The 56838-nt window shown below is 72.0% G+C and carries 54 protein-coding genes and 1 CRISPR repeat array (2 of these 55 only partly in view); of the genes, 38 read left to right on the top strand and 16 right to left on the bottom strand.

Translation table 11 applies throughout. The features are described from left to right. The 3 genes from K377_RS04305 to K377_RS04295 all read left to right on the top strand — a co-directional run. On the top strand, positions 1–463 hold the 3' portion of the coding sequence (locus K377_RS04305; protein WP_111661777.1) for a cell division protein SepF. Its footprint begins 182 nt before the window's first position; the window shows 463 of its 645 coding nt (coding positions 183–645); its start codon lies beyond the left edge, outside the window; the stop codon is at positions 461–463. Positions 464–538: 75 nt separating this feature from the next. After that, on the top strand, positions 539–823 hold the full coding sequence (locus tag K377_RS04300) for a YggT family protein (RefSeq protein WP_033318070.1): 285 nt from the start codon (positions 539–541) through the stop codon (positions 821–823). Positions 824–878: 55 nt separating this feature from the next. Continuing rightward, a complete protein-coding gene (locus K377_RS04295) occupies positions 879–2048 on the top strand; it encodes a DivIVA domain-containing protein (protein ID WP_111661776.1) in 1170 nt (389 codons plus the stop codon). A gap of 208 nt (positions 2049–2256) precedes the next feature. On the opposite strand, the gene ileS is transcribed toward K377_RS04295, so the two are convergent. Next, positions 2257–5394 (bottom strand): isoleucine--tRNA ligase, encoded by a 3138-nt coding sequence (ileS, locus tag K377_RS04290; RefSeq protein ID WP_111661775.1) that lies wholly within the window; start codon positions 5392–5394, stop codon positions 2257–2259. Positions 5395–6039: 645 nt separating this feature from the next. On the opposite strand from ileS, the gene K377_RS04285 reads away from it, so the two are divergent. The 5 genes from K377_RS04285 to K377_RS04265 all read left to right on the top strand — a co-directional run bounded on the left by K377_RS04285 (position 6040) and on the right by K377_RS04265 (position 10982). Beyond that, a complete protein-coding gene (locus tag K377_RS04285; protein WP_111661774.1) occupies positions 6040–7077 on the top strand; it encodes a TraR/DksA C4-type zinc finger protein in 1038 nt (345 codons plus the stop codon). A gap of 118 nt (positions 7078–7195) precedes the next feature. Continuing rightward, positions 7196–7774 carry a signal peptidase II gene (gene lspA, locus K377_RS04280; protein ID WP_111661773.1) on the top strand — a complete coding sequence of 193 codons (579 nt, stop codon included), beginning with the start codon at positions 7196–7198 and terminating at the stop codon, positions 7772–7774. A gap of 62 nt (positions 7775–7836) precedes the next feature. Further along, complete coding sequence (locus tag K377_RS04275) at positions 7837–8778, top strand: RluA family pseudouridine synthase (protein ID WP_111661772.1); 942 nt, start codon at positions 7837–7839, stop codon at positions 8776–8778. Next, positions 8775–9245, top strand: coding sequence for a GNAT family N-acetyltransferase (locus K377_RS04270; protein WP_111661771.1), 471 nt, complete (start codon positions 8775–8777; stop codon positions 9243–9245). The genes K377_RS04275 and K377_RS04270 overlap by 4 nt, the downstream gene beginning before the upstream one ends. Positions 9246–9395: 150 nt before the next feature. Then, positions 9396–10982, top strand: coding sequence for a Na+/H+ antiporter (locus K377_RS04265; protein WP_111661770.1), 1587 nt, complete (start codon positions 9396–9398; stop codon positions 10980–10982). Positions 10983–11178: 196 nt separating this feature from the next. Here K377_RS04265 and K377_RS04260 read toward each other — a convergent pair whose 3' ends face one another. Continuing rightward, positions 11179–12288 carry a mechanosensitive ion channel family protein gene (locus K377_RS04260; RefSeq protein ID WP_111662175.1) on the bottom strand — a complete coding sequence of 370 codons (1110 nt, stop codon included), beginning with the start codon at positions 12286–12288 and terminating at the stop codon, positions 11179–11181. Between the two features lie 69 nt (positions 12289–12357). On the opposite strand from K377_RS04260, the gene K377_RS04255 reads away from it, so the two are divergent. After that, the gene (locus tag K377_RS04255) at positions 12358–12927 is read left to right on the top strand and encodes a dienelactone hydrolase family protein (RefSeq protein WP_111662174.1); all 570 of its coding nucleotides are present in this window, start codon (positions 12358–12360) and stop codon (positions 12925–12927) included. A gap of 16 nt (positions 12928–12943) precedes the next feature. On the opposite strand, the gene K377_RS04250 is transcribed toward K377_RS04255, so the two are convergent. The 4 genes from K377_RS04250 to K377_RS04235 all read right to left on the bottom strand — a co-directional run bounded on the left by K377_RS04250 (position 12944) and on the right by K377_RS04235 (position 17650). Beyond that, a complete protein-coding gene (locus K377_RS04250; protein WP_111661769.1) occupies positions 12944–14590 on the bottom strand; it encodes an alkaline phosphatase in 1647 nt (548 codons plus the stop codon). Positions 14591–14686: 96 nt separating this feature from the next. Beyond that, positions 14687–15532 carry a thioredoxin domain-containing protein gene (locus K377_RS04245; protein ID WP_111661768.1) on the bottom strand — a complete coding sequence of 282 codons (846 nt, stop codon included), beginning with the start codon at positions 15530–15532 and terminating at the stop codon, positions 14687–14689. A gap of 56 nt (positions 15533–15588) precedes the next feature. Beyond that, positions 15589–16269, bottom strand: coding sequence for a hypothetical protein (locus tag K377_RS04240; RefSeq protein WP_111662173.1), 681 nt, complete (start codon positions 16267–16269; stop codon positions 15589–15591). A gap of 55 nt (positions 16270–16324) precedes the next feature. Further along, entirely contained in the window at positions 16325–17650 is a 1326-nt protein-coding gene (locus K377_RS04235) for a DUF2252 domain-containing protein (protein ID WP_111661767.1), read from the bottom strand. 177 nt (positions 17651–17827) lie between these two features. On the opposite strand from K377_RS04235, the gene dnaE reads away from it, so the two are divergent. Further along, positions 17828–21367: a DNA polymerase III subunit alpha gene (gene dnaE / locus K377_RS04230; protein ID WP_111661766.1), complete on the top strand. Its 3540-nt coding sequence runs from the start codon at positions 17828–17830 to the stop codon at positions 21365–21367. A 96-nt stretch (positions 21368–21463) separates the two neighbouring features. Here the strand turns inward: dnaE and K377_RS41550 are convergent, their stop codons facing one another. Beyond that, entirely contained in the window at positions 21464–21628 is a 165-nt protein-coding gene (locus K377_RS41550; RefSeq protein WP_181512475.1) for a hypothetical protein, read from the bottom strand. 243 nt (positions 21629–21871) lie between these two features. On the opposite strand from K377_RS41550, the gene K377_RS04225 reads away from it, so the two are divergent. The 4 genes from K377_RS04225 (at position 21872) to K377_RS04210 (ending at position 25878) form a co-directional block, all read left to right on the top strand. Next, positions 21872–23110, top strand: a complete 1239-nt coding sequence (locus tag K377_RS04225) for an NYN domain-containing protein (protein WP_111662172.1) — start codon at positions 21872–21874, stop codon at positions 23108–23110. Between the two features lie 224 nt (positions 23111–23334). Next, positions 23335–24315 (top strand): ABC transporter ATP-binding protein, encoded by a 981-nt coding sequence (locus tag K377_RS04220; protein WP_111661765.1) that lies wholly within the window; start codon positions 23335–23337, stop codon positions 24313–24315. Further along, positions 24312–25145 carry an ABC transporter permease gene (locus tag K377_RS04215; protein WP_111661764.1) on the top strand — a complete coding sequence of 278 codons (834 nt, stop codon included), beginning with the start codon at positions 24312–24314 and terminating at the stop codon, positions 25143–25145. The genes K377_RS04220 and K377_RS04215 overlap by 4 nt, the downstream gene beginning before the upstream one ends. Positions 25146–25179: 34 nt before the next feature. Further along, positions 25180–25878 carry a DUF2567 domain-containing protein gene (locus K377_RS04210; RefSeq protein WP_258394969.1) on the top strand — a complete coding sequence of 233 codons (699 nt, stop codon included), beginning with the start codon at positions 25180–25182 and terminating at the stop codon, positions 25876–25878. Positions 25879–26063: 185 nt separating this feature from the next. Here the strand turns inward: K377_RS04210 and ybaK are convergent, their stop codons facing one another. The 4 genes from ybaK to K377_RS04190 all read right to left on the bottom strand — a co-directional run bounded on the left by ybaK (position 26064) and on the right by K377_RS04190 (position 30177). Then, positions 26064–26567 carry a Cys-tRNA(Pro) deacylase gene (gene ybaK, locus K377_RS04205; RefSeq protein WP_111661763.1) on the bottom strand — a complete coding sequence of 168 codons (504 nt, stop codon included), beginning with the start codon at positions 26565–26567 and terminating at the stop codon, positions 26064–26066. 18 nt (positions 26568–26585) lie between these two features. Then, a complete protein-coding gene (locus K377_RS04200) occupies positions 26586–27380 on the bottom strand; it encodes an LON peptidase substrate-binding domain-containing protein (protein ID WP_111662170.1) in 795 nt (264 codons plus the stop codon). Positions 27381–27385: 5 nt separating this feature from the next. Further along, positions 27386–28396: a hypothetical protein gene (locus K377_RS04195; protein WP_111661762.1), complete on the bottom strand. Its 1011-nt coding sequence runs from the start codon at positions 28394–28396 to the stop codon at positions 27386–27388. Positions 28397–28665: 269 nt separating this feature from the next. Continuing rightward, positions 28666–30177, bottom strand: a complete 1512-nt coding sequence (locus K377_RS04190; RefSeq protein ID WP_237551525.1) for an oxidoreductase — start codon at positions 30175–30177, stop codon at positions 28666–28668. A gap of 271 nt (positions 30178–30448) precedes the next feature. Here K377_RS04190 and hisD point away from each other — a divergent pair, with 271 nt between their 5' ends. The 13 genes from hisD to K377_RS04130 all read left to right on the top strand — a co-directional run bounded on the left by hisD (position 30449) and on the right by K377_RS04130 (position 43089). Next, positions 30449–31774, top strand: a complete 1326-nt coding sequence (gene hisD / locus K377_RS04185; protein ID WP_111661760.1) for a histidinol dehydrogenase — start codon at positions 30449–30451, stop codon at positions 31772–31774. Further along, on the top strand, positions 31771–32871 hold the full coding sequence (locus tag K377_RS04180; RefSeq protein ID WP_111661759.1) for a histidinol-phosphate transaminase: 1101 nt from the start codon (positions 31771–31773) through the stop codon (positions 32869–32871). Before hisD ends, K377_RS04180 begins: the two co-directional genes overlap by 4 nt. Then, complete coding sequence (gene hisB / locus K377_RS04175; RefSeq protein ID WP_111661758.1) at positions 32868–33461, top strand: imidazoleglycerol-phosphate dehydratase HisB; 594 nt, start codon at positions 32868–32870, stop codon at positions 33459–33461. The genes K377_RS04180 and hisB overlap by 4 nt, the downstream gene beginning before the upstream one ends. A 2-nt stretch (positions 33462–33463) precedes the next feature. Then, positions 33464–33628 carry a hypothetical protein gene (locus K377_RS41545; RefSeq protein ID WP_181512474.1) on the top strand — a complete coding sequence of 55 codons (165 nt, stop codon included), beginning with the start codon at positions 33464–33466 and terminating at the stop codon, positions 33626–33628. Positions 33629–33633: 5 nt separating this feature from the next. After that, positions 33634–34272 (top strand): imidazole glycerol phosphate synthase subunit HisH, encoded by a 639-nt coding sequence (hisH, locus tag K377_RS04170; protein ID WP_111661757.1) that lies wholly within the window; start codon positions 33634–33636, stop codon positions 34270–34272. Then, complete coding sequence (priA, locus tag K377_RS04165) at positions 34272–35000, top strand: bifunctional 1-(5-phosphoribosyl)-5-((5-phosphoribosylamino)methylideneamino)imidazole-4-carboxamide isomerase/phosphoribosylanthranilate isomerase PriA (protein ID WP_111661756.1); 729 nt, start codon at positions 34272–34274, stop codon at positions 34998–35000. Before hisH ends, priA begins: the two co-directional genes overlap by 1 nt. After that, entirely contained in the window at positions 34997–35404 is a 408-nt protein-coding gene (locus K377_RS04160) for a Rid family hydrolase (RefSeq protein WP_111661755.1), read from the top strand. Before priA ends, K377_RS04160 begins: the two co-directional genes overlap by 4 nt. After that, positions 35401–36156 (top strand): imidazole glycerol phosphate synthase subunit HisF, encoded by a 756-nt coding sequence (gene hisF / locus K377_RS04155; protein ID WP_111661754.1) that lies wholly within the window; start codon positions 35401–35403, stop codon positions 36154–36156. Before K377_RS04160 ends, hisF begins: the two co-directional genes overlap by 4 nt. A 17-nt stretch (positions 36157–36173) precedes the next feature. Next, positions 36174–36321: a CRISPR direct-repeat array (repeat unit 20 nt; unit sequence GCGCAGTTCCCCGCGCCCCT). A gap of 443 nt (positions 36322–36764) precedes the next feature. Next, positions 36765–37649: a dienelactone hydrolase family protein gene (locus tag K377_RS04150; RefSeq protein WP_181512473.1), complete on the top strand. Its 885-nt coding sequence runs from the start codon at positions 36765–36767 to the stop codon at positions 37647–37649. A gap of 112 nt (positions 37650–37761) precedes the next feature. Continuing rightward, entirely contained in the window at positions 37762–39717 is a 1956-nt protein-coding gene (locus K377_RS04145) for a helix-turn-helix transcriptional regulator (RefSeq protein WP_111662169.1), read from the top strand. Positions 39718–39893: 176 nt separating this feature from the next. Continuing rightward, positions 39894–41105 (top strand): CdaR family transcriptional regulator, encoded by a 1212-nt coding sequence (locus K377_RS04140; protein WP_111661752.1) that lies wholly within the window; start codon positions 39894–39896, stop codon positions 41103–41105. A 92-nt stretch (positions 41106–41197) separates the two neighbouring features. Beyond that, positions 41198–41773: a helix-turn-helix domain-containing protein gene (locus K377_RS04135; RefSeq protein ID WP_111661751.1), complete on the top strand. Its 576-nt coding sequence runs from the start codon at positions 41198–41200 to the stop codon at positions 41771–41773. 5 nt (positions 41774–41778) lie between these two features. Continuing rightward, positions 41779–43089 carry an MFS transporter gene (locus K377_RS04130; protein ID WP_111661750.1) on the top strand — a complete coding sequence of 437 codons (1311 nt, stop codon included), beginning with the start codon at positions 41779–41781 and terminating at the stop codon, positions 43087–43089. Here K377_RS04130 and K377_RS04125 read toward each other — a convergent pair. Beyond that, positions 43061–43696, bottom strand: coding sequence for a TIGR03085 family metal-binding protein (locus K377_RS04125; RefSeq protein ID WP_111661749.1), 636 nt, complete (start codon positions 43694–43696; stop codon positions 43061–43063). The genes K377_RS04130 and K377_RS04125 overlap by 29 nt on opposite strands. Positions 43697–43770: 74 nt before the next feature. On the opposite strand from K377_RS04125, the gene hisI reads away from it, so the two are divergent. The 11 genes from hisI to lgt all read left to right on the top strand — a co-directional run bounded on the left by hisI (position 43771) and on the right by lgt (position 52397). Continuing rightward, entirely contained in the window at positions 43771–44145 is a 375-nt protein-coding gene (hisI, locus tag K377_RS04120) for a phosphoribosyl-AMP cyclohydrolase (protein WP_375605902.1), read from the top strand. Between the two features lie 11 nt (positions 44146–44156). Continuing rightward, entirely contained in the window at positions 44157–45644 is a 1488-nt protein-coding gene (locus tag K377_RS04115) for an anthranilate synthase component I (RefSeq protein ID WP_111661747.1), read from the top strand. A gap of 54 nt (positions 45645–45698) precedes the next feature. After that, positions 45699–46343 carry a TIGR02234 family membrane protein gene (locus tag K377_RS04110; RefSeq protein ID WP_111661746.1) on the top strand — a complete coding sequence of 215 codons (645 nt, stop codon included), beginning with the start codon at positions 45699–45701 and terminating at the stop codon, positions 46341–46343. A gap of 117 nt (positions 46344–46460) precedes the next feature. Beyond that, a complete protein-coding gene (locus K377_RS04105) occupies positions 46461–46694 on the top strand; it encodes an HGxxPAAW family protein (protein ID WP_111661745.1) in 234 nt (77 codons plus the stop codon). 99 nt (positions 46695–46793) lie between these two features. Continuing rightward, positions 46794–47249 carry a DUF2752 domain-containing protein gene (locus K377_RS04100; protein ID WP_111661744.1) on the top strand — a complete coding sequence of 152 codons (456 nt, stop codon included), beginning with the start codon at positions 46794–46796 and terminating at the stop codon, positions 47247–47249. A gap of 123 nt (positions 47250–47372) precedes the next feature. Then, positions 47373–48179 (top strand): indole-3-glycerol phosphate synthase TrpC, encoded by an 807-nt coding sequence (trpC, locus tag K377_RS04095; RefSeq protein WP_111661743.1) that lies wholly within the window; start codon positions 47373–47375, stop codon positions 48177–48179. A 10-nt stretch (positions 48180–48189) separates the two neighbouring features. Continuing rightward, positions 48190–48351 (top strand): tryptophan biosynthesis modulator TrpM, encoded by a 162-nt coding sequence (gene trpM, locus K377_RS41540; RefSeq protein WP_181512472.1) that lies wholly within the window; start codon positions 48190–48192, stop codon positions 48349–48351. A gap of 93 nt (positions 48352–48444) precedes the next feature. Beyond that, a complete protein-coding gene (trpB, locus tag K377_RS04090) occupies positions 48445–49731 on the top strand; it encodes a tryptophan synthase subunit beta (protein ID WP_111661742.1) in 1287 nt (428 codons plus the stop codon). Next, positions 49728–50543: a tryptophan synthase subunit alpha gene (trpA, locus tag K377_RS04085; RefSeq protein WP_111661741.1), complete on the top strand. Its 816-nt coding sequence runs from the start codon at positions 49728–49730 to the stop codon at positions 50541–50543. Before trpB ends, trpA begins: the two co-directional genes overlap by 4 nt. A gap of 79 nt (positions 50544–50622) precedes the next feature. Then, the gene (locus K377_RS04080; RefSeq protein WP_111661740.1) at positions 50623–51396 is read left to right on the top strand and encodes a thioredoxin domain-containing protein; all 774 of its coding nucleotides are present in this window, start codon (positions 50623–50625) and stop codon (positions 51394–51396) included. A 68-nt stretch (positions 51397–51464) separates the two neighbouring features. Continuing rightward, on the top strand, positions 51465–52397 hold the full coding sequence (lgt, locus tag K377_RS04075) for a prolipoprotein diacylglyceryl transferase (RefSeq protein ID WP_111661739.1): 933 nt from the start codon (positions 51465–51467) through the stop codon (positions 52395–52397). A 216-nt stretch (positions 52398–52613) separates the two neighbouring features. Here lgt and K377_RS04070 read toward each other — a convergent pair whose 3' ends face one another. The 4 genes in view from K377_RS04070 to K377_RS04055 are tightly spaced (each overlapping or abutting the next) and all read right to left on the bottom strand, a layout consistent with a single transcriptional unit that may run on beyond the window. After that, complete coding sequence (locus K377_RS04070; RefSeq protein WP_111661738.1) at positions 52614–53426, bottom strand: CoA ester lyase; 813 nt, start codon at positions 53424–53426, stop codon at positions 52614–52616. Beyond that, positions 53423–54634, bottom strand: a complete 1212-nt coding sequence (locus K377_RS04065; protein WP_111661737.1) for a CaiB/BaiF CoA-transferase family protein — start codon at positions 54632–54634, stop codon at positions 53423–53425. Before K377_RS04065 ends, K377_RS04070 begins: the two co-directional genes overlap by 4 nt. Further along, positions 54631–55995 (bottom strand): ADP-ribosylglycohydrolase family protein, encoded by a 1365-nt coding sequence (locus K377_RS04060; protein ID WP_111661736.1) that lies wholly within the window; start codon positions 55993–55995, stop codon positions 54631–54633. The genes K377_RS04065 and K377_RS04060 overlap by 4 nt, the downstream gene beginning before the upstream one ends. Beyond that, positions 55995–56838, bottom strand: the 3' portion of a protein-coding gene (locus tag K377_RS04055) for an ADP-ribosylglycohydrolase family protein (RefSeq protein WP_111661735.1). The gene runs 317 nt beyond the window's last position; the window shows 844 of its 1161 coding nt (coding positions 318–1161); its start codon lies beyond the right edge, outside the window; it ends in the stop codon at positions 55995–55997. The genes K377_RS04060 and K377_RS04055 overlap by 1 nt, the downstream gene beginning before the upstream one ends.

The raw sequence follows: 56838 nt of genomic DNA, 5'->3' as shown, positions 1-56838 counted from the left end.
GGACGAACCGGTACGAGTGGTACAGCCGCCCGCCCAGCGCGAGCCGGTCCGTCCCTCGACTTCGCTCGGCGCTGAATCGGGACGTCCGGCACGAATCGCCCCCGTGGCATCCATCACACCTGAACGTCAGAGCCTGGAGAAGAACGCACCGGTGATCATGCCCAAGGTCGTGTCCGAGCGGGAGCCCTACCGCATCACCACGTTGCACCCCCGGACCTACAACGAGGCCCGTACCATCGGGGAACACTTCCGCGAGGGCACTCCGGTGATCATGAATCTGACGGAGATGGACGACACCGACGCGAAGCGACTTGTCGACTTTGCCGCCGGTCTCGTCTTCGGTCTTCACGGGAGCATCGAGCGGGTGACTCAGAAGGTGTTCCTGTTGTCGCCTGCTAACGTCGATGTCACGGCGGAGGACAAGGCCCGCATCGCAGAGGGCGGGTTCTTCAACCAGAGCTGAGACGCAGCACTAGTTCACCGACTAGCTAGGTACTAGTCATGAGGCACGAGTCACAGGGGAGAGGGAACCACCGACATGAGCGTGGTTTTGGATGTGGTCTACATCGCGCTGATGTGTTTCCTCATCGTGCTGATCTTCCGGCTGGTCATGGACTATGTCTTCCAGTTCGCCCGCTCGTGGCAACCCGGCAAGGCGATGGTGGTCGTTCTGGAGGCCACCTACACTGTCACTGATCCACCGCTCAAGCTTCTGCGGCGGTTCATTCCGCCGCTGCGTCTCGGGGGCGTGGCGCTCGACCTGTCCTTCTTCGTACTGATGATCATCGTCTACATCCTGATCTCCGTCGTGAGCCGGCTGTGAGCGCGATGTCAACTACGGTCTTGCCGAATGCCGACGACAACGTTGAGGTGAAGAGATGCCGCTGACCCCCGAGGACGTGCGGAACAAGCAGTTCACGACCGTCCGCCTCCGAGAAGGCTATGACGAGGACGAGGTCGATGCCTTCCTCGATGAGGTCGAAGCCGAACTGACCCGTCTCCTGCGTGAGAACGAGGATCTGCGCGCCAAGCTGGCCGCGGCCACGCGTGCCGCCGCGCAGAACCAGCAGCAGGGTGGTATGCGCAAGGGTCCCGGCGGCCCCGGTGGCCCCGACGGCCCCGGTGGTCCGCAGGACCAGCAGGGTCCCCCGCAGGGCATGCGCGGCCCGGGCGCCCCGGTTCCCGCCGGGATATCGGGCCCGCCGCAGCAGCAGATGGGCGGCCCCATGGGTGGTCCGCCGCAGCTGCCGAGCGGTGCCCCGCAGCTTCCGGCCGGTCCGGGTGGCCACGGCCCCCAGGGCGGCCAGCAGGGTCCCGGTCCGATGGGCCAGGGTCCGATGGGCCAGGGCCCGATGGGTCAGGGTCCGATGGGCCAGCAGCCGCAGCTCGGCGGCCCGATGGGCGGCCCCATGGGCGGTCCTCCGCAGATGCCGCAGCCCGGTCAGGGCCCCGGTGGCGACAGCGCCGCCCGTGTCCTCTCGCTGGCCCAGCAGACCGCCGACCAGGCGATCGCCGAGGCCCGCTCCGAGGCCAACAAGATCGTCGGCGAGGCCCGCAGCCGCGCCGAGGGTCTCGAGCGTGACGCCCGTGCCAAGGCCGACGCCCTGGAGCGGGACGCGCAGGAGAAGCACCGCGTCGCGATGGGCTCCCTGGAGTCCGCCCGCGCCACGCTGGAGCGCAAGGTCGAGGACCTGCGCGGCTTCGAGCGCGAGTACCGCACGCGTCTGAAGTCGTACCTGGAGTCCCAGCTGCGTCAGCTGGAGTCCCAGTCCGACGACTCGCTGGCTCCGCCGCGCACCCCGGCCACCGCCTCGCTGCCGCCGTCCCCGGCGCCGTCGATGGCTCCCGCCGGTGCAGGTGCCCCGTCCTACGGTGGCAACCAGACCATGGGTGGCAACCCGTCCGCCGGCCCGTCGTACGGCGGCCAGCAGCAGATGTCGCCCGCGATGACGCAGCCGATGGCTCCGGTGCGGCCGCAGGGCCCGCAGCCGATGGGTCAGGCTCCGTCGCCGATGCGCGGTTTCCTCATCGACGAGGACGACAACTGAGCCCGGTTGTAGCGCCCTAGAGGCGTCGGCGTTCATTCAGGCCTCGGCCCGGATCGTTTCTGCGATCCGGGCCGAGGCCTTTGCGTTCCGCTGAGGTGCCGTCTCGGGGCTCCGCCCCGGACCCCGCTCCTCAATCGCCGGAGGGGCTTGGAATGGGACGCCGTAGGGGCTGCCCGACAGCTCGGCAGCCCCTACGGTGCTTGTGTACCTACGCCTTGCGGAGGCGGAACTCCAGGCTCAGGCCCTCGTCCGTGAACGGGGTGCCGTAGGTGGCGTCCGCCTCGCCCTGGGCGAAGTCCGTGGCCAGGACCTCGTCGGCGATCAGGCCGGCGTGCTCGGACAGGGCCGAGATCACCGCCGGGTCCGTGGACGTCCAGCGCAGGGCGATCCGGTCCGCGACGTCCAGGCCGCTGTTCTTGCGCGCCTCCTGGATCAGCCGGATGGCGTCACGGGCCAGGCCCGCCTGGCGCAGCTCCTCGGTGAGCTCCAGGTCGAGGGCGACCGTGGCGCCCGAGTCGGAGGCCACCGACCAGCCCTCGCGCGGGGTCTCGGTGATGATGACCTCGTCGGGAGCCAGGTCGACCTTCTCGCCGTCGACCTCCACCGAGGCCGTGCCCTGGCGCAGGGCCAGGGACAGCGCGGCGGCGTCGGCGTTCGCCACGGCCTTGGCGACGTCCTGGACGCGCTTGCCGAAGCGCTTGCCGAGCGCCCGGAAGTTCGCCTTGGCGGTCGTGTCGACCAGGCTGCCGCCCACCTCGGAGAGCGAGGCCAGCGACGACACGTTCAGCTCCTCCGTGATCTGCGCGTGCAGCTCGGGGGAGAGGGTGTCGAAGCCGGAGGCGGCCACCAGCGCGCGGGACAGCGGCTGGCGGGTCTTGACGCCCGACTCCGCGCGCGTGGCACGGCCCAGCTCGACCAGGCGGCGCACCAGCGCCATCTGGACGGACAGCTCCGGGTCGGCCGCCGACAGGTCGGCCTCCGGCCACGACGACAGGTGGACGGACTCCGGGGCGCCCGGGGTGACCGGGACGACCAGGTCCTGCCAGACCCGCTCCGTGATGAACGGCGTCAGCGGCGCCATCAGCTGGGTGACCGTGACGACCACCTCGTGCAGGGTGCGCAGCGCGGCCTTGTCGCCCTGCCAGAAGCGGCGGCGCGAGCGGCGCACGTACCAGTTCGACAGGTCGTCGACGAACGCGGACAGCAGCTTGCCGGCGCGCTGGGTGTCGTAGGCCTCCAGGGCCTTGGTGACCTCGTCGGTGAGCTGGTGCAGCTCGGACAGCAGCCAGCGGTCCAGGACGGTGCGGTCGGCCGGGGCCGGGTCCGCCTCGCTGGGCGCCCACTCGGACGTACGGGCGTACAGGGCCTGGAAGGCGACCGTGTTCCAGTACGTGAGGAGCGTCTTGCGGACGACCTCCTGGATGGTGCCGTGGCCGACGCGGCGGGCCGCCCACGGGGAGCCGCCGGCCGCCATGAACCAGCGCACCGCGTCCGCGCCGTGCCGGTCCATGAGCGGGATCGGGTCCAGCGTGTTGCCCAGGTGCTTGGACATCTTGCGGCCGTCCTCGGCGAGGATGTGGCCGAGGCAGACCACGTTCTCGTACGACGACTTGTCGAAGACCAGCGTGCCGACCGCCATCAGCGTGTAGAACCAGCCGCGGGTCTGGTCGATGGCCTCGGAGATGAACTGCGCCGGGTAGCGGGACTCGAACAGTTCCTTGTTCTGGTACGGGTAGCCCCACTGCGCGAACGGCATCGAGCCCGAGTCGTACCAGGCGTCGATGACCTCCGGCACGCGCGTCGCCGTCGCCGAGCAGCCCTCGTGGGTGCAGGGGAAGGTGACGTCGTCGATGTACGGGCGGTGCGGGTCGAGCTGCGACTGGTCGGTGCCCGACAGCTCGGACAGCTCCGCGCGCGAGCCGACGCAGGTGAGGTGGTTCTCCTCGCAGCGCCAGATCGGCAGCGGGGTGCCCCAGTAGCGGTTGCGGGACAGCGCCCAGTCGATGTTGTTGGTCAGCCAGTCGCCGAAGCGGCCGTGCTTGACCGTCTCCGGGAACCAGTTGGTCTTCTCGTTCTCCTGGAGGAGGCGGTCCTTGACGGCCGTGGTGCGGATGTACCAGGACGGCTGCGCGTAGTAGAGGAGCGCGGTGTGGCAGCGCCAGCAGTGCGGGTAGCTGTGCTCGTACGGCAGGTGGCGGAAGAGCACGCCGCGGTTCTTGAGGTCCTCGGTGAGCGCTTCGTCCGCCTTCTTGAAGAAGACGCCGCCCACGAGGGGGAGTTCGGGGGTGAAGGTGCCGTCGGGCAGCACCGGGTTCACGACCGGGAGGCCGTACGCGCGGCAGACCTTGAGGTCGTCCTCACCGAACGCGGGGGACTGGTGGACCAGACCCGTACCGTCCTCGGTCGTCACGTACTCGGCGTTGACCACATAGTGCGCCTCGGCCGGGAACTCGACGAACTCGAACGGGCGTTGGTACTTCCAGCGCTCCATCTCGGCGCCGGTGAAGGACTCGCCGGTCGTCTCCCAGCCCTCGCCGAGCGCCTTCTCGACGAGCGGCTCGGCGACGACCAGCTTCTCGGTCCCGTCGGTCGCCACGACGTAGCGGACCTCGGGGTGCGCGGCGACCGCCGTGTTGGACACCAGCGTCCAGGGGGTCGTCGTCCAGATCAGCAGCGAGGCCTGACCGGCCAGGGGACCGGAGGTGAGGGGGAAACGGACATAGACCGAGGGGTCGACGACCGTCTCGTAGCCCTGCGCCAGCTCGTGGTCCGACAGGCCGGTGCCGCAGCGCGGGCACCAGGGGGCGACACGGTGGTCCTGGACCAGCAGGCCCTTGTCGAAGATCTCCTTCAGCGACCACCACACCGACTCCACGTACTGCGGGTCCATCGTGCGGTACGCGTCGTCGAGGTCGACCCAGTAACCCATGCGGGTCGTCAGGTCGGTGAAGGCGTCGGTGTGCCGGGTCACGGACTCGCGGCACTTGGCGTTGAACTCGGCGATGCCGTACGCCTCGATGTCCTTCTTGCCGGTGAAGCCCAGCTCCTTCTCGACCGCCAGCTCCACGGGCAGGCCATGGCAGTCCCAGCCCGCCTTGCGCCCCACGTGGTAGCCGCGCATGGTGCGGAAGCGGGGAAAGACGTCCTTGAAGACGCGGGCCTCGATGTGGTGGGCACCCGGCATGCCGTTGGCCGTGGGCGGGCCCTCGTAGAACACCCACTCGGGGCGCCCCTCGGACTGCTCCAGGGTCTTGGCGAAGATCTTCTGCTCGTCCCAGAAGTCGAGCACCGCGTGCTCGAGGGCGGGCAGGTCGACCTGGGCGGGCACCTGGCGGTACTGCGTCATCAGTCTTCCTCCGGCGGATCTGCCTTCTTCCGTCGGAGGGACGAGAGCCTGCCGCCACTGCCGTGCGACGTACGCCGTGTGCGGCGCGCTCCCGCGGTACCACCCTCCTTGGCCCTCCGGAGCATGGTGCGCTCCGGCGAACCCCCTCATTGGGGTCGCGATACCGGGTCTAGCGGCCCGTGGACCTCGTCCTGGGCTTTCTTCCGGCGGCTCCGGGGTGATCTTCGCGTCGCGCTCGCCCCCGGGCTTCCACCGACCCCGGGTCGCTCCTGGCTGCGTACGCCGCTACTCGTCCCCATCCATGCTTCTCGCTCCGCCCAGTGTACGGCGCCGGGAGCGGGGCGGCCGACCGGTTTTCACGGGGTCCGCGGCGGGCCGCGCGGCCCGTGCCGGGTGACCCGAATGGCGACACGCGCGCGGACCGGTCCCGGCGGGCCCGTCGGCGGGCGCGGCGCGGGCGGCCGGTGGGCGGATTACCGGGCGGGGACTTGGGCACAACGCTTGCAGGTTCGTCACGCGGCGGTCGCCGGGCCGTCGCGGAGGGGGTGGATCGGGGTGGGTGTCCCGTTGCCGCGGGTCTGGAGTCGATTTATCGTCCCAGCACGATTCGCGAGCAAGATCACAATATGTGAAGGGGCCGCGGCCATGGTGGCGAAAAAGACCGCCGTACAGCAGTCGGCGTCCGGCAGATCGACGGGCGCGGGTGCCTCCGGCGGGGCGGCCCGCGCCACTGCCTCCGGCGGTGCCGGGAAGGACGCGGGGGCCAAGAAGAGCGCCCGCGCGGCGGTGCCCGGTGACGCCGAGGCGCCCGAGAAGGCGGCCAAGACGGTGAAGACGGCGAAGGCGGCGAAGAGCGCACCCGCGAAAAGCGCGCCTACGAAGAGCGCGAAAAGCGCGGCGCCCGCAAAGAAGGCCGCGAAGAGCACCAAGAGCGCGGCGAAGAAGGCCGCGAAGGCGCCGTCCGTGAAGAGCGCGCCGGCCGCGGACTCCTCCGCGGCGCCCGAGGCCGGCACGGAGGAGTCCGCGGCCGCACACCGTACGAGCAGCACGACCGGTGCCGGGGACGGCACCGCGAGCACGGCGAGGCCCGGTACCGCCAAGAAGGCGACCGGGCGCAAGAGCGCGGCGAAGAAGACGGCCGCTCCCGCGGCCGAGGACGCGGCCGAGGCCGCGAAGACGACGGGAGCCACGACGGTGGTTGCGAAGAAGACTCAGGGGACGGCCACGGCGGCGAAGAAGCCCGAAGCCGAAGCGGTTCCCAAGGCGCGGGCGGCCGCCGCCGAACCCGGCGAGCTCGCCGTCCGGCCCGGCGAGGAGCCCTGGACCCCGGACGAGGTGGCGGAGGCCCGCGCCGAGCTGCAGAGCGAGGTGCTGCGGCTCGGCAGCGAGATCGCCGCCGCCGAGGAGGGCCTCGCCGGCCTGATGCGGGACTCCGGGGACGGAGCGGGCGACGACGACGCCGACACGGGCACGAAGAACATCACTCGCGAGCACGAGATGGCCCTCGCGGCCAACGCGCGCGAGATGCTGCTCCAGACCGAGCGGGCCCTGGAGCGGCTCGACGCCGGCACCTACGGACTCTGCGAGAACTGCGGGAACCCGATCGGCAAGGCGCGGATGCAGGCCTTCCCGCGGGCGACCCTGTGCGTGGAGTGCAAGCAGAAGCAGGAGCGGCGCTACTGAGCGTCAGCAGCGCTCTCCCTGCCGAGAAGCAGCCGAGTCGTGGCCGTACCGTCCTCGTACGGCCGCACACGTGTGCCGTACGCTCGTCCCCAGTCAGGTACTAGGTTGAGGGACTCACGTGGCAGAAGCGGAGCGCGTCATCGGTACGCCGGATTCCTCTGAGACGGGGGCGGTCGAGCCCGAGCAGGCCACCGCGGCCGAGCGGCCCAAGGGCAGGCGGCGGCTCGTCGTGCTGCTCGCCGTGGCCGCGCTCGCGTACGCCCTCGACCTCGTGAGCAAGCTCATCGTGGTCGCGAAGCTGGAGCACCAGGACTCCATCCACGTCCTCGGCGACTGGCTCCAGCTCGAAGTGATCCGCAACCCCGGCGCCGCCTGGGGCGTGGGCGAGGCCTTCACGATCGTCTTCACGGTGATCGCGGCCGCGGTGATCGTCGTCATCGTGCGGCTCGCGAAGAAGCTCTACAGCACGCCGTGGGCGATCGCGCTCGGGCTGCTGCTCGGCGGGGCCCTCGGCAACCTCACCGACCGGATCTTCCGGGCACCCGGCGTCTTCGAGGGCGCCGTCGTCGACTTCATCGCGCCGAAGCACTACCCGGTCTTCAATCTGGCCGACTCGGCGATCGTGTGCGGCGGCATCCTGATCGTGCTGCTGTCCTTCCGCGGGATCGACCCCGACGGCACGGTCCACAAGGACTGACCGGGGCCCTGGGGGCAGGGCTGCGGTTCGGGGCTGTCGGTGCGCTCCTGCATACTCGATGCGTGAGCACGATTCCCGAGATCCGAACCCTGCCCGTGCCCGACGGCCTGGAGGGCGAGCGCGTCGACGCCGCCATCTCCCGCATGTTCGGCTTCTCCCGCACCAAGGCCGCCGAGCTCGCCGCCGCCGGGAAGGTCACGGTCGACGGCTCGGTCGTGGGCAAGTCCGAGCGGGTGCACGGCGGGGCCTGGCTGGAAGTGGAGATGCCGCAGGCGCCCGCTCCGGTGCAGATCGTCGCCGAGCCCGTCGAGGGCATGGAGATCGTGCACGACGACGACGACATCGTCGTCATCGTGAAGCCGGTGGGCGTCGCCGCCCACCCCAGCCCCGGCTGGACCGGCACCACCGTGATCGGCGGCCTCGCCGCCGCCGGATACCGGATCTCGACGTCCGGCGCCGCCGAGCGCCAGGGCATCGTGCACCGGCTCGACGTCGGCACCTCCGGCCTCATGGTCGTCGCCAAGTCCGAGCGGGCGTACACCTCGCTGAAGCGCCAGTTCAAGGAGCGCGTCCCGGACAAGCGCTACCACGCGCTGGTCCAGGGCCACCCCGACCCGATGAGCGGCACGATCGACGCTCCCATCGGCCGGCATCCGAACCACGACTACAAGTGGGCCGTGACCGCCGACGGCAAGCCGTCCGTCACGCACTACGACCTCATCGAGGCCTTCCGCGCCGCCTCCCTGCTCGACATCAAGCTGGAGACGGGCCGCACCCACCAGATCCGCGTGCACATGTCCGCGCACCGGCACCCCTGCGTCGGCGACCTGACCTACGGCGCCGACCCCACGCTCGCCAAGCGCCTCGGCATCACCCGGCAGTGGCTGCACGCGGTGCGCCTCGGGTTCGAGCACCCGGCGGACGGCCAGTGGGTCGAGTTCTCCAGCGAGTACCCCGACGACCTCCAGACGGCGCTGGACCGGGTCCGGGCGGAGAGCGCGTGAGCGCCGCGTACGACCTTCGCGTCGCCGAGACCGAAGCGGACCGGGCCGCCTGCTTCGCCGTCCGCCGGGACGTCTTCGTCACCGAGCAGGGCGTGCCGCAGGAGCTGGAGTACGACGCGTACGACACCGACGCCGTGCATGTGCTGGCCGTCCGCGAGGACGGGACCCCGCTCGGCACCGGCCGGCTGCTGACCGGTGAGGCCGCCGCGGTGAAGAACGGCGGAGCCGAAGACGTCGGCGCGCTCGGCCGGCTCGCCGTCGCCAAGGCCGCCCGGGGGCTCGGCGTGGGCGCCGCCCTGGTCGGCGCGATCGAGGGCGCCGCCCGCGACCGCGGGCTCTCGGCGGTCGATCTGCACGCCCAGACCCATGCGCTGGGCTTCTACGAGCGGCTCGGGTACGAGGCGTACGGGCCGGAGTTCCCGGATGCCGGGATTCCGCACCGGGCGATGCGCAAGCCGATCGGCTGAGTCCGGCACAGCCCGGTCCCGCTCCGGACCGGGCACGCCGCCGCTCGAATCGGTGCGCCCCGCACCGCCGGCGAGCCGTTCTGCCCCGGTTCGCGTGGCACTCTGGACGACGGTACCCCCCCATGATCGTCGAGCCTGGTCGGAGCACCCGTGGATCAATTGGCCCTGCTGTTCGTGCTGCTGCTCGGGGCCGTCCTGAGCGTGCCGCTCGGCGACCGGCTCAAGCTGCCCGCGCCGATCCTGATGACCCTGCTCGGCATCGTCCTCGCCCTGATCCGGGCCGTGCCGAACGTCGACATCGACCCCGACCTGATCCTGCCGCTCGTGCTGCCGCCGCTGCTCTACGCGGCCGTGCACCGCACGTCCTGGCGGCAGTTCGCCTCCAACAAGCGGCCCATCTTCCTGCTCGCCGTCGCCCTCGTCTTCGTCACCACGGCCGCCGTCGCCTTCGTCGCGAACGCCGTGGTGCCCGGTCTCTCGCTCGCCGCGGCGGTCGCCCTCGGGGCGCTGGTCGCACCGCCCGACCCGGTCGCCGCCACCGCCGTCGCGGGCCAACTCGGGCTGCCCCGGCGCATGGTGTCGATCCTGGAGGGCGAGGGGCTGTTCAACGACGTGACGGCGATCGTGCTCTACCACGTCGCCATCGCCGCCGCCGTCAGCGGCACCTTCTCCCTGCCGCGGGCCGCCTTCGACCTCGTCCTGTCCGCGGTCGTCGCGATCGTCATCGGGTTCGGGCTCGGCTGGGCCGCCAACAAGCTCATGGGCTACCTCGGCGACGCCACCCTCCAGATCGGCCTGACCCTCCTCATCCCGTACGCCTCCTACGTCCTCGCCGAGGAGCTCAAGGGCTCGGGCGTGCTCGCCGTCCTGACCACCGCGATCTTCCTCGCCGAGCACGCCTTCGACGCCGACGACGTACTCACCCGGCTCACCGGCCGCGCCTTCTGGGACGTCGTCGACACCCTCGTCACCGGGGTCGCCTTCGGGCTCATCGGCCTGGAGGTGCACAACGTCATCAGGACCGCGCAGGGCCGCTGGGGCGAGATGCTGGGCTGGTCGGCCGCGGTCGTCGGCGTCGTCATCGTCGTACGGCTGCTGTGGCTCGCGCCCATGACCTGGGTGACGAAACGGATGCACGCGCGCCGCGACTTCGACGAGGACATCCCGCTGAGCTGGCGGGAGACCGTCGTCATGTGGTGGTCCGGGATGCGCGGGGTGGCGTCGGTGGCACTGGCCCTCGCCATCCCGCTGACCATGGACGACGGGTCCGCCTTCCCCGACCGGGACGAGATCGTCTTCATCGCGTTCGGCGTGATCATGGCCACCCTCGTGCTTCAGGGGCTGAGCCTGCCCTGGCTCGTGACGAAGCTGAACGTCCGCGCGGACACCGAGGCCGAGCAGGAGTACGAGAAGGAGCTGGCGCTGCGCGCCGCGAAGGCCGCGAAGCGGCGGTACAAGGAGATCGAGGAGGTCGAGGAGCTGCCGGCCGAGGTGCAGGAGCAGATGCTGCGCCGGGCGTACGACATCGGGCTGCGCATCAATCCCGAGATGGGGGCCGAGGAGCGGCGGGAGTCGCAGGCCAAGCGGTACAAGAGGATCAAGCGGGTGCGGCGGATCCAGGCCGAGATGATGTCGGCGGCGCGGCATGAGGTGCTGGCCGCGCGCAGTGAGCCCGGGGCCAATCCGGAGGTCGTCGATCGGGTGCTGCGGCAGCTGGATGTCCGGAGTTTGCGCTAGGCGGGGCTGAGGTGGGGCTGCGTGGTCGGGCGCGGCTCTCGTCGTGGCTGGTCGCGCAGTTCCCCGCGCCCCTGAGATGCGCACTTCGTGCGCCATCTCATCAAGAGAGGCTGCGCGAAGCGCATGCCTCAGGGGCGCGGGGAACTGCGCGAGAAGCGGCCACCGGGCCGCGGGCTGGCGACGAGGCGACCGGAGGTCAGCCGCGGCCCGTGCGCGGGGCGCGGCCGTTGCGGGTCAGGACGTGGTCGGAGAAGGCCTCCATGGCCTCGTCGGGGGCGAGCAGGGCCGTCGCCGTGTTGATGCGCGGGAGCGCGTACGGGTGCTTCTCGGTCAGCCAGCGCACCATCTGCTCGCGCACGGTGACCCGGACCGTCCAGATGTCGTCGGCGTCCTTGGCCGTGACCAGGGCGCGGACCTGCATCGTGGAGGGCGTGGTGTCGGTGACGGCCAGCCCCCAGTCGCGGCCGTCCCAGGCCGCGCACTCACCGAGGATGTCGCGCAGCCGCTCGCGCATCTCGTGCAGGGGCGCGCTGTGGTCCAGGTGGAAGAAGACGGTTCCGGTCATCTGGGCGCCGCCGCGCGACCAGTTCTCGAACGGCTTCGATGTGAAGTACGACACCGGCATGGTGATCCGGCGCTCGTCCCAGGTGCGGACGGCGAGGAAGGTGAGGGTGATCTCCTCGACCGTGCCCCACTCGCCGTCCACCACGACCGTGTCCCCTATCCGGACCATGTCGCCGAAGGCGATCTGGAGCCCGGCGAAGAGGTTGCCGAGCGTGGACTGGGCGGCGACACCGGCGACGATGCCGAGGATGCCGGCCGAGGCGAGCAGCGAGGCGCCCGCGGCGCGGAACGCGGGGAAGGTCAGCAGCATCGCCGCGACCGCCACCACGCCGACGACCGCCGTGACGACGCGCTGGATGAGGGCGACCTGGGTGCGCACCCGGCGGACCCGGGCGGGATCGCGGTGGACGGCGGCATAACGGGCGTAGGACGACTCGACGACGACCGCGGCGCCCCGGATGATCAGCCAGGCCGTGGCGCCGATGAGCACGAGGCTGAGGGCCTGGCCGACCCCGGCGGAGTGTTCCTTCGCGAGCTTCGCCTGGTCGTACGAGCCGCGCAGCAGAGCCGCGCAGAGCACGAACTGGAGAGGCAGCCGGCAGCGCCGCAGCAGGCCCCAGAGGGGTGTCTCGTGGTGGCGTCGGTCGGCACGCTGCAGCAACTGGTCCACGGCCCACCCGACGAGGAGGGTGATGAGGACCGAGCCACCGATCACGATCACAGGGCGCAGTACGTTCTCCATCTCCATGCCTTGCACCGTAACCGGGATCCGCCACGGCTAACCTGCGGCGTCCCTGGCACCATGGAGCGCATGAACATCATGCTGTTCCACTCGACGTTCGGTCTGCGGCCCGCCGTGAAGGACGCGGCCGACCGGCTGCGCGCCGCAGGTCACGAGGTGTGGACCCCCGATCTCTTCGAGGGCCGCACCTTCGACACCGTCGAGGAGGGCATGGAGCACCAGGACGGGATCGGCAAGGACGAACTGCTGAAGCGGGCGGTGCTCGCGGCCGCGCCCTACTCCGAGCGGGGCCTGGTCTACGCGGGCTTCTCGCTGGGCGCCTCCGTCGCGCAGACCCTCGCCCTCGGCGACGAGAAGGCCCGCGGGCTGCTGCTCCTGCACGGCACGTCGGACATCGCGGAGACCGCGTCGGTGGACGAGCTGCCGGTCCAGCTGCACGTCGCCTCGCCGGACGCCTTCGAGACGGACGACTGGCTGAACACCTGGTACCTGCAGATGGGGCGCACGGGCGCCGACGTCGAGATCTACCGCTACCCCGGGGCCGGTCACCTCTACACCGACCCCGAGCTGCCGGACTACGACGAGGAGGCCGCCAAGGCCACCTGGCAGGTGGCGCTCGGCTTCCTGGACTCGCTCTAGCCGGCCCGGTCCCGGATCACTTCACGGGCGCGTCCGCGCGCTCGACCTTCTGGGTGCCGGTCCGCGTGCGGTAGGAGCGTTCCCAGGCGGACGTGGCGTTCTTGTCGGTCCGGTCCGAGATCGCGTAGTAGTCCATCTGCGCCCGCTCGGCGGTGACGTCGAGCACGCCGTAGCCGTGGCGGTCCATGTCCACCCACTTCACGTGCCGGTTGGCCGCCTTGACGGCGGTCTCGGCCACCGTGGAGAGCGTGTCGGGCGCGACGTGCAGGATGTCGTCGAGGTTGTCGGACGTCACCGACGTGACGACGAACTCCGTCGCCGCGGACGGCGAGAGCGGATACGTGCCCGCGGTCACCGGGACGTCGTTGGCCCACGCCATGTGGATGTCGCCGGTCAGGAAGACGGTGTCCTTGATGCCGCGCTCGCGCAGGTGGGAGATCAGCTCCTTGCGGTCGTGCGTGTAGCCGTCCCACTGGTCGACGTTGATGGCGAGGCCCTCCTTGGGCAGCCCGAGCAACTCGGCGAGCGGCGCGAGGAGATGGGCCGGCAAGGAGCCGAAGGCGACCGGCGAGATCATCACCGAGGTGCCGACCAGCTTCCACTGCGCGTCGGAGGCGGCGAGCCCGGACTTCAGCCAGTCGAGCTGGGCGCGGCCGGTGATCGTGCGGTCGGCGTCGTCCACGGTGCCGCTGCCGACGCTCGCCTGCTGCGAGCGGAACGATCTCAGGTCCAGCAGGTGCAGATCGGCCAGGGCGCCGAAGCGCAGCCGCCGGTAGACGGTGCCCGCGATCGACGGACGGACCGGCATCCACTCGAAGTACGCCTGCTTCGCGGCGTCCCGGCGGGCCGTCCAGGCGCCCTCGGTGTCGGGGGAGTGGTTCTCGGCGCCGCCCGACCAGGCGTCGTTGGCGAACTCGTGGTCGTCCCAGATGGCCACCAGCGGGTGGGCCGCGTGCATCGCCCGTACGTCGTCGTCGGTCTTGTGCGCACCGTGCCGGATCCGGTAGTCGGCCAGCGAGACGATCTCGTGCGCGGGCTGATGAGGGCGGACGGTGTACTGCGCCGCCGGGTACTCGCCCGTCTTGTACTCGTAGAGGTAGTCGCCCAGGTGGAACACCGCGTCCAGGTCGGCGCGGGCGGCCAGATGACGGTACGAGGAGAACCAGCCCGCCTCCCAGTTCGAGCAGGAGACGACGCCGAAGCGCAGCTCCGTGCGGCTGTCGGCGGCGGGCGCCGTGCGGGTCCGTCCGACGGGCGAGTACGTGTCGCCCACGGAGAAGCGGAAGTAATAGGCGCTCGCCGGGCGCAAGCCCCTTACATCCGCCTTCACGGTGTGGTCGGACGCGGCGCTCGCGGTCGTGGTGCCGCGGCTGACGACCGTACGGAACGCCTGGTCCTCGGCGATCTCCCAGCTGACCCGGGTGTCGGGCCCGGTGCCGGAGCCGGGCACGGCCTCGGCGGTCGGCGTTACCCGCGTCCACAGCAGGACGCCGTCGGGGAGCGGGTCGCCGGAAGCGACACCGTGCAGGAAGGCGGGCGCATCGGCCGCGTGGGCGGCGGGGGCCGCGAGCAGCGGGGCGGCGAGGACGGCGCCGGCGGCCGCGGCCTTGACCACCGTACGGCGGCGCGGAGTTGAGGTTTCTGCTGCAAGTCGACTGGTCACGGGGGAGCACACTACTGACCGGTACGCGCCAAGGGCGGGCGAACTCCGAAGAGTTCGCCCGCCCTTCAGCGGTGCGTCAGACGGGACCCGGCAGGATCAGCCCGCGAGGGCCTTCTCGATCGCCGTGTTGAACTCCGCCACCGTCATGGGGGCGTTCTGGCCGTCGGAACCCACGAGCTTCTTGCCGTCCATGACGAGGGACGGGGTGCCGGTGACCTCGTCCTTGTTCGAGTCGAACGTCTTGGACATCTTCATGGCCCAGTTGTCGTACGTCCCGTTCTTGACGTCCTTCTGGAAGGCCTTGTTGTCCTTCAGGGCGTCCACGGTGTTCGCGACCTTGATCAGGTAGTCGTCGCTCTTGAACTCGTCCTTGGACTCCTCCGGGTGGTACTTCTTCGAGTACAGGGCGGTCTTGTAGTCGAGGAAGGCGTCCTGGCTGACGTTCAGGGCCGCGCCGAGCGCGCTCAGCGCGTTCTTGGAGCCCTCGCCGTTGGAGCCGATCTTGCCGCTGCCGTCGCCGTCGATGAAGGTGGCGCCGATGTACTGGATCTTGAACTTGCCGTCCTCGACGTCCTTGTGGACGGTCGAGCCGACGGTCTGCTCGAAGGCCGCGCAGACCGGGCAGCGCGAGTCCTCGTAGAGCTTCAGGGTCTTCTTCGCGCTGTCCTTGCCGATCACCACGGTCGTGCCGTCGGTACCGGTGGTGTTCTTGGGCGCCACGACGGCGGTGCTCTTCGCGTCCATCGCCGTCTCCCAGTGGGAGGGCTTCATGGCCTGCACCGCGAAGTAGCCGATGCCGCCGGCTATCGCGAGGACACCCACGATGGAACCGGCGACGATCGCCTGCCGCTTCGCCTTCGCCGTCTTCGCCTGCTTCTCGCGCTCGATCCGCAGCCGCTCGCGGGCCGCGTTCTTCGCCTGCTGGCTGTTGCGCTTGCTCATGATGTTCGTACTCCGTAGCTGAATGTATGAGGGAGGGGACTGCCGTGTGGCCGGGGTCAGGCGGCCGGGCACGGCGGTCCGCGCCGTCCTACGGAGTGCACCCAGATCCGGGGGTGCGCGGCCCGCTCGCGGGCGACGGGGAACAGCCCGCGGGCCACCGGCTCCACCTGCGCGGTGACGGTGGCCCAGGCGACGATCAGCGGCCGGAACGCGAACGCGGCCAGCGCGCGCAGCAGCTGGGCCAGCGCCTGCTCGCCGCGGCGCAGCCACAGGGCCGCCAGCAGTCCGACCGTCACATGCGCGCCGAGCAGCAGCCAGGACGCGGCCGGGTCGGGGTGCGCGAACAGACCGACGGCCTTGTCGGTGCCGCCGCCGGTCATCCGGGCCAGGGGCGTGCCCACGTCACCGGCGCACAGCACGTCGAAGCCGAACGAGCGCAGGGGGCCGGCGACCGGGCCGCCCGCCGCGCCGTAACAGACGTGCTGCCCGGTGGTGAAGACCGTGTCCGCGGCCAGCTCCAGGGGCACGAGCAGCGCCGCGATCCGCCCGAAGCCGCGCTCACGTCCGGCGAGCGCGTACGTGATCACGAACACGGCGGCGGCGATCGCGCCGACTGTCGTGAGCGGCAGCGGGGCCCGGGACAGCAGCACGTGCGACGCGGCGGACAGCGTCACGGCAACGGCCGTGAAGAGCGCCGCGCGCACGGCTCTGAGCTGGGTCCCGGATATGTCGTCCATCGCCGAGGAGTGTGCCATGGCCGACGGTAAACGATGCCTAAAGGGTGGCTGTGGGTCAGAGACCGGGGATCCGGCCGTTGCGGAACAGGTCCACGAAGATCTGGTGGTCCTCCCGCGCGCGGGTGCCGTAGACGTGCGCGAAGTCGACCAGGAGGTCGGCGAAACCGTCCTCGTCGGCGGCGATCGCCGCGTCGATCGCGCGCTCCGTGGAGAACGGCACCAGCGACTCGCCGGACTGGTCGTCGGCCGCCGCGTGCATCGTCGCGGTGGCCCGGCCGAGGTCGGCGACGACCGCGTCGACCTCCTCCGGGTCGTCGATGTCGGACCAGTCCAGGTCCACCGCGTACGGGGAGACCTCGGCGACCAGCTGACCCGAGCCGTTCAGCTCCGTCCAGCCCAGCCACGGGTCCGCGTGGGCCTGGAGCGCGCGCTGCGAGATGACCGTGCGGTGCCCCTCGTGCTGGAAGTAGTCCCGGATCGCCGGGTCCGTGATGTGGCGCGAGACGGCCGGGGTCTGGGCCTGCTTCACGTAGATCACCACATCGTTCTCCAGGGCGTCGCTGTTGCCCTCCAGGAGGATGTTGTACGAAGGCAGGCCCGCCGATCCGATGCCGATGCCGCGGCGTCCGACGACGTCCTTCACGCGGTACGAGTCCGGGCGGGTCAGCGACGACTCCGGCAGCGTCTCCAGATAGCCGTCGAAGGCCGCGAGCACCTTGTAGCGGGTCGCCGCGTCCAGCTCGATGGAGCCGCCGCCGGGGGCGAAGCGGCGCTCGAAGTCGCGGATCTCCGTCATGGAGTCGAGCAGCTCGAAACGGGTGCGGGAGCGGGCGTCGCGCAGCGCGCCGAGCAGCGGGCCCTCGGCCGTGTCCAGCGTGAAGGGCGGCACCTCGTCGTTCTTCGCGCCGGTGGCCAGCGAGTGGACCCGCTCGCGGTAGGCCGCCGCGTACGTGCGGACCAAGGCGCTGATCTGCTCGTCGCTGAACGCCTTCGCGTAGCCGATCAGCGCCACCGAGGCCGCGAAGCGCTTCAGGTCCCAGGTGAAGGGGCCCACGTACGCCTCGTCGAAGTCGTTCACATTGAAGATCAGCCGGCCGTTCGCATCCATGTACGTGCCGAAGTTCTCCGCGTGCAGGTCGCCGTGGATCCACACCCGGCTGGTGCGGTCGTCCAGGTACGGGCCGCCGTGCTGCTCACGCTCCAGGTCCTGGTAGAACAGGCAGGCCGTCCCGCGGTAGAAGGCGAACGCCGAGGCGGCCATCTTGCGGAACTTGACCCGGAAGGCGGCGGGGTCCGCGGCGAGCAGCTCGCCGAACGCGGTGTCGAAGACGGCGAGGATCTGCTCCCCGCGCTCTTCAGCGGTGGGCTGCTGGTCCGACATCGCGGGGTGCCTCCTGGTGCAGATGGTGCGTGAGCTGTGTGACACGCAGGGCAGGTGTTCTGACCTGTCCAACGCCCGAAGGTACTCCGGAGTGCCCGTCGGTTGTCAGCGGTCGGTCGTAGACTTCCAAGCTGTCCCCGCCCTGTCGCCGCGTGTTTGCCATTGGAGGCCCTCACCGTGTCAAAGCCGCCCTTCACGCACCTGCACGTCCACACCCAGTACTCGCTGCTGGACGGTGCCGCGCGGCTGAAGGACATGTTCAAGGCGTGCAACGAGATGGGCATGACCCACATCGCCATGTCCGACCACGGCAACCTGCACGGGGCGTACGACTTCTTCCACTCCGCGCAGAGCGCCGGTGTCACGCCGATCATCGGCATCGAGGCGTACGTCGCCCCGGAGTCGCGGCGCAACAAGCGGAAGATCAAGTGGGGCCAGCCGCACCAGAAGCGCGACGACGTGTCCGGTTCGGGTGGTTACACGCACAAGACGATCTGGGCGGCGAACAAGACAGGCCTGCACAACCTGTTCAAGCTGTCCTCGGACGCGTACGCCGAGGGCTGGCTGCAGAAGTGGCCGCGCATGGACAAGGAGACGATCTCCCAGTGGAGCGAGGGCCTGATCGCCTCCACCGGCTGCCCCTCCGGTGAGCTCCAGACCCGGCTGCGGCTCGGTCAGTTCGACGAGGCCCTGAAGGCGGCCTCCGAGTACCAGGACATCTTCGGCAAGGACCGGTACTTCCTGGAGCTGATGGACCACGGCATCGAGATCGAGCGCCGGGTCCGCGACGGACTGCTGGAGATCGGCAAGAAGCTCGGCATCCCGCCGCTGGTGACGAACGACTCGCACTACACGTACGCGCACGAGGCCACCGCCCACGACGCCCTGCTCTGCATCCAGACCGGCAAGAACCTCTCCGACCCGGACCGCTTCCGGTTCGACGGCACGGGCTACTACCTGAAGTCGACCGACGAGATGTACGCCGTCGACTCCTCGGACGCCTGGCAGGAGGGCTGCCGCAACACGCTGCTGGTGGCCGAGCAGATCGACACCACCGGCATGTTCGACAAGCGCGACCTCATGCCGAGGTTCGACATCCCGGAAGAGGGCTACACCAACACCACCTGGTTCAAGGAGGAAGTCCGCCGCGGCATGAACCGCCGCTACCCGGACGGTGTCCCGGACGACCGGCAGAAGCAGGCCGACTACGAGATGGACATCATCATCCAGATGGGGTTCCCGGGGTACTTCCTCGTCGTCGCCGACTTCATCATGTGGGCCAAGAACAACGGCATCGCGGTGGGCCCCGGCCGAGGCTCCGCGGCCGGCTCGATCGTCGCGTACGCGATGGGCATCACCGACCTCGACCCGATCACGCACGGCCTGATCTTCGAGCGGTTCCTCAACCCCGAGCGCGTCTCCATGCCCGACGTCGACATCGACTTCGACGAGCGCAGGCGTGTCGAGGTGATCAGGTACGTGACCGAGAAGTACGGCGCCGACAAGGTCGCCATGATCGGCACCTACGGCAAGATCAAGGCCAAGAACGCGATCAAGGACTCCGCGCGCGTGCTGGGCTACCCGTACGCGATGGGCGACCGCCTCACCAAGGCCATGCCCGCCGACGTCCTCGGCAAGGGCATCGACCTCTCCGGCATCACGGACCCCAAGCACCCGCGCTACAGCGAGGCGGGCGAGATCCGGGGGATGTACGAGAACGAGCCGGACGTCAAGAAGGTCATCGACACCGCCAAGGGCGTCGAGGGCCTGGTCCGCCAGATGGGCGTGCACGCCGCCGGCGTCATCATGTCCAGCGAGCCGATCGTCGAACACGCCCCGCTGTGGACGCGGCACACCGACGGCGTGACCATCACGCAGTGGGACTACCCGCAGTGCGAGAACCTCGGCCTGATCAAGATGGACTTCCTGGGCCTCAGGAACCTGACGATCATGGACGACGCCGTCAAGATGGTGCGGTCCAACAAGGGCATCGACCTGGAGATGCTCTCGCTCCCGCTGGACGACCCGAAGACCTTCGAACTGCTCTGCCGCGGTGACACGCTCGGCGTCTTCCAGTTCGACGGCGGCCCGATGCGTTCGCTGCTGCGCCAGATGCAGCCCGACAACTTCGAGGACATTTCCGCCGTCTCGGCCCTGTACCGGCCGGGCCCGATGGGCATGAACTCGCACACGAACTATGCCGAGCGCAAGAACGCCCGGCAGGAGATCACGCCGATCCACCCGGAGCTCGAAGAGCCCCTGAAGGAGACGCTGGGCCTCACCTACGGCCTCATCGTGTACCAGGAGCAGGTGCAGAAGGCCGCCCAGATCGTCGCCGGGTACTCGCTCGGCGAGGCCGACATCCTGCGCCGCGTGATGGGCAAGAAGAAGCCCGAGGAACTGGCGAAGAACTTCACCATCTTCCAGGAGGGCGCCCGGAAGAACGGCTTCTCCGACGCCGCGATCCAGGCCCTGTGGGACGTCCTGGTGCCGTTCGCCGGCTACGCGTTCAACAAGGCGCACTCCTCCGCGTACGGCCTGGTCACCTACTGGACCGCGTACCTGAAGGCGAACTACCCGGCCGAGTACATGGCGGCGCTGCTCACCTCGGTGAAGGACGACAAGGACAAGTCGGCCGTCTACCTCAACGAGTGCCGGCGCATGAAGATCAAGGTCCTCCCGCCGAACGTGAACGAGTCGGTCCACAACTTCGCCGCCCAGGGCGACGACGTGATCCTCTTCGGCCTGGAAGCGGTCCGCAACGTCGGTACGAACGTCGTGGACGCGATCATCCGCTCGCGCAAGGCCAAGGGGAAGTACTCCTCGTTCCCCGACTACCTCGACAAGGTCGAGGCCGCGGCGTGCAACAAGAGGACGACCGAATCGCTCATCAAGGCGGGCGCGTTCGACGAGATGGGGCACACCCGCAAGGGCCTCACCGCGCAGTACGAGCCGATGATCGACAACGTCGTGGCGGTCAAGCGGAAGGAAGCGGAAGGGCAGTTCGACCTCTTCGGCGGCGCCGACGAGGAGAGCGACGCCCCGGGCTTCGGGCTCGACGTCGAGTTCTCCACCGACGAGTGGGACAAGACGTATCTGCTCGCCCAGGAGCGCGAGATGCTCGGCCTGTACGTCTCCGACCACCCGCTGTTCGGCCTGGAGCACGTGCTGTCCGACAAGGCGGACGCGGGCATCGGCCAGCTCACCGGCGGTGACTTCGGCGACGGCGCGGTCGTCACGGTCGGCGGCATCATCTCGGGCCTCCAGCGCAAGATGACCAAGCAGGGCAACGCCTGGGCGATCGCGACCGTCGAGGACCTCGCCGGTTCCATCGAGTGCATGTTCTTCCCGGCCACCTACCAGCTGGTCTCCACCCAGCTCGTCGAGGACGCGGTCGTCTTCGTCAAGGGCCGGCTCGACAAGCGCGAGGACGTGCCGCGCCTGGTCGCCATGGAGATGCAGGTCCCCGATCTGTCGAACGCGGGGACGAACGCACCGGTGATCCTCACCATCCCCGCCCTGAAGGTGACCCCGCCGATGGTCAGCCGCCTCGGTGAGATCCTGTCCAACCACCGGGGGGACAGCGAGGTCCGGATCAAGCTCCAGGGCCCGCGCAAGACCACCCTTCTCCGGCTCGACCGGCACCGGGTCAAGCCGGACCCGGCGCTCTACGGCGACCTGAAGGTGCTGCTCGGCCCGTCCTGCCTGGCGGGCTGACCCCCCAGGCGGCGGACACAGGACACACGGCGCGAGGGCCGCACCCGGACGTCCGGGTGCGGCCCTCGTCGTGCCGCGACAGTCGCGCGGCGTACGTCAGTTGTGCCCGAAGCGGCGCTCGCGGTGCTTGCGGGCCACATCCCCCGGTGTGGCCTGGACGGCCGACTTGGCCTCGGCCTCCATGGCGGACGACCGGGCCTGCTCCTGCGGCTCTACCGACTTCTGCTGCTGATTGCGGTTCTGCTTGCGGTTCTTGGCCATGGTGATTGCCTCCTGCGGGGGAACTAGGGGCCAGGGCCGGTTTAAGACTCACACAGGGGGAAGAAGAACGCATTTCGGACTATTACCGTGCGTCACAGAGAGTTCGGGTCCGGTTCGCGCCACCTTCACCGCTTCCGCCACGCCGAAGATCGAGTTCGGGCCGTTAAGCCCCGCGCTGTCGGGCAGACTCGAAGGAAACCCGAAGCGAACGCACGGGCGTGTCGGCGAAAGAGGGTGGACCGCGTGGACCGTTGCATCGTCCTGGTGGACGCCGGATATCTGCTGGGTGCTGCCGCGAGTCTCCTCGCGGGCGAACCCTCCCGGTCCCGGATCCATGTCGACCACGCCGCCCTCATCCAGGGGCTGCGCGAGCGCGCCGAGTCCGAGACCGAGCGCCCACTGCTGCGCATCTACTGGTTCGACGGCGCCCCCGACCGGGTCCCGCAGCCCGAGCACCGCAGGCTGCGCGTGATGCCCCGGGTCACCGTTCGGCTCGGCGCGCTGACCCGCAGCGACGGCCGCTGGGCGCAGAAGGGCGTCGACGCCGCGATGCACGCCGAGCTGACCGAGCTGGCCCGCAACCGCGCCTGCTCCGACGTCGTCCTGGTCACCGGCGACGGCGATCTGCTGCCCGGCATGATGGCCGCCAAGGAACACGGCGTCGCCGTCCACCTGTGGGCCGTCCAGGCCGCCGACGGCGACTACAACCAGTCCGAGGACCTGGTCGCCGAGGCCGACGAGCGGCGGGTGCTCGACCGGACCTGGATCACCAAGGCCGTCCGCGCCAAGGAACTCAGCGGCCCGTGCGCCCCGCCGCCCGCCCCGCGCCCCGAGATCGCCGCGATCCTCTCCGCGCCGCTGCCCGAGTCCGCACCCGCCGCCGGACTCCTCGCCGACCGGGACGCCGACCCGACGCCCGACCGGCACGCGCCCGCCGAGCCCGTCGCGCGGGCCGGGAGCGACCACGAGGACCGCTCCGCCGCCGCCAAGGGCGTCCCCACCCCGAAGGACCTGGCCGCTCTGCGCGCGCCCGGCACCCAGCCCGCGCAGCACCCGGCCAACGCCACGCTCCGCTGGTCCTCCGACAAGGGCTGGGTCGAGCGGCCCGGCGGAGGCGGTGAGCCCCCCGAGTCCGCGTCGCTGCCGACCCTCGCGCAGCTCACCACCGCCGAGCAGCGTTGGGCCGACCGCGAGGAGGACATCACCACGGTCGGCGGCGACCCGTACGAGGTGGGGCAGGTGTTCGCCCGGCGCTGGATGGGCCGGCTCGGCGATCACACCCAGCTCCAGAAGCTGTCGACCATGTATCCCCGGGTGCCGCATCGCATCGACGGGGAGCTGCTGCGGTACGCGGCGCGGTTCGGATTGCTCGCCCACAAGGACGACCAGATCGACGAGCACGATCGGTACGCGATCCGGGCCGGGTTCTGGCGGGAGGTCGATGTGCGGACCGGCGCCGAGCACGCTGCCGCGGGGGATTGACCTGGTGCGCCCAGGCGTCTGCCTGGTGCGGATCGACGGCGTCCGCGGGTTCGTCGTGGTTGCTCGCGCCCCGCGGCGGAGCCGCTGATCGACACGGCCCGCGCCCCTGTCGGGGCGCCATTTGTCCCACCCGGGCGCAAAGCAGGGGCCCCGACCCCGTACTCTCGTTCCTCGTGAGTACGCGCACCGGTGAGCCCGCCCTGGAGTATGACAGGGGTGCCGTCGTGTGCTCGGTGCGGGGGCTGCGGAAGACCTACCCGGCCTCGCGCGGGCGGCGCGGAGTGCCCGGGACGCCCGAGGTGCGGGCCACCGACGACGTCCGGCTCGACATCGCGCGCGGCGAGATCTTCGGGCTGCTCGGGCCGAACGGCGCCGGGAAGTCCACCCTCGTACGTCAGCTGACCGGACTGATGCGGCCGGACGCCGGAAGCGTCGAGATCCTGGGGCACGACATCGTGCGCCACCCGGAGCGCGCCTCGCGGATCCTCGCCTACCTCGGGCAGGAGTCGACCGCCCTCGACGAGCTCACCGTCTCCCTCGCCGCCGAGACCACCGGACGGCTGCGCGGGCTCAGCCTCAAGGACGCGCGGGCCGCGCGCGACGAGGTCCTCGACGAACTGGACATCGCCGCGATCGCCGGGCGGCCGCTGAAGAAGCTGTCCGGCGGCCAGCGGCGGCTCGCCTGCTTCGCCGCCGTCCTGGTCGGTGAGCGGCCGCTGCTCGTGCTGGACGAGCCGACCACCGGCATGGACCCCGTCGCCCGGCGGGCCGTCTGGGCGGCCGTGGACCGGCGACGCGCCGAGCGCGGCACCACCGTGCTGCTCGTCACCCACAACGTCATCGAGGCCGAGACCGTCCTCGACCGGGTCGCCGTGATGGACCAGGGCCGCGTCATCGCCTGCGACACGCCCGCCGGGCTGAAGGAACGCGTCGCGGGCGAGGTGCGGGTCGAACTGGTCTGGCGGGAGAAGGCGCCGATGGACCTGGCCGAGGTCGCGCGGCTGCGCGAGCACGCCGTCGAGTCCGGACGGCGCTGGTCCCTGCGGCTCGCCCCCGACGAGGCCCGCCGCGCCGTCGCCGCCGTCACCGGCGGCCCGGCCTTCGACTTCCTCGACGACTTCACGCTCGCCACCCCGAGCCTGGAGGACGTGTACTTGGCGCTCGGCGGCAGCCGCAGCGGCGTGAAGGGCCTGGTGAAGGCATGAGTGTCGTATCCGCCGACGCGATGCGGACCGTCGAACCGGCCGTCACCGCGGACCCGGGAGCCGGCCGCGGCGAGGAGGGGCTCGCGCCGCGGGCCCGGTTCCTGCCGTCGCTCGCCGCCGTCTACCGCGCCCAGCTCTCCCGGGCCAGAGTCGCCCGGATCCCGCTGCTCTTCGTGGCGACCTTCCAGTCCATCGGCATCATGATCCTGATGCGGGGCGTCGTCGACCAGGGCGGCCGCGAGGCGCAGGCCGTCGTCGCCGGGTCCGCCGTGCTGGTCGTGGCGTTCGTCGCGCTGAACCTGCTGGCCCAGTACTTCGGCCAACTGCGCGCGGCCGGCGGGCTCGACCACTACGCGACGCTGCCGGTGCCGCCCGCCTCCGTGGTCCTGGGCGCGGCGGGCGCGTACGCCTCGTTCACCGTGCCGGGCACGGTGGTCACGGCGGTCGTCGGCTGCGCGATGTTCGATCTGCCGCTCGCCCATCTGTGGGTGCTCGCCGCCGTGATCCCGCTCGCCGGGGCCGCCCTCGCCGGACTCGGCGCCGCGCTCGGGCTGCTCGCGCCGCGCCCGGAACTGGCCACACTGCTCGGCCAGTTGGGCATGTCGGCGGCGCTGCTCCTCGGCGTCCTTCCGGCCGACCGGATGCCCGAGGCCGTGCAGTGGGCGCGTGACCTGCTGCCGTCCACGTACGGGGTCGAGGCCTTCGCCCGCACCTTCGGCGAGCGGCCCGACTGGCCCACGGTCCTGCTCGACCTGGGTGTCTGCGCCGCCGTCGGCGTCGCCTCACTGGCCGTGGCGACCTGGGCGTACCGCCGGGCAGCCGTCCGGTGACGCGCCCGCCGGGCACGCCTGGCACGATGGCAGGGTGACCGCACCGCTGACACCGCCGCCGCATCAACCCCCGGACGACAACGGGCACGGCAACCCGTGGCAGGCCCCGGACCCGATGGCCGGCCATCTGCCGCCGCCCGGGCCGTCACCGGCCCGCGAGGACGGGCCCGGACTCAGGGCCGAGCTGCGCGAGGCCGTCGTCGTGTTCGTCGGTGTCGCCGTCTTCGGACTGCTCCTCGGTGTGCTCTGGCTGTGGCTCGCGCCGCGCGTCCCGCTCGTCTCCGACAGCACGGCCGTCTACCTCAAGGACAGCGAGGGGGAGCAGGCCATCGGGATCGACGGCACGTTCGCGCTGCTCGGGCTCGCGTTCGGCGCCGTGACCGCCCTGCTTGTCTTCCTGTGGCGACGGCGCGGCGGCATCGGGATCGTCGTGGCGCTCGCGCTGGGCGCGCTGCTCGGCGGGGTGATCGCCTGGCGGTTCGGGATCTGGCTCGGACCGACGCGGGACGTCGCCGCGCACGCCAAGGAGCTCGGCAAGGGCGTCGTGTTCGACGCGCCGCTCGAACTGAAGGCCAAGGGCGCGCTGCTCGCGTGGCCGCTGGCCGCGATGGTCGTCCACCTCGCGCTCACCGGCCTGTTCGGGCCCCGCGACCCCGACCCGTACGCGGAGTACTACGCACCGCGCGGCACGGAAGGGACGCCGGGGCCCCAGCCCCAGGGCCCCTCGATGTAGGTACCTCGCACCCGGCCGGGGACGCCGTCGCTCGACGGCGTCCCCGGCCGTTCGTGCGCGCGCTGAACGTCAGGCGGGCCGGCGCCCGTGATTGGCCTTGCCCTTCTTGATCCGCCACTTGCGCTTGCGCGTCCTCTTCGACATGTCCTTGGTGCTTAGCCGAAGCGGCGCGGTCCGTCGAGGGGTCACGCACGCCCGACGGGCGCGAGCACCGCTTCGGTGAGCGCCGCCAGATCCGCGGCCGCCAGCTCGACCTCCAGGCCGCGGCGGCCCGCCGAGACACAGATGGTCGGGTGCTCCGCGGCCGACGCGTCGATGACCGTCGGCAGCTTCTTGCGCTGCCCGAGCGGGGAGATGCCGCCGCGGACGTAGCCGGTGGTGCGCTCGGCGAGCGCCGGGTCGGCCATCGCGGCCCGCTTGCCGCCGACCGCCGAGGCGAGCGCCTTCAGGTCGAGCTGGCCCGCCACGGGGACGACGGCGACCGTGAGCCGGCCGTCGACGTCCGCGACGAGCGTCTTGAAGACCCGGTCGGGGGAGACGCCCATCGCCTCGGCCGCCTCCTCGCCGTAACTGGGATGGGCCGGGTCGTGCTCGTAGGAGTGCACGGTGAAGGCGGTGCCCGCGGCCGTCAGCGCGACCGTCGCCGGAGTACCGCCGGACTGCTGCTGCTTCTTGGACTTCTTCGCCAACGTGCCGTGTCCTTCAGGTCAGTTGAGGCTGGTCGCCTGTCTGGTGAGGTCCGTCGCGGGCAGCGACGGCAGATGCCGGATGATCGCCGTCTCGGCGCGCAGCAGCCGCAGCTCCTCGCGCAGCCGGGACGCCACGTCGCCGGCCTCCAGGAGCCGCTGCCGCGTCGGTACGTCGAGCACCGCGGCCGCGGCCACCAGGTACGACACCACCGAGGGCTCGTCCGGCAGCTCCGCGCCCGTCGTCAGGGACCGCTCACGGGCCCCCGCGAGCCGCTTCTGGTACGAGCGGAACGCGCGCAGCACGCCCTCGGCGAGGGCTCCCGCCTCCTCGCCGTCGTCGTCGGGCAGCACCTCCACCTCCGCGGTCAGGTACGGGCCCGAGGCGTCCACCGAGTGCAGCTTGACGCGCTGGGTGCCGGTCGCGAGCACCTCGAAGCTGCCGTCGGCGCGCTCGCGGATCGTCGCCGCGTCGGCGATGCAGCCGACGGAGTGGAAGGAGGTGATCGGGTCGTCGCCGAAGCCCGCCGCCGGGCCGGCGCCGGCCTCCTTCGTGGTGAGGTCGTCCGGCATGCCGGCGGCGCTCGGCGCGACCTCGTGGCCGTCGCGGATCGCCACGACCACGAAGTTGCGCGGCTCGTCGGAGACGGCCGGGTCGGACTCGGGGTCGTCGGGGTCGGCGGGCCCGGAAGGGGAGTCCTTCAGCAGGTCGCGCATGAGGGCGCGATAGCGCTCCTCGAAGATGTTCAGCGGGAGGACGAGTCCCGGGAACAGCACCGAGTTGAGCGGGAAGAGCGGAAGCCGGACGGTGGTCACGACGGTCAAGAGTAATGGTCGCCGGGGGTCCGCGGTCCGCCGAGCAGCGGGAGCCCCGCCGCGACCTCGATCCGGACGCCGTCCCGCAGGTGCAGGAACTCGCCCAGCGGGTCCTCGGAGAGCCGGTCCCAGGGGAACGAGGTCGCGTAGGGGCCGATGAGCCGCAGCTGGTCCAGGGCGTCCTGCCAGCGTTCGAGGTGGATCAGGACGCAGGCCAGCAGATTGCGCACCTCGGCGGGCCAGGGGTCCGCGGTGTCGTACGTGGCCGAGAGCCCGACGGCGAGATCGGCCGCCGCGTCGAGGCGGGCGCGCGGGATGCCCTGCGGGGACTGCGCGGTGAGGTAGGCGAAGGCGGCGCGGGCCGGGAGGGCCTGGAGCAGGGAGCCGGGCAGCGCGTCCTCGGCGGCGCGCTCGGCGAAGTCGAAGCACTCCGCGTGCGAGCCGTACCAGGCGGCCGACAGGTACTGGAGGGCCGCGACATGGCAGCCGTAGTGGTGCGTGGAGCGGCGCACCGCCTGGCCCCACAGCTCCTCGAAGACGGTGTGCGGGGCGTTCGCGCCGCGGGCGTGGTCCAGGGCGAGGCGCCAGGGGACGGGGTCGCTGTGGTCGGCGTCCGCCGCGGCCATGATCAGCGGGGTGACGTCGCGGAGCAGTTCGGCGCGGGCCGGGGAGCCGAAGGCGCGGGCGACCGCGACCTCGGCCTTGACCAGGAGCAGGTCGGGGTCGTGCGGGGCGGACGACTGCCAGGCCGTGAACCATTCGGGGCGGGCCGCGGCGAAGGCGGCGAGGCGCTGGACGTACCGGTCGCGGTTCTCCCACTCGGCTGACTCGCGCGTGTGGGCGAGGAGTTCGGCCGCCGGGCCGTGGTCGGTGTGGGCCGCTGCCGCGAGGGCCGTGGCGAGGCGGTCGTCGGGGGCGTCGAGAAGGATGTCGTCGTCCGGGGGAAGGCCCTCGGCCAGGGACGCCGTGTGGCGGATCATGCGGGCTGTGCGGATGAGGGCGCGGAGCAGGGGCATGTCCGCGTCCTCCTTTGGGCTGGGCCTGTTGTCGCCCTGGGATGACGGGCTCTGGGGGGTGATGGTTGCTTGTGGGGTGGTAACGGTTTGGGGCGGGGCCATGGTCACGGGGCCGGCTGTGAGTTTGCTGGGCGGGTGGGGCTGGGGTGCGGGCCTGATGGGCGCTTGCCCCGCGCTGGGGGCCGCCTTGCCCACCCTGCCGCCCCGGGGGTCCCCCCGGACGGAGTCTGGGGGACGGCAGATTGCCCAAGGCGGGGGCGGTGGAGGGGTCAGTTGCGGCGGAGGAGGCGGGTGGCTCCTGCTGCCACTGTGGTGGCCAGGATCCAGCCGAGCATGATCAGGATCGCCGACAGCCACTGCCAGCCGCCGCGCAGCTGCCAAGCGCCCGCCTGGCCCAGGTCGATCACCGGGAGCAGCAGGTCGAGTGAGAAGAGGGCCGGGTCCCAGTTCGGGCCCTCGCCCTTGTGCAGCGGCGGATGGTCGGCACGGCTGAAGGCGACCGCGCTGACCGCCCAGAGCACGGCCATCCAGACGGCGGCCCGGCCCGGCCGGTACCCGTAGGCGACCGTCCAGTCCTGTATGTAGCCCCACACCTTGGCGGCCACCGGCAGCGTCTCGCGGCGGCGGCGCTGCTTGGCGAGCAGCACCTCGCGGGCGTCGGCGTCCTCCCCGGCGTTGCGCAGGATGTTCGCGAGCTGCTCGTACGGCTCGGGCCGGTACTCGGGGGTGGCGTCGGAGAGCCAGCCGAGCCGTCGGTGCAGCGGGAAGGCGCCGATCGGGATCAGGTTCTCGTACGTGAAACCGTTGACCCGGAACTGTCCGGCGACCGGCCAGCTCGTCGCCTTGTCGACCAGATTGACGACCTTTGCGCCGTTCAGCACGATGAGCCCGCGCTCCGGCCCCTCGCAGGTGAAGCGCAGCTCGGGGGTCTGGACCCGGCGCAGGGACACCTCCTGGTCGGTCCGCATCGTGAAGCGGGCCGCGTCCAGGTCGATGGCGTCGCCGAAGCGCCCGTCGTCGAGGCGCAGGCCGCCCACGCACTCGAACCGCTGCACCCGGGTGCCCCGCGCCGGGGTGCCGTTGGACAGGAAGGAATTGCCGACCCCGGCGGGCGTCAGATAGAGGGTGCGCTCGACCGTGAGCTGCGGGGCGTTCAGCGCGCGCTGCCCGTGCGAGTTGCTCAGCCGGCTGCCGCGCAGGGACAGCGACACGCCCACCGTCGCGCCGCGCAGGCTCAGCTCGCCGTGCGTCTCCAGCATCTCGGCCTGGAGGTCCTGGCCGACCGACATCCCGTCCCCGGCGATCGACTTCCCGGTCCGGTCGCGGAACGCCACCGCCTGATTGAGCAGCAGGTCCGTGCCGATGTGCGCGTCGGTCAGCCGGACGCCGGTGTGGAACCGGGAGCGCGGCAGATGCAGATCGCCCTCGGTGTGCACCCGGGCGGCCTCCAGACGCGGCACCGAGCAGTTCACCAGCCGGAGCGTCGTGAAGTGCGCCTCCGGGAGCAGCACCTCCTTCTCGAAGCGGCAGTCCTTCAGCTCCACGTACGGCTCGATCGTGCCGCCCGCGAGATCGAGCGTGTCCGTGATCTGCACGCCCTGGAGCTTCAGCGACGACACCCGGCCGTCCAGGGCCGGCGGCCCGGCGAGCAGCAGCCACGCCACGATCCGCGCGCGCACGCTGCGGCCGGGACCCCAGGGGTGCCCGCCGTGCGGATCGTCGGCATCTCTGACGCCCGTACGCAGGTCGTAGACGGTTCCGTTGCGGAACGCCTGCCACATCCCGACCTCTGCTGCGGTCAGCCCGTCCGGCACGTCGCCATTGCCGCCGCCGGTCGTCGTCCCGTCGACCACGCCTGTCCTGCCTCCCCGTACGCCCCGCGGGCAACTGTTACCCATGAGTTCAGTACGACCGGTGATGCCCGCTGGGTGACAGCTTGAACGCCAGGGGTGAAGGTCATCCTCCGGTCCGGGAAGATCGGCCGAAACCGGACGTGTATCAGTCACTGATACGGGCCACCAGCGGCAAAGGCGCGTCTGAGAGAATTGGTGCGTGATCTCTCGAATCGATCTGCGCGGCGCCGCCCTCCCCGAGGGCCAGGCCCTGCGCTCGCTGCTGCCCCGAGCCGACTTCGACGTCTCGGCCGCCCTGGAGAAGGTGCGGCCGATCTGCGAGGACGTGCATCATCGCGGCGACGCGGCGCTGATCGAGTACGGCGAGAAGTTCGACGGAGTGACCCTCACGTCGGTGCGGGTGCCGGCCGAGGCCCTGGCCACGGCGCTCGCCGACCTCGACCCGGCCGTCCGCGCGGCCCTGGAGGAGTCCATCCGCCGGGCCCGCATCGTCCACCGCGAGCAGCGCCGTACCGGCCACACCACGCAGGTCGTGCCCGGCGGCTCGGTCACCGAGAAGTGGGTGCCGGTCGAGCGCGTCGGCCTGTACGCGCCCGGCGGCCGGTCCGTCTACCCGTCGTCCGTGATCATGAACGCCGTACCGGCGCAGGAGGCCGGCGTCGCGTCGATCGCGCTCGCCTCCCCGCCGCAGAAGGAGTTCGGCGGCCTGCCGCACCCGACGATCCTGGCGGCCTGCGCGCTGCTCGGCGTCGACGAGGTGTACGCGGCGGGCGGCGCCACCGCCGTCGCGATGTTCGCGTACGGCACCGAGTCCTGCCCGCCCGCGAACATGGTGACCGGCCCCGGCAACATCTGGGTCGCCGCCGCCAAGCGCTACTTCACCGGCCGCATCGGCATCGACGCCGAGGCCGGACCGACCGAGATCGCGGTCCTCGCCGACGCCACCGCCGACCCGGCGCACGTCGCGTCCGACCTGATCAGCCAGGCCGAGCACGACCCGCTGGCCGCGGCCGTCCTCGTCACCGACAGCGAGGATCTTGCCGCCGCCGTCGAGCGCGAGCTGGAGCCGCAGGTCGCCGCGACCAAGCACGTCGAGGACCGCATCCTGCCCGCCCTCAAGGGCGAGCAGTCCGCGATCGTCCTCGTGGACTCGATCGACGACGGCCTCAAGGTCGTCGACGCGTACGGCGCCGAGCACCTGGAGATCCAGACCGCGGACGCCGCCGCCGTCGCCCAGCGCGTGAAGAACGCGGGCGCGGTCTTCGTCGGCCCATGGGCGCCCGTCTCCCTCGGGGACTACGCGGCGGGCTCCAACCACGTCCTGCCGACCGGTGGCTGCGCCTGCCACTCCTCCGGCCTGTCCGTCCAGTCCTTCCTGCGCGGCATCCACATCGTCGACTACACGAAGGACGCCCTCGCCGAGGTCGCCCACACCGTGGTGACGCTGGCCGAGGCCGAGGACCTGCCCGCGCACGGCGCCGCCGTCAAGGCCCGCTTCGGGTGGAAGGTGCCGACGAACAAGTGACGCACATCGACGACCTTCCCGTACGCGACGAACTGCGCGGCAAGTCCCCCTACGGCGCGCCCCAGCTCGACGTCGCCGTCCGGCTGAACACGAACGAGAACCCGTACCCGCTGCCCGAGCCGCTCGTCGCGCGGATCGCGGAGCGGGTCGCGGACGCGGCCCGGAACCTCAACCGCTACCCGGACCGCGACGCCGTCGAGCTGCGCACCGAGCTGGCCCGGTACCTGACCCGGACCACCGGCCACCCGGTCGCCTTCGAGCAGGTCTGGGCGGCCAACGGGTCGAACGAGGTGCTCCAGCAGCTCCTCCAGGCGTTCGGCGGCCCCGGCCGCACCGCGCTCGGCTTCGAGCCCTCGTACTCGATGCACCCGCTGCTCGCCCGCGGCACCAACACCGGCTGGGTCAGCGCCCCGCGCAAGGACGACTTCTCGCTCGACGTGCCCGGCGCCGTCGAGGCGATCCGCACCCACCGCCCGAGCGTCGTCTTCATCACCAGCCCCAACAACCCCACCGGGAACGCCGTGGCCCGCGAGGACGTCCTCGCGCTGTACGAGGCGGCCGGCCGGGACGCGATGGTGATCGTCGACGAGGCGTACACCGAGTTCAGCCACGGCGCCTCCCTGCTCGAACTGATCGAGGGCCGCCCGAACCTCGTCATCTCCCGCACCATGTCGAAGGCGTTCGGCGCCGCGGGCCTGCGCCTCGGCTACCTCGCCGCCGACCCGGCCGTGGTCGACGCGGTCCAGCTGGTGCGGCTGCCCTACCACCTGTCGGCCGTGAACCAGGCGACGGCGCTCGCCGCCCTGGAGTACACCGACACCCTGCTCGGTTACGTGGAGCAGCTGAAGGCCGAGCGCGACCGCGTGGTCGAGGAGCTGAAGGGGCTCGGCTTCGACGTGACCGTCGCCGACGCCAACTTCATCCAGTTCGGTGTCTTCGACGACCCGCACGCCGTCTGGCAGTTCATCCTCGACCGCGGCGTCCTGATCCGTGACAACGGAGTGCCGGGACGGCTGCGCATGTCGGTCGGCACCCCCGAAGAGAACGACGCGTTCCTGGACGCGGCCCGTGAAGTCAAGAAGGAGTTCGGCGCATGAGCCGCGTAGGACGCGTAGAGCGCAGCACCAAGGAAACCTCCGTCCTCGTCGAGATCGACCTGGACGGCAGCGGCAAGGTCGACGTGTCGACCGGGGTCGGCTTCTACGACCACATGCTCGACCAGCTCGGCCGCCACGGCCTCTTCGACCTCACGGTCAAGACCGAGGGCGACCTGCACATCGACTCCCACCACACCATCGAGGACACCGCCCTCGCCCTCGGCGCCGCCTTCAAGCAGGCCCTCGGCGACAAGGTCGGCATCTACCGCTTCGGCAACTGCACGGTCCCGCTGGACGAGTCCCTCGCCCAGGTCACCGTCGACCTCTCCGGCCGCCCCTACCTCGTGCACACCGAGCCCGAGAAGATGGCGCCGATGATCGGCGAGTACGACACGACGATGACCCGGCACATCCTGGAGTCGTTCGTCGCGCAGGCGCAGATCGCCCTGCACGTCCACGTCCCGTACGGGCGCAACGCCCACCACATCGTGGAGTGCCAGTTCAAGGCCCTCGCCCGCGCCCTGCGCTACGCCTCCGAGCGCGACCCGCGCGCGGCCGGCATCCTCCCGTCGACGAAGGGCGCGCTCTAGCCATGAACGGCCTCGCGACCGTCCTCATCCTCGTCGGCCTCTTCCTGGTCGGCGGCATCATCTCGTTCACCAAGCAGGGCATGGGCAAGAGCCTCATCACGCTGCTGTCGATCAGCGCCGGCCTCTGCCTCGTGGCGGGCGTGCTGCGCCTCGACTACTGGAACTGACGGCCATGACAGACAAAAAAGTTGTCGTCTTCGACTACGGCTTCGGGAACGTGCGCTCCGCCGAGCGCGCCCTCGCCCGCGCGGGCGCCGACGTCGAGATCACCCGCGACTTCGACACGGCGATGAACGCCGACGGCCTCCTCGTACCCGGCGTGGGCGCCTTCGCCGCCTGCATGAAGGGGCTGAAGGAGGCGCGCGGCGACTGGATCGTCGGGCGCCGGCTGTCCGGCGGGCGGCCCGTGATGGGCATCTGCGTCGGCATGCAGATCCTCTTCGCGCGCGGCATCGAGCACGGTGTCGAGGCCGAGGGCCTCGACGAGTGGCCCGGCGTCGTCGAACCGCTCAAGGCCGACGTCGTCCCGCACATGGGCTGGAACACCGTCGACGCACCCCAGGACAGCGAGCTGTTCGCGGGCGTCGGCGGCGACGAGCGCTTCTACTTCGTGCACTCGTACGCCGTCCAGCACTGGGAGATGGAGGTCAAGAACCCCCACATCCGTGCCCCCAAGGTCACCTGGTCGACCCACGGCGAGCCCTTCGTGGCCGCCGTCGAGAACGGCGCGCTGTGGGCGACGCAGTTCCACCCCGAGAAGTCCGGCGACGCCGGAGCCCAGCTGCTGAAGAACTGGATCGGAACCCTCTGATGGCTCCCAAGCTCGAACTCCTTCCCGCCGTCGACGTCCGCGACGGGCAGGCGGTCCGCCTCGTCCACGGCGAGTCCGGCTCCGAGACCTCCTACGGCTCCCCGCTGGAGGCCGCCCTCGCCTGGCAGAACTCCGGCGCCGAGTGGCTGCACCTGGTCGACCTCGACGCCGCGTTCGGCACCGGTGACAACCGCGCGCTGATCCGCGAGGTCAGCCGGGCCATGGACATCAAGGTCGAGCTGTCCGGCGGCATCCGCGACGACGACACGCTCGCCGCCGCCCTCGCCACCGGCTGCACCCGCGTCAACCTCGGCACCGCCGCCCTGGAGACCCCCGAGTGGGTCGCGAAGGTCATCGCCGAGCACGGCGACAAGATCGCCGTCGGCCTCGACGTGCGCGGCACGACGCTGCGCGGGCGCGGCTGGACCCGCGACGGCGGCGACCTCTACGAGACGCTGGCGCGCCTCGACTCCGAAGGCTGCGCGCGCTATGTCGTCACCGACATCGCCAAGGACGGCACGCTCCAGGGCCCGAACCTGGAACTCCTGAAGAACGTCTGCGCGGCCACCGACCGCCCGGTCGTGGCCTCGGGCGGCGTCTCCTCCCTGGACGACCTGCGCGCCATCGCCGAGCTCGTGCCGCTGGGCGTCGAGGGCTCCATCGTCGGCAAGGCGCTGTACGCCAAGGCGTTCACGCTGGAGGAAGCGCTGGAGGCGGTCTCCGTATGAGCGGCGCCGTCCGCCGGACCCAGTCCGGGGCCCCCTGGGAGGAGGCCTTCGGGTACGCCCGTGCCGTCGAACTCCCCAACGGGCTCGTCCTCGTCTCCGGCTGCACCTCCGTCGTCAACGGCGTGATCGCCGAGGGCGGCCCGTACGAGCAGACGAAGAACGCCTTCAACGTGGCGCTCGCGGCCCTTGCCGAGCTGGGTCTCGGTGCCGACGACGTCGTGCGCACCCGCATGTACCTCACCCACGCGCGCGACGTGGACGAGGTCGGCCGGGCCCACAAGGAACTGTTCGACACCGTCCGGCCCGCCGCGTCCATGCTGATCATCTCCGGCTTCGTCGACCCGTCGCTGGTCGTGGAGGTCGAGGTCGAGGCGTTCCGCCCGCAGGCAGGAGAAGCGCAGTGAGCCTCGCGGTACGCGTCATCCCGTGTCTCGACGTGGACAACGGGCGGGTCGTCAAGGGCGTCAACTTCCAGAACCTGCGCGACGCGGGTGATCCCGTCGAGATGGCCAAGGTGTACGACGCCGAGGGCGCCGACGAGCTGACGTTCCTGGACATCACCGCCTCGTCCGGCAACCGGGAGACCACCTACGACGTGGTGCGGCGCACCGCCGAGCAGGTCTTCATCCCGCTCACCGTGGGCGGCGGTGTGCGCACTGCCGAGGACGTGGACAAGCTGCTGCGCGCCGGGGCCGACAAGGTGGGCGTCAACACGGCCGCCATCGCGCGGCCCGAGCTGATCCGGGAGATCGCCGAGCGGTTCGGGCGACAGGTGCTGGTTCTCTCCGTGGACGCTCGGCGTACCGAGTCCGGCGCCTTCGAGGTGACCACGCACGGGGGGCGGCGGTCCGCCGGGATCGATGCCGTGGAGTGGGCGCATCAGGCTGCCGAGTTGGGGGCCGGGGAGATTCTGCTCAACTCGATGGACGCCGACGGCACCAAGGACGGGTACGACCTGGAGATGATCTCGGCCGTACGCAAGCACGTGTCCGTGCCGGTGATCGCCTCGGGGGGCGCCGGGCGCCTGGAGCATTTCGCGCCGGCCGTCGCGGCGGGCGCCGATGCCGTGCTGGCGGCGTCGGTCTTCCATTTCGGAGATCTGCGCATCGGACAGGTCAAGTCCTCCTTGCGCGAGGCGGGTTGCCCGGTTCGGTGACCTCTGGCGGGGCCGGGGTTGCTTGCGCAGTTCCCCGCGCCCCTGATGGGTCGTCTTTCGGGCGCGCCACCGTCGTGGCTGGTCGCGCAGTTCCCCGCGCCCCTAAAACCAGTTCGTCACGCGCGGCCCGGTGGCCGCTTCTCGCGCAGTTCCCCGCGCCCCTGAGATGCGCACTTCGTGCGCCATCTCATCAGGAGAGGCGCGCCATCGCCGCCCCATCAGGAGAGGCGCGCCATCGCCGCCCCATCAGGAGAGGCGCGCCATCGCCGCCCCATCAGGAGAGGCGCGCCACCGCCGCCCCATCAGGAGAGGCGCGCCACCGCTGCCCCCATCGGGAGGCGCGCGAAGCGCAGCCTCAAGGGGAGGCGGCGCGAAGCGCCTGCCTCAGGGGCGCGGGGAACTGCGCGAGAAGCGGCCACCGGGCCGCGGTCGAAGTACGACCCAGGGGCGCGGGGAACTGCGCGACCAGCCACGACGGTGGCGCGCCTTACTGACGGACCGGTGATTTTGCCGATGCGGAGTGGGGGGTTCCCGGGGGAAGTTGGGGCTGTCCATGACAGTGGCGGTGCCTCGGGACGACGGTGCCGCCTCCCCGAGAGGAACACGTCGTGCACAAGCTCCGAAACCGCCTCATCCGCACGGGCCTGGCCGCACTGCTCGCGCTCGGCGGCCTCGCCACATCCCAGGCCGTGACCGCCCAGGCCGCGGACAACCCCTACGAACGCGGCCCGGCCCCGACCCAGTCCAGCATCGAGGCCTCCCGCGGTTCCTACGCGGTCTCCCAGACCACCGTGTCCTCCCTGAGCGTCAGCGGCTTCGGCGGCGGCACCATCTACTACCCGACGTCGACGGCCGACGGCACCTTCGGCGCCGTCGCGATCTCCCCGGGCTACACCGCGTACCAGTCGTCGATCGCCTGGCTCGGCCCGCGCCTGGCCTCGCAGGGCTTCGTCGTGTTCACCATCGACACCAACACCACGCTCGACCAGCCCGACAGCCGCGGCCGCCAACTCCTCGCCGCACTCGACTACTTGACCCAGACGAGCTCGGTCCGCACCCGGATCGACACCACCCGGCTCGGCGTCATGGGCCACTCCATGGGCGGCGGCGGCACGCTGGAGGCCGCCAAGAGCCGCCCCTCGCTCCAGGCGGCCATCCCGCTGACCGGCTGGAACACGGACAAGACCTGGCCCGAGATCCAGACCCCCACGCTCGTGGTGGGCGCCGACGGTGACACCGTCGCGCCGGTCGCCACGCACTCCGAGCCGTTCTACACCAGTCTGCCCAGCTCGCTGGACAAGGCGTACCTGGAGCTGCGGGGCGCCACCCACTTCACCCCGAACTCCTCCAACACCACGATCGCCAAGTACTCCATCTCGTGGCTGAAGCGGTTCATCGACAACGACACCCGGTACGAGCAGTTCCTCTGCCCGCTGCCGAGCGCGAGCCTCACGATCGCGGAGTACCGGGGCAACTGCCCGCACACGTCCTGACGTTCCGCGCGTGCTGTGCGGGGACACAGTGTCCCCAGGTGCCGGTTGGGTTCGCGCCCAACCGGCACTGCGCACGGCACGGATCCCGCCTAGCGTGGTCCGGGTGACCGGCATGAGCGTGCTGTTGCTGACCGCCGCCGCGTACGAGGCCGACCCCGAGGGCCCCGGCGCCGACGCGGGCCTCGTGCTGCGGGCCGCGGCGAGCGCCGGACTCGGCGCACCCGACCTCGACGCCGCCGCACGCGCGGGCCTGACCCGCGACACCGCCGGACGGCTGCGCCTTCCGGACCCGCGCGCCCGGTACGCGGCGGAGCCACCCGCCCGCCGCAGGGCGGCGCACCGCCTGCTGGCCGCAGCCGCCACGGGGGAGCGGCAGCGGCCGGCAGGTCTGCTGCACCGGGCACTCGCGACGCCGTACCCGGACGAACGGCTCGGCGCCGAACTCGCCGCCGCCGCGGCGGAGCCGGGCCCGCCCGCGGGGGAGCGGGCCACGGCGCTCGCCCTCGCCGCCGGGCTCGCGTCCGACCCGGCGGTGCGGGCCGCCCGCCTGGTCGCGGCGGCCGACCGCTACCGGCGCGCGGGCCGCCCGGCCAAGGCCCGCGAACTCCTCGACCGGGCCGCCGAGTCGGCGGCCCCCGACCCCGTACGCGGACAGGCCGCGCTGGTCCACGGGCTGCTCGCCCTGCGCGACGGACCCGTGGCCGACGCCCGCGAGTCCCTGCTCCTCGCCGCCGGGCACGGCGCCCCCGGACCGGCCCTCGACGCCCGGCTCGCGGCGGCGGAGGCGGCCTGGGCGCTCGGCGACGCCGAGGGGTACCGGGAAGTCGTCGGCGTCCAGGGCATCCCGCCGGGACCCGGCGCCGTCCTCGACTACCGGCTCGGCATGTCCGCCTCGCTCGGCGAACGTTTCCTGGCCGGACGGGCCGCCCTGGCCCGCGTCGTCGAACAGGCCGCGCGCGGACCGGAGGGCGAGCCGGACGCGCTGCTGCGCGCCGGGGCCGCCGCCCTCGTCGCCGGACAGGTCGAGGCCGCCTGCCGGATCGGCAGCAGGGCGCTGGCCGCCGCCCGCGCCCAGGACGCGGCGCCCGAGGTGCCCCGCGCCCTGGAACTGCTCGCGTACGGCGAACTGCGCTCGGGGCGGCACGCCCGCGCCCGGGCCCACGCCGAGGAGGGCCTGCGCACCGCCCGCGCCGGCGGCCAGCGCAACCTCGTGGCGGGCCAGCACGCCATCCTCGCCCTGGTCGCCTCGCTGGACAGCGACGCCGCCCTCGTCGCCCGGCACGCCGCGGCCGCCCAGCACATCGCCGACCGGCACGGCCTCGTCCAGACCGCGACGCTCGCCCAGTGGGCGCTCGCCCGCGCCGACCTGGCCCGCGGCCGGGCCGCCGAGGCGACGGCCCGGCTCGCCCCGCTGACCGGCGCCGGGCCTCGGTGCGGCCACTTCGCGGTGCGGATGCTCGCCGTGCCCTGCCTCGTGGAGGCGGCGGCGTCGGCGGGCGAGCCCGGCGGGGCCCGCGAGGCCGTCGCCGAGTTCGCCGTCTGGACCGAGCGCGGCTACGACCCGCAGGCCCCGGCCCAGCTCGCCCGCTGCCAGGCCCTCCTCGACCCCTCCGACGACGGCTTCGGCGAGGCCCTGGCCCGCCACGACCGCACGGGCGGCGGCGACTTCGAACGGGCCCGCACCGCCGCCCTGTACGGCAAGTGGCTGCGCCGCACCCGCCGTCCGGCCCGCGCCCGGGTGCTGCTGCGCGACGCCCTGGTCGCCTTCGAGCGGTGCGGCGCGGCGGTCTGGGCCGCACAGACGGCGGCCGAACTGCGGGCCACGGGCGAGGCGCCCCGCTCCGGTCAACCGTGCGCGGAACTCGCCGAGTTGACCCCGCAGCAACTGCGCATCGCGCACTGCGTCGCCGAGGGCGACACCAACCGTGAGGTCGCCCGCCGCCTCTCGGTGAGCCCGCGCACCGTGGACCACCACCTGCGCAACGTCTTCGCCCAGCTGGGCGTGCGCTCCCGCGTCGAACTGGCCCGGCTCGTGCACCGCGCGGAACGCCCCGCCACCGCCTCCTGACGGGCCCGGCGCCACCTCCCGTCCGGCCCCCGCCGCCGGACGTCACACCCCGCTCCCCACATCCCCGTACGGCATCGTTTCCTTCCGGGGGCTGGAGACCGACTGGACGGTATGTCATTCTGCGGGCCCGGGGCGGAGCGGCCGCGCCCCGGCGCGAGCCGAACCGTGGAGGACCGATGCCCGCGCACCTCGTACGCCCCAAGCCCGTCACCACGCCCGCCGCGGTCGGAGTGCTGCGCCGCGCGGCGCTCCCGCTGCTGGGCCGGCTGCCCGTGCTCACCGACCGGCTGGTGGCGGAACTGGCGGAGCGGGAACCGGCCTACCGGGCCGCGATCGAGACCGACCCCGTCGCGGTGCGCCAGGAGGTGCAGCGCTCGCTGCGGCACAGCGTCGACTCGCTCCTCGACCCGGCCCGCTCCCGCACGGCCGCCCGCGCCTGCTCCGCCCGGATCGGTGCCGAACGCGCCGCCGACGGACTGCCGCTCGACGCCGTCCTGCACGCCTTCCGGCTGGGCGGCGCCCTGATCTGGCAGGCCTTGGTCGACGAGGTCACGGTCCAGCGGCCCGAGGACGCCCACCTCCTGGTCCATCTCGCCGCCGACGTACGGGGGTTCGTCGACGAGCACTGCGCCTGTGTGGCCGACGCCTACCGGCAGGCCGAGCACGAACTGAGCTGGCGGCGCGACAACCGGCGCCGCCTGATGACCGCCGCCCTCCTCGACGGGTCCACCCGTATCGCCGATCTGCCCGCGGCCGCCGCCGAGTTGGGCCTGCCCGAGCAGGGCCGGTACGCGGTCGTGCTCGTCGCGGGCGCGGGACCGGGCGCACCGCCCGCGCCGCCCGGCGAACCGCGGGCGGTGTGGCACACGGGCCCCGACGGGCGGCGCGGCATCGTCCCCCTCGCGGACCGGACCGGCGCCCAGCTCGCCGCCGCCTGCCGTGCGACGACGGACCGTGTCCCGGGGCTGCGGATCGGGGTCAGTCCCGCCGTCGAAGGGCTCGCCGCGGTCGGCGCCGCCCGGCGGCTCGCCGAGACCGCCCTGCGCATCTGCCCCGCGACCGGCGGCACGGTGCTCCTCGACGACGAACTGCCCGCCGCCCTCGTCGCCGCGGCCCCCGGGCTCGGCCGGCTCCTCGCCGACCGGGTGCTCGGCCCGCTGCTCGCCCTGCCGCCCGCCGACCGCGACGTCCTGCTCGACACGCTGACCGTCTGGCTGGACTGCGACGGCTCCGCGCAGCGTGCCGCGGCCCGCCTCTACTGCCACCGCAACACCGTGCTCAACCGCCTGCGCCGCTGCGAACAGCTGACCGCCCGCAGCCTGACCCGCCCGGCCGACCTGGTGGAACTCGGGCTGGCCCTGAGCGCGTACCGCCTGCGCCGCCCTTGAGTGGCGCCCCTGGGCGGCGATCCGCAGAAGCGCGAAGGATCTGTTGCGCAATTTTCGTTGCGCAATATTTCTTTCGTATCTAGAGTCGTGGCATGACCGAGTCACGCCGCATCGCGGATCTCGCCACCCTCAAAGCCTTCGGCCACCCCCTGCGCATGCGGCTCTACGGAGCCCTGAAGCTGCGCGGGACCGCCACCGCCTCGCAGCTCGCGGACGACCTGGACGACGACACCGCCGTCTCCCTGGTCAGCTACCACCTGCGCAAGCTCGCCGAGCACGGGCTGATCGAGGAGGCCGAGCGCGCGGGCGGCGACGCGCGGGAGCGCTGGTGGCAGGCCGCGCAGGAGTCACTGCGCATCGACAGCAAGGACTTCCGCGACACTCCCGAGGGCGCCGCCGCGCACACCGCCCTGTCCCGCGTCATGTACGACCACCGCCGCGACGCCTACCTGCGCTTCCTGGAACAGCGCGCGGGCTGGAGCCCCGAGTGGCAGGACGCGCACGACAGCTCCGACTTCATGGCCCGGCTCACCCCCGACGAACTCAAGGCGCTCACCGCCGAGTTGCACGCGGTCGTCGCCCGGTACGAGAAGCACGGCAGGACCGCGGACCCCGAGGGCCGCGAGACGGTCGGCGTCCACCTGTACGCGTTCCCGATGAGAGGCTGACCGCGATGGCCGTCGACCCGCTCACCGCCCGGCGCCGCTACAGCGCGGTGTCGTTCCTGTTCTGGCTGCCCATCGGCCTCTGCGTCCCCGTACAGGTGCTGCTGCTGACCGAGCGCGGCGTGTCCCTGTCGGCCGTCGCCGCCCTCTTCGCCGTGCACTCCCTGACGGCCGCCGCCCTCGAACTGCCCACCGGGGGACTCTCCGACGTCCTCGGCCGCCGCGCCGTCCTCGCCGCGTCCGGCGTGCTCGTCACCGTCGCCCTCGCCCTGACCGCGTTCGGCACCGCCGTCTGGATCCTGGCCCTGGCCATGGCGCTCAAGGGCGCCGCCCGCGCCCTCAACAGCGGCCCCGCCGAAGCCTGGTACGTCGACACCGTGCACGCCCACGAAGGCCCCGACGCCGAACTGCGCACCGGCCTCGCCCGCGGCGGCGCCGCCGGAGCCGCCGCGCTCGCCCTCGGCACCCTGTGCGGCGGCCTCGGCCCCTGGCTGCTCGACCGCGACGGCCGCCTCGAAGCGGCCACCGGCCTGCCCGCGCTCGCCGTCCCGCTGCTGCTCGGCGCGCTCATCAGCGCCCTCTACGTCGGCTACGTCCTGTTCGCCCTGCCCGAACCCCCGCGCCCGCCCGCCACCCTGCGCGGCGTCCTCGCCGGGATCCCCGGCGCCATCGCCTCCGGCGTCCGCCATGCCGGCCGGGACGCCCTGGTGCGCCGCGTCGTGCTGACCGCCGCCGCCGTCGGCAGCGCGCTCGGCGTCGTCGAACTGCTCACCCCCGGCCGCGCCGCCGACCTCACCGGCAGCGCCGACGGCGGCGCCGTGCTGTACGCGGTGCTCGCCTGCGCCGGATTCTGCGGCACCGCCCTCGGCAACCGCCTCGCCCCGCTCGCCGCCCGCATCGCGGGTAGCGGCGAACGGGCCGTCCTGCTCGGGGAGTTCACCGCCGTCCTCGGTGTCGCGCTGCTCTGCGCCATCGCGGCGACCGACCTCGTCGTCCTGGCCGCGCTCGGCTATCTCCTGGTCTACGTGGGCATCGGCGCGGCGAGCCCCAGCGTCAACGATTTCCTGCACCGCCGCACCGACAGCTCGGGGCGCGCCACGGCCCTGTCCGTGCAGTCCCTCGCCCTGCAACTCGCCGGAGCCTGCGGCGGCTTGGTGGCGGGCGCCCTGCCCGCCGGGGCGGCGGCCTGGTTGCCCGGACTGCTCGGCCTGACGGCGGGCGCACTGCTGTGGACCCGCCGCGCACCGGCCGCAACTCCTGCGGCGAGCAAGGCAGTTGGCCAGGAGGCCGTTACAGCCCCAGCGCCTTCGTCTCGGTGAGCCGGTCCACCGCCGCCTTGTCGCCCTCCAGCTGCACGTCCGCCGCGTCCTGCCGGCCGAACGCGAACATCAGCAGTTCGGCCGGCTCGCCGGTGACCGTGACCACCGGAGCACCCTTGTGGGCCACCGCCGTCTGCCCGTCGGGCCGCCGCAGCACGAGCCCCACCGGCGCCTTGCGGCCCATCATCCGGGCCATCCGCTCCAGGCGGGACCAGAGCGCCTCCGAGAAGACCGGGTCCAGCTCACGCGGCGACCAGTCGGGCTGCGCCCGGCGCACGTCCTCCGTGTGGACATAGAACTCCACCGCGTTCGACGCCTCGTCGACCTGCTTCAGGGAGAAGGGCGAGAAACGCGGCGGACCGGTCCTGATCAGCTGGATCAGCTCTTCGTAGGGCTTCTCCGCGAACTCCGCCTGGATCCGGTCCAGACGCGGCGCGAGCTGCTTGATGAGGAGCCCGCCCGCCGCGTCGGGGCGCCGCTCGCGCACCACGACATGGGCCGCGAGATCACGGGCGGTCCAGCCCTCGCACAGGGTGGGAGCGTCCGGGCCCGCCGCCTCCAGCAGGTCCGCGAGAAGAAGCCGTTCACGCTTGGCATGGGTCGACATGGCCGCCAGCCTACGACCGGCCCCGCCGTCCGGACAGTGGACGCCGACAGAAGACATATATGCGGCGCGGCACAATGGCAGGTATGACCCCCCAGCAACAGCCGAGCAACCTCGACCCGGCCATCGCCGCCCGCCTCAAGCGCAGCGCCGACGGCCTGGTGCCCGCCATCGCCCAGCAGTACGACACCGGCGAGGTGCTGATGCTCGGCTGGATGGACGACGAGGCGCTGCACCGCACCCTCACCACGGGCCGCTGCACCTACTGGTCGCGCAGCCGCCGGGAGTACTGGGTCAAGGGCGACACCTCAGGACACTTCCAGCACGTGAAGTCCGTCGCGCTCGACTGCGACGCCGACACCGTGCTCGTCAAGGTCGACCAGGTCGGCGCCGCCTGCCACACCGGCGCGCGGACCTGCTTCGACGCCGACGTCCTCCCCGTCACCCAGTAAGGTCGGCCGCCATGGATCTCGAGACCTTCCGCAAGCTGGCGACCGACCGCCGAGTGATCCCCGTCAGCCGCAAGCTCCTCGCGGACGGCGACACCCCCGTCGGCCTGTACCGCAAGCTCGCCGCCGAACGGCCCGGCACCTTCCTCCTGGAGTCCGCGGAGAACGGCCGGTCGTGGTCCCGCTACTCCTTCGTCGGCGTCCGCTCCGCCGGCACGCTCACCGAGCGCGACGGACAGGCCCACTGGCTGGGCACCCCGCCCGTCGGCGTCCCCGTCGACGGCGACCCGCTCGCCGCCCTGCGCGCCACCGTCGAGACCCTGCACACCCCGCGCTACGACGGCCTGCCCCCGTTCACCGGCGGCATGGTCGGCTACCTCGGCTACGACATCGTGCGCCGCCTGGAGAAGATCGGCCCCGGCGAGCGCGACGATCTCGAGCTCCCCGAGCTGACGATGCTGCTCACCAGCGACCTCGCCGTGCTCGACCACTGGGACGGCTCCGTCCTGCTGATCGCCAACGCGATCAACCACAACGACCTCGACACCGGAGTCGACGAGGCCTACGCCGACGCCGTCGCCCGGCTCGACGCCATGGAGGCCGACCTCGGCAAGCCCGCCGACTCCGCCCCCGCCGCACTGCCGCCCTCCGAACTCCCCGAGTTCACCGCACTGTGGGGCGGCGAGCAGTACCAGGACGCCGTCGACGACATCAAGGAGCGCATCCGCGCGGGCGAGGCCTTCCAGGTCGTCCCCTCCCAGCGCTTCGAAACCCCGTGCACGGCAAGCGCGTTGGACGTCTACCGCGTGCTGCGGGCCACGAACCCGTCCCCGTACATGTACCTCTTCCGCTTCGACGGCTTCGACGTCGTCGGGTCCTCCCCGGAGGCCCTGGTCAAGGTCGAGGACGGCCGCGCCATGGTCCACCCCATCGCCGGCACCCGCCCGCGCGGCGCCACCCCGCAGGCCGACCAGAGCTACGCCGACGAGCTCATCGCCGACCCCAAGGAGCGCGCCGAGCACCTGATGCTCGTCGACCTCGGCCGCAACGACCTGGGCCGCGTCTGCGAACCCGGCTCCGTCGAGGTCGTCGACTTCATGTCCATCGAGCGGTACTCCCACGTCATGCACATCGTGTCCACCGTGACCGGCACCGTCGCCGAGGACCGCACCGCCTTCGACGTGCTCACCGCCTGCTTCCCCGCGGGCACCCTCTCCGGCGCGCCCAAGCCCCGCGCGATGCAGATCATCGACGAGCTGGAGCCCTCGCGCCGCGGCCTCTACGGCGGCTGCGTCGGCTACCTCGACTTCGCCGGGGACTCCGACACCGCCATCGCCATCCGCACCGCCCTGCTGCGCGACGGCACCGCCTACGTCCAGGCGGGCGCCGGCGTCGTCGCCGACTCCGACCCCGTCGCCGAGGACACCGAGTGCCGCAACAAGGCCGCGGCCGTGCTCCGCGCGGTGCACACGGCGAACAGGCTCGGCGCGCACACAGTGTGACGTGACGCACGCCTCCCGCCCGAAAGGCCCCTCCACCTGTACACAGGGGCGATAGTGGAGTACGTGACTGCCGTACCGCACCCCCGTACCGAAGCCGAGACCGGCCCCGCCGCAAGGCGTGGCCGGCGCAGCCTCGCCGTCGCGCTGCTCTTCGGGGCCCTCGGCGCCGCGGTCGCGCTGCTCGCCTCCCGCCAGGAGTGGTGCTCGGGCGTCGCGGCCGTCGCCGGCGGCGACCTGAAGCTCTCCGCCAAGGGCAGCGACGTGACCGGCGTCCCCGCCGCCCTGGCCATCGTGGGCCTCGCCGCGCTCGTCGCCGTGTTCGCCGTACGCCGCGCGGGCCGCTTCCTGGTCGCCGCGCTGCTCGCCCTGTCCGGCGCGGGCGCCGTCGCCGCCGCCGTGCTCGGCGCGGACGACAGCTCCGCCCTCGACGACAAGGCGGCCCAGGCATCCGGCAACGCGGCGACCACCATCGACGCGCTCACCCACACCGCCTGGCCCTACGTCGCGGCGGGCGGCGGCGCCCTCATCCTGATCGCCGGAGTCCTCGCCGTGATCTACGGCGCGGCCTGGCCCTCGATGGGCGGCCGCTACGAGCGCTCCGGCGCCCCCCGGGCCCGGAAGCCGAAGGCCGTCGACCCGGACCGCCCCGAGGACCTGTGGAAGGCCCTGGACCGCGGCGAGGACCCGACGGGCGCCTGAGGGCCCGTCCACCAACCCCCCCCGTGCCGGGGCCGCGCAACGGTACGGGACAATGAGCGCAAGCAGCCTGAGCAACGCGCTGGTCAGCTAAGAGAATTACGCAACGAGGAGCAAGCCATGGCGGACAGCAGCCACGGACACACCCCGGCCGCCTGGACCGGTGTCATCATCGCCTTCATCGGCTTCATCGTCGCGGGCGCCTTCATGGTGATGGGCAGCATCGTCGGCTTCTGGGCCGGCATGGCCCTGCTCGCCCTCGCCGCGGTCGTCGGCGGCGCGATGCACGTCGCGGGCCTCGGCAAGCCGCGCCGCGCCGAGCTGAAGCTGAACACCCAGGCCTCGGAGGCCTGAGCCACGCACACCCCGAAGGGGCGGCCGGCGACACGGTCGCCGGCCGCCCCTTCGTGTCGCCGACAGGCGGAGGGCACCCCTCCGGGGCAGAATTCACGGGTGACCGTCGAGACGACCGACACCGCGCCCGCGACCGCCCACGACCGACCCGGCCTCCTGCGCCGCACCGCGGTACCGCTGGGCCTCCTCGGCGGCGTCGCGGCGGCCTTCGCCTACGTCGGCACCGTCGACCCCAACCAGCCCGGCCACTACCCGGCCTGCCCGCTGCTCCAGGTCTTCGGGATCTACTGCCCCGGCTGCGGCGGCCTGCGCAGCGCCCACGCGATCGTGCACGGCGACCTCACGGCGGCGCTCGGCGCCAACGCCCTCGCCGTCGCCGGCTACGTCCTCTTCGCCGTGGGCTGGACCGTGTGGGCCGTACGGGCCGCCCGGGGCCTGCGGGGCGCGCCGTTCGGCCTCAGGCCCGGACGTACGCACCTGTGGGCGCTCGGCGCCGTCGTGCTCGTCTTCACGGTTGTCCGGAACCTGCCCCTGGGTGGCTTCCTGCACCCTTGATCATCCGTAACTGTCCAGGTAGTGGGACCATCGTCAACCGGATGCGGAGCCTCGGCCCGGCTGCGGATATCATTCAGTGACCAGCAGATTGCCCAGTGAACTGTCAGAAGGGAGTCCGCTCGCGTGAGTGTGCTCGACGAGATCATCGACGGAGTCCGTGCCGACCTCGCGGAACGGCAGGCGCGCGTCAGCCTCGACGAGCTCAAGGAGCGCGTGGCGAAGGCTCCCGCGGCCAAGGACGGCGTCGCGGCCCTGCGCGGCGACGGCGTCAAGGTCATCTGTGAGGTCAAGCGGTCCAGCCCGTCCAAGGGTGCGCTCGCCGCGATCGCCGACCCGGCGGGACTCGCGGGCGACTACGAGGCGGGCGGCGCCGCCGTCATCTCCGTCCTGACCGAGCAGCGCCGCTTCGGCGGTTCGCTCGCCGACCTGGAGGCGGTCCGCGCCAAGGTCGACATCCCGGTCCTGCGCAAGGACTTCATCGTCACCTCGTACCAGCTGTGGGAGGCCCGCGCGTACGGCGCCGACCTCGCCCTGCTGATCGTGGCCGCCCTGGAGCAGCCCGCCCTGGAGTCCCTCATCGAGCGCGCCGAGTCCATCGGCCTCACCGCGCTCGTCGAGGCGCACGACGAGGACGAGGTCGAGCGCGCGGTGGACGCCGGGGCCAAGGTCATCGGCATCAACACCCGCAATCTGAAGGACCTCACGGTCGACCGCGGCACCTTCGAGCGCGTCGCCCCGGACATCCCGGACCACATCGTCAAGGTCGCCGAGTCCGGTGTGCGCGGCCCCCACGACCTGATCGCGTACGCCAACGCGGGCGCGGACGCCGTCCTCGTCGGCGAGTCCCTGGTCACCGGCCGCGACCCGAAGGCCGCCGTCGCCGACCTGGTCGCCGCGGGCGCCCACCCGGCCCTGCGGCACGGACGGTAGTCTCACCGCCATGTCCATCGCCGCCCGCCTCGCCCCAGGCTGCCGCCCCCGCGGCTGCCGGGCCCCGGCACGCCGTGTGCGCGGGCGGCGCGTGCGCTACCACATCGGCGCGGAGCCGGGCCAGATCAACGGCATGCGATGGCACGCGCCCCGTCAGGGGCGCGGACTGTAGCGCGCGGCCGGCCGCATTCGAGCGGCGGCCGACGTGACACCCCTGCCCCCACGGCGTTTTAGTCATCACCGAAACCCACCGTGAGGTTGACGCATGCCCAGCGAGTACTTCATCCCGGACCCCGAGGGTCTGGTCCCCAGCGCCGAGGGCTATTTCGGCGCGTTCGGCGGCAAGTTCATCCCGGAGGCGCTCGTCGCCGCCGTGGACGAGGTCGCCGTCGAGTACGACAAGGCCAAGACCGACCCCGAGTTCGCCCGCGAGCTCGACGACCTCCTGGTCAACTACACCGGCCGCCCCAGCAGCCTCACCGAGGTGCCCCGGTTCGCCGAACACGCGGGCGGCGCCCGCATCTTCCTCAAGCGCGAGGACCTGAACCACACCGGCTCGCACAAGATCAACAACGTGCTCGGCCAGGCCCTGCTCACCAAGCGCATGGGCAAGACCCGCGTCATCGCCGAGACCGGCGCGGGCCAGCACGGCGTCGCCACGGCCACCGCCTGCGCGCTGTTCGGCCTCGAATGCACCATCTATATGGGCGAGATCGACACCCAGCGCCAGGCCCTGAACGTGGCCCGTATGCGCATGCTGGGCGCCGAGGTCATCGCCGTGAAGTCCGGCAGCCGCACCCTCAAGGACGCCATCAACGAGGCGTTCCGCGACTGGGTCGCCAACGTCGACCGCACGCACTACCTCTTCGGCACGGTCGCCGGACCGCACCCGTTCCCCGCGATGGTCCGCGACTTCCACCGCGTCATCGGCATCGAGGCCCGCCGCCAGATCCTGGAGCGCGCCGGACGCCTGCCCGACGCCGCGATCGCCTGCGTCGGCGGCGGCTCGAACGCCATCGGCCTGTTCCACGCGTTCATCCCCGACAGCGACGTCCGCCTCGTCGGCTGCGAACCGGCCGGCCACGGCGTGGAGACCGGCGAGCACGCCGCGACCCTCACGGCCGGCGAGCCCGGCATCCTGCACGGCTCGCGCAGCTACGTGCTCCAGGACGAGGAGGGCCAGATCACCGAGCCCTACTCGATCTCGGCGGGCCTGGACTACCCGGGCATCGGCCCCGAGCACGCCTTCCTCAAGGACAGCGGCCGCGGCGAATACCGCGCCGTCACCGACGACGCCGCCATGCAGGCGCTGCGCCTGCTGTCGCGCACGGAGGGCATCATCCCGGCCATCGAGTCCGCGCACGCCCTCGCGGGCGCGATCGAGGTCGGCAAGGAGCTGGGCAAGGACGGGCTGATCATCGTCAACCTGTCCGGCCGCGGCGACAAGGACATGGACACGGCCGCGCGCTACTTCGGCCTGTACGACACGGACGCCGCCGTCGCCGCCGATGCCACGGGCGAGCAGGCCGAGATCGAGGGGGACGCCAAGTGAGCGGCAACATCCAGCTGTTGAGTGACACCCTGGCCGGCGCGAAGGCCGAGGGCCGCGCCGCCCTCATCGCCTACCTCCCCGCCGGATTCCCGACGGTCGACGGCGGCATCGAGGCGGTCAAGGCCGCCTTCGACGGCGGCGCCGACGTGGTCGAGGTGGGCCTGCCGCACTCCGACCCGGTGCTCGACGGCCCGGTCATCCAGACCGCCGACGACATCGCGCTGCGCGGCGGCCTCAAGATCAAGGACGTCATGCGCACCGTGCGCGAGGCGTTCGAGGCGACCGGCAAGCCGGTGCTCGTCATGACGTACTGGAACCCGATCTACATCTACGGCGTCGAGCGGTTCACCACCGAACTCGCCGAGGCCGGCGGCGCGGGCTGCATCCTGCCCGACCTGCCGGTCCAGGAGTCCGCCGAATGGCGGCAGCACGCCGAGAAGAACGGCCTCGGAACCGTCTTCGTCGTGGCGCCCAGCAGCCAGGACGCGCGGCTCGCCACCATCACGGCCGCCGGTTCCGGCTTCGTCTACGCGGCGTCGCTGATGGGCGTCACCGGCACCCGCGAGTCGGTCGGCAACCAGGCCCAGGAGCTGGTGCGCCGCACCAAGGCCACCACCGACCTGCCGGTCTGCGTCGGCCTCGGCGTCTCCAACGCGGTGCAGGCCCGCGAGGTCGCCTCCTTCGCCGACGGGGTCATCGTCGGCTCCGCGTTCGTGAAGCGGATGCTGGACGCCCCCGACGAGAAGGCCGGTCTGGAGGGCGTCCGCGCCCTCGCCGCCGAACTCGCCGACGGCGTACGGGGCGCGAAGTAACACGGAGTCACGTACCCCTTACGGGTGGAAAACGTCGCGGGGAGGCACGTTGGTGCCTCCCCGTCTCGTTGGCGCGGGTGTGAGTGAGAAGAACCGTGAGGGAAAGCGCGCCGCCCGCGAGCGACTGGCCGCGGAGCGCGAGAAGCAGAAGTCCGCGGAGAAGCGGCGCCGGACGTTGATCGTGGGCGCGACCGTCGTCTGTGTGCTCGGCCTGGCCGCAGTGATCGGCGTGGTCGCCGCCAATTCGGGTGGCGACGGCGACAGCGACACCGCGTCCGGCCCGGTGAGCGCGCCGCAGGGCGCCACCGGCACCGACAAGCTGGCGATCCCCGTCGGCGAGGACACCGCCAAGTCGACCCTCACCGTCTGGGAGGACTTCCGCTGCCCCGCGTGCAAGTCCGTCGAGGACTCGTACCGCACGACCCTCCACGAGCTGACCGACGCCGGGAAGCTGAAGATCGAGTACCACCTCGTCACCCTCATCGACGGGAACATGGGCGGCAGCGGCTCGCTGCGCGCGGGCAACGCCGCGGCCTGCGCCCAGGACGCCGGGAAGTTCCGCGACTACCACGACGTGCTGTACGAGAACCAGCCGGAGGAGACGGACGACGCCTTCTCCAAGAACAGCAAGCTGATCGAGCTCGCGGGCAAGGTCGACGGCCTGACCACGGACACCTTCACGTCCTGTGTGAACGACGGGACGCACGACAGCTGGGTGCAGCAGAACTACAAGAAGTTCCAGGAGGACAAACTCTCGGGCACCCCGACGATGATCCTCAACGGCAAGACGCTCGACCTGAACTCGCTGACGCCCCAGAAGCTGAAGGAGCAGGTGGAGGCCGCCGACAAGTAGGACGTTATGGAGCCGTTGCCGGGCTGCCGGACGCGGTCCCGGCCCGGCACGGTAGCGTCGACCCTGCCATGGAACTTGCCTTCATCCCCAGCCCGTCGCGCGGGGTCGTCCACCTCGGACCGATCCCGCTCCGCGGCTACGCGTTCTGCATCATCATCGGCGTCTTCCTGGCCGTCTGGCTCGGGAACAGGCGCTGGATCGCCCGCGGGGGGCGGGCCGGCACGGTTGCCGACATCGCCGTCTGGGCGGTGCCGTTCGGCCTGGTCGGCGGGCGCCTCTACCACGTGATCACGGACTACGAGCTGTACTTCAGCGAGGGCCGTGACTGGGTGGACGCCTTCAAGATCTGGGAGGGCGGCCTCGGTATCTGGGGCGCCATCGCGCTCGGCGCGGTCGGTGCCTGGATCGGCTGTCGCCGCCGTGGCATTCCGCTTCCCGCGTGGGCCGACGCCCTCGCGCCCGGTATCGCGCTGGCCCAGGCCGCCGGCCGCTGGGGCAACTGGTTCAACCAGGAGCTGTACGGCAAGCCGACCGATCTTCCGTGGGCGCTGAAGATCACCTCCGACACCGACGGGCGGGTGCCGGGCACGTACCACCCGACCTTCCTGTACGAGTCGCTGTGGTGCATCGGCGTCGCGCTGCTCGTCATCTGGGCCGACCGCAGGTTCAAGCTCGGGCACGGGCGGGCGTTCGCGCTGTATGTCGCGTCGTACTGCGTGGGGCGGTTCTGGATCGAGTGGATGCGCGTCGACGACGCTCACCACATTCTTGGGCTGCGGCTCAATGACTGGACCGCGATGCTGATCTTCCTGCTCGCCGTGGTCTACATCGTGGTGTCGTCGAAGGTGCGGCCGGGGCGCGAGGAGATCGTCGAGCCTGTCGCCGATGACTCCGTCGTGGACCTGGACAAGGGTGAGCCCGAGTCGGAGCCGGACTCGGAGCCCGACTCCGACTCCGAGGAGTCCGAGCCCGCTTCTGAGGCCGAGGCCAAAAAGGGCTGAGCCCTGGTCGTTGTCCGTCTGCGGCCCGGTGGGGGCTGGTCGCGCAGTTCCCCGCGCCCCTGAGATGCGCACTTCGTGCGCCATCTCATCAGAAGCCCCCGGGGCTGAAGGCGCGCGAAGCGCAGCCTCAGGGGCCCGGTGGGAACTGCGCGAGAAGCCCCACCGGGCCGCACCCGAAGAACTACCCAGGGGCGCGGGGAACTGCGTGAGATGCGGTCAGCGGGATGCCAGGGCGAGGACCCGGTGCGCGCCCGCGACGACGGCGGCGTCCACGAAGCGGCCGTCCGCCAGCGCCAGCGCCCCCGCGTCGAGGGCCGCCGCGTCGATGATGTCGCGGGCCGCCGCCACCTCGGCCTCCGTCGGGCGGAACGCCTCCTCGATCACCGGAAGCTGCCGCGGATGGATCGCGGTGCGGCCCAGGAAGCCGAGCGCGCGGCCCTCGGCGCAGGAGCGGGCCAGGCCCGCCGTGTCACGGATGTCCGGGTAGACGGACTGCGGCGGCGGAGGCAGCTGGGCCGCCCGGGCGGCGACCACCGCCCGGCCGCGTACCCAGGAGAGCCCCGTCGCGTCCCCGACCCCCAGGTCGGCCCGGAGATCGGCCTCCCCGAGCGCGATGCCGTGCACCGAGGGATGCGCGGCGATGTCGTACGCGTGCTCGATGCCGAGGGCTGATTCCAGGAGGGCGTAGAGGGGTGGCGGCGCCACTGCCCAGCCGGCGACGCGGGTCAGGTCAGCCGGGCAGGTCACCTTCGGCAGGCGCAGGGCGTCCAGGCCGGGGAGCCCGGCGAGGCGGCGGACCTCCCGCTCGGCGAGCGGGCCGTCGAGGGCGTTGACCCGGACGTGCACGGGCACGTCGTGCCGGTCGGCGAGGAGTTCGGCGGTCGCGTCGAGGGCGTACGGCTTGCGGTCGGGGGCGACCGCGTCCTCCAGGTCGACCAGGACCACGTCGGCGCCGGAGCCCAGCGCCTTGGCGACCACATCGGGGCGGTCCCCGGGAACGTACAGCCAGGTGACGTACAACGTGCTCATACCGCACCAGCCTCCCGCAGCGCCGCGACATCCGCCTCCGACAGGCCGAGGCCGGACAGGATCTCGTCGGTGTCCGCGCCGTGCCGGCGGCCGGTCCAGCGGATCGCGCCGGGGGTCTCGGAGAGGCGGAAGAGGACGTTCTGCATCTTGACCGTGCCGAGGTCCGGGTCGGGGAGTTCGGTGACCGTCTCCAGAGCCCGGTACTGCTCGTCGTTCAGCACGTCGGTGATGTCGTTGATCGGCGCGATCGCCGCCTCGGCCTTCTCGAAGGCGGTCACCACCTCGTCGCGGGTGTGCGCGGCGATCCAGCCGCCGACCGCGTCGTCCAGGGCGTCGGCGTGCGCGGCGCGGCCCGCGCCGGTCGCGAACCAGTCCTCGTCGATGAACTCGGGGCGGCCCACCAGGTGCATCACGCGCTCCGCGATCGACTGCGCGGAGGTGGAGACGGCGACCCACTTGCCGTCGCTGGTGCGGTACGTGTTGCGGGGGGCGTTGTTCGTGGACCGGTTGCCGGTGCGCGGCTGGACGTAGCCGAGCTGGTCGTACCAGGTGGCCTGCGGGCCGAGGATGGCCAGCATCGGCTCGATGATCGCCATGTCGACGATCTGACCGTGCCCCGTGGCGTCCCGGCCGCGCAGGGCCGCCATCACCGCGTACGACGTGGCGAGCGCGGCGATGGAGTCCGCGAGCCCGAAGGGCGGCAGGGTCGGCGGGCCGTCCGGCTGGCCGGTGATCGCGGCGAAGCCGGACATGGCCTCGGCCAGGGTGCCGAATCCGGGGCGGCGGGCGTACGGGCCGAACTGGCCGAAGCCGGTGACGCGGGCCAGGATCAGGCGCGGGTTGGCGGCGCTCAGCTCGTCCCAGCCGAGGTGCCACTTCTCCAGGGTGCCGGGGCGGAAGTTCTCGATGACGACGTCCGACTCGGCGACCAGCTTGAGCAGGACCTCGCGGCCGCCGGGGGAGGAGAGGTCGAGGGTGAGGTTCTTCTTGTTGCGGCCGAGCGTCTTCCACCACAGGCCGACGCCGTCCTTGGACGGGCCGTGGCCGCGGGACGGGTCCGGCTTGCGCGGGTGCTCGATCTTGACGACCTCGGCGCCGAAGTCGCCGAGCATCGTCGCGCAGAGCGGTCCGGCGAAGAGGGTGGCCAGGTCGAGGACCTTGAGTCCGGTCAGCGGGCCGTCGGCGGTGGTGGGGTGCGGGGTCGTCATGCGCGGACCTCCAGAGTGAGCCGGGCCAGTTCGTCGAAACCGATGCCGTCGAAACCGGCGACCGTGGTGGCGAGCCGGTTCTTCAGCGGAGCCGTCCACGACGCGGGCAGCGCGTCCGGGTCGCCCGCGAGCAGGCCCGCGATCGACCCGGCCGTGGCGCCGTTGGAGTCGGTGTCCCAGCCGCCGGACACCACACGGCAGATGGAGCCAGCGAAGTCGCCGTCGGCGTGGGTGAGGGCCGCGGCCAGCAGCGCCGCGTTGGGCAGCACATGGACCCAGTGGTGGTCGCCGTAGCGCTCATGCAGGGCGTCGACCACCCGCTCGAACGCCTCGGGGGTGCCGGTGGGTTCGGCGGCTGCCGTGTCGATGCCGAGCCGGATCGCCTGCGCGTAGCGGGAGCGGGGCGGGATATGGGCGAGCGCCGCGGTGAGGGTCTCGTGGACCGTCGTCGGGGCCGGGCCCGCCGCGTGGGCGATCGCGGCCGCCACGAACATCTCGCCGTAGACACCGTTGGCCGTGTGGGTCAACGACGCGTCGCGGTGGGCGAGTTCGGCGGCGCGGGCCGGGTCGCCGGGGTTCGTCCAGCCGAAGATGTCGGCCCGGATCTGGGCGCCGATCCACTCGCGGAACGGATTGCGGTACGTCGCCGTGTGCGGCGGCTCCAGACCGGCGAGGAGGTTGCGGTAGGCGACGCGCTCGGCGGTGAAGGTGCGGCCCGCCGGGAGTTCGTCGAGCCACAGCTTCGCCACGTCCTCGGTGGTGAAGTCGTGGCCGTGACGCTGCATCAGGAGCAGTCCGAGCAGCGGGTAGTTGAGGTCGTCGTCCTCCGGCATGCCGTCGATGTTCTCGGCGAGGGAGGTGGGGCGCGAGCGGCGGTTCCAGGGGTGTGCCCGCGCGATCTCCGGGTCCAGGCCGCGTTCGGTGAACCAGGTCGTCAGGGGCCAGTTGCCGGTGGATTGGGCGATCGCCCGGATGCCGGTCACGGTCAGCTTCTCGACCGGCTTGCCCAGCAGGCAGCCGGCCGCCCGGCCGAGCCAGGCGGCGTGCAGGCGGCGCAGTTCCGTGTCCGGGTCCGGGTTCCCGCGGGTGGGGGCCGGGGCGTCGGGGGCCCGGTACTCCGCCGGTTCCGTCGCCGCGAGCGGGGACGGGGCGGCCGCCAGCTCGTCCAGCAACTCCTCCGCCAGGGTGCGGAGTTCGGGTGTGGCGGGGGTCGCGGACGCGCCTGCCCGGTCCGGTGCGAGGTGGCCGCCCGCCGCGACCCAGCGCCGTTCGGCAGCGGTGGCGTCGCGGCCGTCCTGGGCGGCCTGGCGCAGTTCGTGGCCGATCAGGTCCTCGGGCTGCACCCAGGTCAGTCGCAGCATCACAGGCCCGCGATCGCGGCGAACGCCGTCTCGTGGGCGCGGCGGCGCTCCAGGTCGCGGCCGTGCACCTCGCGCGTGACCTGCGCGAGGGACGCCGCCGGGGCGTGCAGGTCGAGCTTGCTGGCCCGCGCGATCTCCGTGCTCCACTCCTTGGGGACGGCCTGCTCCCCGTACAGCGCGCCGACGATCGCACCGCTCATCGTGGCGATCGAGTCGCAGTCCCGGCCGTAGTTGACCGAGCCGAGGACGGTCTGCCGGAAGTCGCCGCGGCCGACGAGCAGCATGCCGAGCGCCACCGGAAGCTCCTCGATGGCGTGCAGCCGGGAGGGGCGGCGGGCGCCGAGCGACGGCTTGCGGTACTCCGGGCCGACCGTGTCGAAGGGCGCGACGGCCTCCCGCAGCGGGGCCAGGGCGTCCTCGAAGTCGTCGTAACGGGCGGCCACTTCGCAGACCGCCTCGATCGCGGACCGGGTGCCGTCCTTGGCGAGCTTCAGGGTCTCCTCGACGACCGACTCGGGCGTCGCGCCCGGCCGGTACGCGGCGGCCACCGCCGCCGCGAAGACCCCGGCCGCCTCCCGGCCGTAGCTGCTCTGGTGGGCGCCCGCCACGTCCAGCGCCTCGTTGTACGCGGCCAGCGGGTTGCCCGCGTTGACCGCGCCGACGGGCGCCATGTACATCGCCGCGCCGCAGTTCACGATGTTGCCGACGCCCGCCTCGCGGGGGTCCACGTGCCCGTAGTGGATCCGGGCCACGATCCACTTCTCGGCGAGGAAGATGCGCTGCAACGGCAGTGCCTCCGCCTCCAGTTCGGGGATCCAGCGGGGCGTGCCGATCAGGTCGGGG

Source organism: Streptomyces sp. PsTaAH-137 (assembly GCF_003259365.1).
GTDB lineage: Bacteria > Actinomycetota > Actinomycetes > Streptomycetales > Streptomycetaceae > Streptomyces.
Note: the sequence above shows the minus strand (reverse complement) of the source record. Positions and strands in the feature narration are given on the sequence as shown.

What these genes read in the sequence shown, in the direction of transcription:
- K377_RS04300 (WP_033318070.1), top strand. Translation starts at nt 539, where the DNA reads ATGAGCGTGGTTTTGGATGTGGTCTACATCGCGCTGATGTGTTTCCTC.
- K377_RS04295 (WP_111661776.1), top strand. Translation starts at nt 879, where the DNA reads ATGCCGCTGACCCCCGAGGACGTGCGGAACAAGCAGTTCACGACCGTC.
- ileS (WP_111661775.1), bottom strand. Translation starts at nt 5,394, where the DNA reads ATGACGCAGTACCGCCAGGTGCCCGCCCAGGTCGACCTGCCCGCCCTC.
- K377_RS04285 (WP_111661774.1), top strand. Translation starts at nt 6,040, where the DNA reads ATGGTGGCGAAAAAGACCGCCGTACAGCAGTCGGCGTCCGGCAGATCG.
- K377_RS04260 (WP_111662175.1), bottom strand. Translation starts at nt 12,288, where the DNA reads ATGGAGAACGTACTGCGCCCTGTGATCGTGATCGGTGGCTCGGTCCTC.
- K377_RS04255 (WP_111662174.1), top strand. Translation starts at nt 12,358, where the DNA reads ATGAACATCATGCTGTTCCACTCGACGTTCGGTCTGCGGCCCGCCGTG.
- K377_RS04245 (WP_111661768.1), bottom strand. Translation starts at nt 15,532, where the DNA reads ATGAGCAAGCGCAACAGCCAGCAGGCGAAGAACGCGGCCCGCGAGCGG.
- K377_RS04240 (WP_111662173.1), bottom strand. Translation starts at nt 16,269, where the DNA reads ATGGACGACATATCCGGGACCCAGCTCAGAGCCGTGCGCGCGGCGCTC.
- K377_RS04235 (WP_111661767.1), bottom strand. Translation starts at nt 17,650, where the DNA reads ATGTCGGACCAGCAGCCCACCGCTGAAGAGCGCGGGGAGCAGATCCTC.
- K377_RS41550 (WP_181512475.1), bottom strand. Translation starts at nt 21,628, where the DNA reads ATGGCCAAGAACCGCAAGCAGAACCGCAATCAGCAGCAGAAGTCGGTA.
- K377_RS04215 (WP_111661764.1), top strand. Translation starts at nt 24,312, where the DNA reads ATGAGTGTCGTATCCGCCGACGCGATGCGGACCGTCGAACCGGCCGTC.
- K377_RS04195 (WP_111661762.1), bottom strand. Translation starts at nt 28,396, where the DNA reads ATGCCCCTGCTCCGCGCCCTCATCCGCACAGCCCGCATGATCCGCCAC.
- K377_RS04190 (WP_237551525.1), bottom strand. Translation starts at nt 30,177, where the DNA reads ATGTGGCAGGCGTTCCGCAACGGAACCGTCTACGACCTGCGTACGGGC.
- hisB (WP_111661758.1), top strand. Translation starts at nt 32,868, where the DNA reads ATGAGCCGCGTAGGACGCGTAGAGCGCAGCACCAAGGAAACCTCCGTC.
- K377_RS41545 (WP_181512474.1), top strand. Translation starts at nt 33,464, where the DNA reads ATGAACGGCCTCGCGACCGTCCTCATCCTCGTCGGCCTCTTCCTGGTC.
- hisH (WP_111661757.1), top strand. Translation starts at nt 33,634, where the DNA reads ATGACAGACAAAAAAGTTGTCGTCTTCGACTACGGCTTCGGGAACGTG.
- priA (WP_111661756.1), top strand. Translation starts at nt 34,272, where the DNA reads ATGGCTCCCAAGCTCGAACTCCTTCCCGCCGTCGACGTCCGCGACGGG.
- K377_RS04160 (WP_111661755.1), top strand. Translation starts at nt 34,997, where the DNA reads ATGAGCGGCGCCGTCCGCCGGACCCAGTCCGGGGCCCCCTGGGAGGAG.
- K377_RS04145 (WP_111662169.1), top strand. Translation starts at nt 37,762, where the DNA reads ATGAGCGTGCTGTTGCTGACCGCCGCCGCGTACGAGGCCGACCCCGAG.
- K377_RS04140 (WP_111661752.1), top strand. Translation starts at nt 39,894, where the DNA reads ATGCCCGCGCACCTCGTACGCCCCAAGCCCGTCACCACGCCCGCCGCG.
- K377_RS04135 (WP_111661751.1), top strand. Translation starts at nt 41,198, where the DNA reads ATGACCGAGTCACGCCGCATCGCGGATCTCGCCACCCTCAAAGCCTTC.
- K377_RS04130 (WP_111661750.1), top strand. Translation starts at nt 41,779, where the DNA reads ATGGCCGTCGACCCGCTCACCGCCCGGCGCCGCTACAGCGCGGTGTCG.
- K377_RS04125 (WP_111661749.1), bottom strand. Translation starts at nt 43,696, where the DNA reads ATGTCGACCCATGCCAAGCGTGAACGGCTTCTTCTCGCGGACCTGCTG.
- hisI (WP_375605902.1), top strand. Translation starts at nt 43,771, where the DNA reads ATGGCAGGTATGACCCCCCAGCAACAGCCGAGCAACCTCGACCCGGCC.
- K377_RS04115 (WP_111661747.1), top strand. Translation starts at nt 44,157, where the DNA reads ATGGATCTCGAGACCTTCCGCAAGCTGGCGACCGACCGCCGAGTGATC.
- K377_RS04105 (WP_111661745.1), top strand. Translation starts at nt 46,461, where the DNA reads ATGGCGGACAGCAGCCACGGACACACCCCGGCCGCCTGGACCGGTGTC.
- trpM (WP_181512472.1), top strand. Translation starts at nt 48,190, where the DNA reads ATGTCCATCGCCGCCCGCCTCGCCCCAGGCTGCCGCCCCCGCGGCTGC.
- trpB (WP_111661742.1), top strand. Translation starts at nt 48,445, where the DNA reads ATGCCCAGCGAGTACTTCATCCCGGACCCCGAGGGTCTGGTCCCCAGC.
- lgt (WP_111661739.1), top strand. Translation starts at nt 51,465, where the DNA reads ATGGAACTTGCCTTCATCCCCAGCCCGTCGCGCGGGGTCGTCCACCTC.
- K377_RS04070 (WP_111661738.1), bottom strand. Translation starts at nt 53,426, where the DNA reads ATGAGCACGTTGTACGTCACCTGGCTGTACGTTCCCGGGGACCGCCCC.
- K377_RS04065 (WP_111661737.1), bottom strand. Translation starts at nt 54,634, where the DNA reads ATGACGACCCCGCACCCCACCACCGCCGACGGCCCGCTGACCGGACTC.
- K377_RS04060 (WP_111661736.1), bottom strand. Translation starts at nt 55,995, where the DNA reads ATGCTGCGACTGACCTGGGTGCAGCCCGAGGACCTGATCGGCCACGAA.